This is a genomic window from Pseudomonas sp. GP01-A4, from assembly GCF_058780865.1.
The window spans coordinates 1-48,825 of sequence record NZ_JBYSWF010000058.1 but is presented as its reverse complement, the minus strand read 5'-3'; the positions used below and the strand labels follow the sequence as shown (position 1 = coordinate 48,825).

The 48,825-nt window shown below is 59.9% G+C and carries 49 protein-coding genes and 1 tRNA gene; 13 read left to right on the top strand and 37 right to left on the bottom strand.

Features of this window, described 5'->3' with window-relative positions:
* Positions 1-82: 82 nt before the first annotated feature.
* The 5 genes from AC3WKX_RS26330 to treP form a co-directional block, all read right to left on the bottom strand.
* Positions 83-379: a PTS sugar transporter subunit IIB gene (locus AC3WKX_RS26330; RefSeq protein WP_003209625.1), complete on the bottom strand. Its 297-nt coding sequence runs from the start codon at positions 377-379 to the stop codon at positions 83-85.
* Position 380: 1 nt separating this feature from the next.
* Positions 381-2,912, bottom strand: coding sequence for a phosphoenolpyruvate--protein phosphotransferase (ptsP, locus tag AC3WKX_RS26325; RefSeq protein ID WP_102605672.1), 2,532 nt, complete (start codon positions 2,910-2,912; stop codon positions 381-383).
* Positions 2,913-2,960: 48 nt separating this feature from the next.
* Positions 2,961-4,181, bottom strand: coding sequence for a maltoporin (locus tag AC3WKX_RS26320; protein ID WP_032899755.1), 1,221 nt, complete (start codon positions 4,179-4,181; stop codon positions 2,961-2,963).
* Positions 4,182-4,252: 71 nt separating this feature from the next.
* The gene (gene treC / locus AC3WKX_RS26315) at positions 4,253-5,899 is read right to left on the bottom strand and encodes an alpha,alpha-phosphotrehalase (protein WP_003209630.1); all 1,647 of its coding nucleotides are present in this window, start codon (positions 5,897-5,899) and stop codon (positions 4,253-4,255) included.
* Positions 5,900-5,965: 66 nt separating this feature from the next.
* Positions 5,966-7,408 (bottom strand): PTS system trehalose-specific EIIBC component, encoded by a 1,443-nt coding sequence (treP, locus tag AC3WKX_RS26310; protein WP_008438268.1) that lies wholly within the window; start codon positions 7,406-7,408, stop codon positions 5,966-5,968.
* Between the two features lie 235 nt (positions 7,409-7,643).
* Here treP and treR point away from each other — a divergent pair, with 235 nt between their 5' ends.
* Positions 7,644-8,348, top strand: a complete 705-nt coding sequence (gene treR, locus AC3WKX_RS26305) for a trehalose operon repressor (RefSeq protein ID WP_003209636.1) — start codon at positions 7,644-7,646, stop codon at positions 8,346-8,348.
* A gap of 74 nt (positions 8,349-8,422) precedes the next feature.
* Here treR and guaA read toward each other — a convergent pair whose 3' ends face one another.
* The 4 genes from guaA to AC3WKX_RS26285 all read right to left on the bottom strand — a co-directional run bounded on the left by guaA (position 8,423) and on the right by AC3WKX_RS26285 (position 13,244).
* Complete coding sequence (gene guaA / locus AC3WKX_RS26300) at positions 8,423-10,000, bottom strand: glutamine-hydrolyzing GMP synthase (protein WP_003209644.1); 1,578 nt, start codon at positions 9,998-10,000, stop codon at positions 8,423-8,425.
* A gap of 82 nt (positions 10,001-10,082) precedes the next feature.
* Positions 10,083-11,552, bottom strand: coding sequence for an IMP dehydrogenase (gene guaB / locus AC3WKX_RS26295; RefSeq protein WP_003209646.1), 1,470 nt, complete (start codon positions 11,550-11,552; stop codon positions 10,083-10,085).
* Positions 11,553-11,790: 238 nt separating this feature from the next.
* Positions 11,791-12,339 carry a hypothetical protein gene (locus tag AC3WKX_RS26290; RefSeq protein ID WP_003209647.1) on the bottom strand — a complete coding sequence of 183 codons (549 nt, stop codon included), beginning with the start codon at positions 12,337-12,339 and terminating at the stop codon, positions 11,791-11,793.
* A 137-nt stretch (positions 12,340-12,476) separates the two neighbouring features.
* Positions 12,477-13,244 (bottom strand): sulfite exporter TauE/SafE family protein, encoded by a 768-nt coding sequence (locus AC3WKX_RS26285; protein ID WP_003209649.1) that lies wholly within the window; start codon positions 13,242-13,244, stop codon positions 12,477-12,479.
* 99 nt (positions 13,245-13,343) lie between these two features.
* Between AC3WKX_RS26285 and AC3WKX_RS26280 the strand changes: the two genes are divergently transcribed.
* The 4 genes from AC3WKX_RS26280 to leuA all read left to right on the top strand — a co-directional run bounded on the left by AC3WKX_RS26280 (position 13,344) and on the right by leuA (position 18,449).
* Positions 13,344-14,234, top strand: a complete 891-nt coding sequence (locus tag AC3WKX_RS26280; RefSeq protein WP_003209651.1) for a LysR family transcriptional regulator — start codon at positions 13,344-13,346, stop codon at positions 14,232-14,234.
* Positions 14,235-14,244: 10 nt separating this feature from the next.
* Positions 14,245-15,624 (top strand): exodeoxyribonuclease VII large subunit, encoded by a 1,380-nt coding sequence (xseA, locus tag AC3WKX_RS26275; RefSeq protein ID WP_003209653.1) that lies wholly within the window; start codon positions 14,245-14,247, stop codon positions 15,622-15,624.
* Between the two features lie 3 nt (positions 15,625-15,627).
* Entirely contained in the window at positions 15,628-16,449 is an 822-nt protein-coding gene (locus tag AC3WKX_RS26270; protein ID WP_008438272.1) for a peptidoglycan DD-metalloendopeptidase family protein, read from the top strand.
* Positions 16,450-16,769: 320 nt separating this feature from the next.
* The gene (gene leuA / locus AC3WKX_RS26265) at positions 16,770-18,449 is read left to right on the top strand and encodes a 2-isopropylmalate synthase (RefSeq protein WP_102605673.1); all 1,680 of its coding nucleotides are present in this window, start codon (positions 16,770-16,772) and stop codon (positions 18,447-18,449) included.
* A gap of 193 nt (positions 18,450-18,642) precedes the next feature.
* Here leuA and AC3WKX_RS26260 read toward each other — a convergent pair whose 3' ends face one another.
* From AC3WKX_RS26260 to trmJ, 21 genes are all read right to left on the bottom strand, one after another.
* Entirely contained in the window at positions 18,643-19,434 is a 792-nt protein-coding gene (locus tag AC3WKX_RS26260) for an amidohydrolase (protein WP_008438274.1), read from the bottom strand.
* Entirely contained in the window at positions 19,422-20,570 is a 1,149-nt protein-coding gene (locus AC3WKX_RS26255; protein ID WP_102605674.1) for a pyridoxal phosphate-dependent aminotransferase, read from the bottom strand. The genes AC3WKX_RS26260 and AC3WKX_RS26255 overlap by 13 nt, the downstream gene beginning before the upstream one ends.
* A gap of 109 nt (positions 20,571-20,679) precedes the next feature.
* Entirely contained in the window at positions 20,680-22,149 is a 1,470-nt protein-coding gene (der, locus tag AC3WKX_RS26250; protein WP_003209661.1) for a ribosome biogenesis GTPase Der, read from the bottom strand.
* A gap of 139 nt (positions 22,150-22,288) precedes the next feature.
* Positions 22,289-23,440, bottom strand: a complete 1,152-nt coding sequence (gene bamB / locus AC3WKX_RS26245; protein WP_003209662.1) for an outer membrane protein assembly factor BamB — start codon at positions 23,438-23,440, stop codon at positions 22,289-22,291.
* The gene (locus AC3WKX_RS26240) at positions 23,433-24,074 is read right to left on the bottom strand and encodes a YfgM family protein (protein ID WP_003209663.1); all 642 of its coding nucleotides are present in this window, start codon (positions 24,072-24,074) and stop codon (positions 23,433-23,435) included. Before AC3WKX_RS26240 ends, bamB begins: the two co-directional genes overlap by 8 nt.
* 40 nt (positions 24,075-24,114) lie before the next feature.
* The gene (gene hisS, locus AC3WKX_RS26235) at positions 24,115-25,404 is read right to left on the bottom strand and encodes a histidine--tRNA ligase (RefSeq protein ID WP_102605675.1); all 1,290 of its coding nucleotides are present in this window, start codon (positions 25,402-25,404) and stop codon (positions 24,115-24,117) included.
* 23 nt (positions 25,405-25,427) lie between these two features.
* Positions 25,428-26,537, bottom strand: coding sequence for a flavodoxin-dependent (E)-4-hydroxy-3-methylbut-2-enyl-diphosphate synthase (ispG, locus tag AC3WKX_RS26230; RefSeq protein WP_003209666.1), 1,110 nt, complete (start codon positions 26,535-26,537; stop codon positions 25,428-25,430).
* Positions 26,538-26,541: 4 nt separating this feature from the next.
* Entirely contained in the window at positions 26,542-27,543 is a 1,002-nt protein-coding gene (locus AC3WKX_RS26225; RefSeq protein WP_102605676.1) for a RodZ domain-containing protein, read from the bottom strand.
* Positions 27,543-28,301: a type IV pilus biogenesis/stability protein PilW gene (pilW, locus tag AC3WKX_RS26220; RefSeq protein WP_003209669.1), complete on the bottom strand. Its 759-nt coding sequence runs from the start codon at positions 28,299-28,301 to the stop codon at positions 27,543-27,545. The genes AC3WKX_RS26225 and pilW overlap by 1 nt, the downstream gene beginning before the upstream one ends.
* Positions 28,302-28,313: 12 nt before the next feature.
* On the bottom strand, positions 28,314-29,462 hold the full coding sequence (gene rlmN / locus AC3WKX_RS26215) for a dual-specificity RNA methyltransferase RlmN (protein ID WP_003209670.1): 1,149 nt from the start codon (positions 29,460-29,462) through the stop codon (positions 28,314-28,316).
* 30 nt (positions 29,463-29,492) lie between these two features.
* Entirely contained in the window at positions 29,493-29,918 is a 426-nt protein-coding gene (gene ndk, locus AC3WKX_RS26210) for a nucleoside-diphosphate kinase (RefSeq protein ID WP_003175956.1), read from the bottom strand.
* Between the two features lie 92 nt (positions 29,919-30,010).
* Positions 30,011-30,211 carry a Fe-S cluster assembly protein IscX gene (gene iscX, locus AC3WKX_RS26205; RefSeq protein WP_003209673.1) on the bottom strand — a complete coding sequence of 67 codons (201 nt, stop codon included), beginning with the start codon at positions 30,209-30,211 and terminating at the stop codon, positions 30,011-30,013.
* A gap of 14 nt (positions 30,212-30,225) precedes the next feature.
* Positions 30,226-30,567: an ISC system 2Fe-2S type ferredoxin gene (fdx, locus tag AC3WKX_RS26200; RefSeq protein WP_003209674.1), complete on the bottom strand. Its 342-nt coding sequence runs from the start codon at positions 30,565-30,567 to the stop codon at positions 30,226-30,228.
* Between the two features lie 3 nt (positions 30,568-30,570).
* Complete coding sequence (hscA, locus tag AC3WKX_RS26195; RefSeq protein ID WP_087695132.1) at positions 30,571-32,433, bottom strand: Fe-S protein assembly chaperone HscA; 1,863 nt, start codon at positions 32,431-32,433, stop codon at positions 30,571-30,573.
* A 51-nt stretch (positions 32,434-32,484) separates the two neighbouring features.
* Positions 32,485-33,006 (bottom strand): co-chaperone HscB, encoded by a 522-nt coding sequence (gene hscB, locus AC3WKX_RS26190; RefSeq protein WP_008438289.1) that lies wholly within the window; start codon positions 33,004-33,006, stop codon positions 32,485-32,487.
* An 8-nt stretch (positions 33,007-33,014) separates the two neighbouring features.
* Positions 33,015-33,338, bottom strand: a complete 324-nt coding sequence (gene iscA / locus AC3WKX_RS26185) for an iron-sulfur cluster assembly protein IscA (RefSeq protein WP_003209680.1) — start codon at positions 33,336-33,338, stop codon at positions 33,015-33,017.
* 28 nt (positions 33,339-33,366) lie between these two features.
* Entirely contained in the window at positions 33,367-33,753 is a 387-nt protein-coding gene (gene iscU / locus AC3WKX_RS26180; RefSeq protein ID WP_003209682.1) for a Fe-S cluster assembly scaffold IscU, read from the bottom strand.
* 102 nt (positions 33,754-33,855) lie between these two features.
* A complete protein-coding gene (locus tag AC3WKX_RS26175; protein WP_008438290.1) occupies positions 33,856-35,070 on the bottom strand; it encodes an IscS subfamily cysteine desulfurase in 1,215 nt (404 codons plus the stop codon).
* Between the two features lie 50 nt (positions 35,071-35,120).
* Entirely contained in the window at positions 35,121-35,612 is a 492-nt protein-coding gene (gene iscR / locus AC3WKX_RS26170; protein WP_003210305.1) for a Fe-S cluster assembly transcriptional regulator IscR, read from the bottom strand.
* Positions 35,613-35,914: 302 nt separating this feature from the next.
* Positions 35,915-36,700, bottom strand: coding sequence for a serine O-acetyltransferase (gene cysE / locus AC3WKX_RS26165; protein ID WP_008438291.1), 786 nt, complete (start codon positions 36,698-36,700; stop codon positions 35,915-35,917).
* Positions 36,701-36,702: 2 nt separating this feature from the next.
* Positions 36,703-37,473: a tRNA (cytosine(32)/uridine(32)-2'-O)-methyltransferase TrmJ gene (gene trmJ, locus AC3WKX_RS26160; RefSeq protein ID WP_003210307.1), complete on the bottom strand. Its 771-nt coding sequence runs from the start codon at positions 37,471-37,473 to the stop codon at positions 36,703-36,705.
* Positions 37,474-37,618: 145 nt separating this feature from the next.
* On the opposite strand from trmJ, the gene suhB reads away from it, so the two are divergent.
* Positions 37,619-38,434 carry a type III secretion system regulator SuhB gene (gene suhB / locus AC3WKX_RS26155; RefSeq protein ID WP_003175971.1) on the top strand — a complete coding sequence of 272 codons (816 nt, stop codon included), beginning with the start codon at positions 37,619-37,621 and terminating at the stop codon, positions 38,432-38,434.
* 51 nt (positions 38,435-38,485) lie between these two features.
* Here suhB and AC3WKX_RS26150 read toward each other — a convergent pair whose 3' ends face one another.
* The 6 genes from AC3WKX_RS26150 to queA all read right to left on the bottom strand — a co-directional run bounded on the left by AC3WKX_RS26150 (position 38,486) and on the right by queA (position 44,565).
* Positions 38,486-39,034 carry a glycine zipper 2TM domain-containing protein gene (locus AC3WKX_RS26150; RefSeq protein ID WP_003210309.1) on the bottom strand — a complete coding sequence of 183 codons (549 nt, stop codon included), beginning with the start codon at positions 39,032-39,034 and terminating at the stop codon, positions 38,486-38,488.
* A gap of 123 nt (positions 39,035-39,157) precedes the next feature.
* Positions 39,158-40,072, bottom strand: a complete 915-nt coding sequence (gene secF / locus AC3WKX_RS26145) for a protein translocase subunit SecF (RefSeq protein WP_003210311.1) — start codon at positions 40,070-40,072, stop codon at positions 39,158-39,160.
* A 9-nt stretch (positions 40,073-40,081) separates the two neighbouring features.
* Positions 40,082-41,950 (bottom strand): protein translocase subunit SecD, encoded by a 1,869-nt coding sequence (gene secD / locus AC3WKX_RS26140; protein WP_003210312.1) that lies wholly within the window; start codon positions 41,948-41,950, stop codon positions 40,082-40,084.
* Between the two features lie 62 nt (positions 41,951-42,012).
* Positions 42,013-42,351, bottom strand: coding sequence for a preprotein translocase subunit YajC (gene yajC / locus AC3WKX_RS26135; RefSeq protein WP_003175975.1), 339 nt, complete (start codon positions 42,349-42,351; stop codon positions 42,013-42,015).
* A gap of 43 nt (positions 42,352-42,394) precedes the next feature.
* A complete protein-coding gene (gene tgt / locus AC3WKX_RS26130; protein WP_003210314.1) occupies positions 42,395-43,510 on the bottom strand; it encodes a tRNA guanosine(34) transglycosylase Tgt in 1,116 nt (371 codons plus the stop codon).
* A 5-nt stretch (positions 43,511-43,515) separates the two neighbouring features.
* Complete coding sequence (queA, locus tag AC3WKX_RS26125; RefSeq protein ID WP_008438293.1) at positions 43,516-44,565, bottom strand: tRNA preQ1(34) S-adenosylmethionine ribosyltransferase-isomerase QueA; 1,050 nt, start codon at positions 44,563-44,565, stop codon at positions 43,516-43,518.
* A gap of 108 nt (positions 44,566-44,673) precedes the next feature.
* Here queA and AC3WKX_RS26120 point away from each other — a divergent pair.
* Positions 44,674-44,758, top strand: a tRNA-Leu gene (locus AC3WKX_RS26120).
* Positions 44,759-44,852: 94 nt separating this feature from the next.
* On the top strand, positions 44,853-45,182 hold the full coding sequence (locus AC3WKX_RS26115) for a hypothetical protein (protein WP_003210318.1): 330 nt from the start codon (positions 44,853-44,855) through the stop codon (positions 45,180-45,182).
* On the opposite strand, the gene AC3WKX_RS26110 is transcribed toward AC3WKX_RS26115, so the two are convergent.
* On the bottom strand, positions 45,179-45,814 hold the full coding sequence (locus AC3WKX_RS26110) for a LysE family translocator (protein WP_102605677.1): 636 nt from the start codon (positions 45,812-45,814) through the stop codon (positions 45,179-45,181). The two genes, AC3WKX_RS26115 and AC3WKX_RS26110, sit on opposite strands and share 4 nt — an antisense overlap.
* A 157-nt stretch (positions 45,815-45,971) precedes the next feature.
* Between AC3WKX_RS26110 and AC3WKX_RS26105 the strand changes: the two genes are divergently transcribed.
* The 5 genes from AC3WKX_RS26105 to AC3WKX_RS26085 all read left to right on the top strand — a co-directional run bounded on the left by AC3WKX_RS26105 (position 45,972) and on the right by AC3WKX_RS26085 (position 48,760).
* Entirely contained in the window at positions 45,972-46,340 is a 369-nt protein-coding gene (locus tag AC3WKX_RS26105; RefSeq protein ID WP_003210321.1) for a PH domain-containing protein, read from the top strand.
* A 37-nt stretch (positions 46,341-46,377) separates the two neighbouring features.
* A complete protein-coding gene (locus tag AC3WKX_RS26100; RefSeq protein ID WP_008438441.1) occupies positions 46,378-46,698 on the top strand; it encodes a DUF6966 domain-containing protein in 321 nt (106 codons plus the stop codon).
* Between the two features lie 125 nt (positions 46,699-46,823).
* Entirely contained in the window at positions 46,824-47,987 is a 1,164-nt protein-coding gene (locus AC3WKX_RS26095) for an S-type pyocin domain-containing protein (protein ID WP_102605678.1), read from the top strand.
* Between the two features lie 14 nt (positions 47,988-48,001).
* Positions 48,002-48,280: a colicin E3-like toxin immunity protein gene (locus tag AC3WKX_RS26090; RefSeq protein WP_008438442.1), complete on the top strand. Its 279-nt coding sequence runs from the start codon at positions 48,002-48,004 to the stop codon at positions 48,278-48,280.
* A 9-nt stretch (positions 48,281-48,289) separates the two neighbouring features.
* Entirely contained in the window at positions 48,290-48,760 is a 471-nt protein-coding gene (locus AC3WKX_RS26085; protein ID WP_102605679.1) for a hypothetical protein, read from the top strand.
* Positions 48,761-48,825 lie beyond the last annotated feature (65 nt).

Sequence of the window (48,825 nt, the reverse complement as noted above, 5' to 3'; positions counted from 1 at the left end):
GGCGGTGGTTCAGCCAGCACATGGATTGACTGACACACCGCCTTCGCGAGCAAGCCCGCTCCCACATTTGATCTTCGTCGTCTTATAGAGCGGTGTTCAGGCCGGTAAGCAGGTGCACCACCCCACCCGCCAACACCATCACGCCCGGCACGCCTGCCGCCTTGAGCGCCTGCGCATCCAACCGCCCCGCATCCTGCAACTGCACCCGCACCCGGGTCAGTGCTACTCGCTGCTGCGACTTGAGATTCTCCGCACCGCCCAGCGCATTCAGCACTGCCGGGGCCAACAGTGTTTCGCTCACTGGAGCTGCCTGCGGCGTTTCAAGCACCAGATCCGGCGTCAGGGCCTTCCAGAACGCCCGCTGAAATTTCTCGAACATGTCAGTTCTCCACAACCAATGAGGTTTCAACGGTAGCCGCGTGATACAGGCGTAACGCCTCGCGAACCTGCGACGCTTCTTCCAGGCCCAGCACCTGGCGGGCGATGGATTGGCAGTCCGCCAGGTCCAGCTCGCGCACGGTAGCCTTGATGGTCGGGATCAGCGGTACGCTGACCGACAACTCATCCACCCCCAGCCCGATCAGCACCGGCACCGCCAGCGCTTCAGACGCCAACGCCCCACACACGCCGACCCACTTGCCATGGGCATGGGCCGCCTTGACGGTGGTGGCGATCAGGCGCAGCACCGCCGGGTGAAAGCTGTCGGCCTGGCTGGCGAGGCGCGGGTGATCGCGGTCCATGGCCAGGGTGTATTGGGTCAGGTCGTTGGTGCCGATGGAGAAGAAATCCACCTCCGGCGCAAACAGATCGGCCATCAATGCCGCCGATGGCACTTCGATCATGATTCCCAGCTTCGGCAGTTCCGTCAGCCCCAGGGCCAGCGCTTCCTCTTCAAGAATCTGCCGCGCCAGGCGCAGCTCCGAGAGCAGGCTGACCATCGGCAACATGATGTGCAAACGGGCGAAACCGGCACTGGCGAGAATTGCACGGAATTGTTCACGCAACAGTTCCGGGCGCTCCAGGCACAGGCGAATCCCGCGCAGGCCAAGGAACGGGTTGGTCTCGCTGTCCATCGGCACATAGGCCAACGGCTTGTCGCCACCAACGTCGAGGGTGCGCACCACCAGATTGCGCTGCGGGCCCAATGCACGGGCGATGGCGCTGTAGGTGCCCGCCTGCTCCTCGGGGCTCGGCGCGCGGTTGCGGTCCAGGTAGAGGAACTCGGAACGCAGCAAACCAACGCCTTCGCCCCCCAGGGACAATGCCTGCTCCACCTCCTGCAACGATGCGACGTTGGCCGTCACTTCGACGTGATGACCGTCGCGGGTCGTAGCGGGCAACGACGCCTGCTCCACTTCCCGCTGGCGGCGCAGCACTTGTTGTTGGCGGCTGGCTTGCAAGTGTTCGATCTCGGCCAGGTCCGGGTCCAGGTGCAACTCGCCCTTGTCGGCATCCAGCAGCACTTGCTTGCCGTTGGCCAGTTCCAGCACCTGCGCCGGCACCCCGCAGATGGCCGGCAAGCCAAGGGCGCGGGCGAGAATGGCGACGTGGCTGGTAGCGCCGCCGCCCACCGTCACAAAACCCAGCACCTTGCGCGTGTCGAGGCTGGCGGTTTGCGAGGGAGTCAGTTGTTCGGCAATCAGGATTGCCTGCTCCGGCAAATCCCAGGCGCTGTCCTGAACCCCGAGGATCAATTTCAGCACCCGCTGGCCAACGTCTGCCAGGTCGGCAGCGCGCTCGGCAAGCAAGGCGTTGCCCAGGCCCTGGAAGAGCGTGGCGGTGGCCTCGGTGGCGCTGTTCCAGGCGAAGGCCGCGCTCTTGCCCTGGTCCAGCAGGTCGCGGGTTTGTTCCAGCAGGGCCGGATCGTCCAGCAACTCCTGATGGGCGCGGAAGATCTCGGACTGGGCAGTACCGACGGCCTTTTCCTGCAGGGCTTGCAGCGCCTGATTGGCGTTGTTCAGGGCATGGGTCAGGGCCGCACGTTCCAGCGCTTCACCTTTGCCGGTCTCTACGAACGTCAGTGCCGGCTCCTTGACCTGCACCACTTGGCCAAACGCCGAACCGGGCGAGGCGCACACGCCGCGCAGCAAGGTCGCCGATGAATCAGGCGCCACGGGTGCAGCGTCAGGTTGATGAGCCGCGACGGTTTCGCCGCAGCCTTCGGCCAGCAAGGTCACCAGCGCCTGGATCGCCGCTTCGGCATCCTCGCCGGCCGCGCTGACTTGCAAGGTGTCACCCTGCACCGTTTGCAACGCCATGATCCGTACCAGCGACTTGGCGTTGGCGCTCTCGGTTTGCTTGTGCAGGTAAATACTCGCCTTGAAGCCTTTGGCCGCCTGCGCCAGCACCGCCGCCGGGCGCGCATGCAGGCCGTTGGCGTTGGGCAAGGTCAGTGGCCTGGAGAACAGGGCGTCACCCTCCTCGTCTTTCACCTCGTCGGCAACGGCTTGCGGCGTGACTCGCAGCAGTGGCTGCCCCACGTCCACCAGGCCCTGCTCGGGCGTCAGCAGCTTGAAGGGCTCGCCACTGACCACCAGCATCAGGGTCAGCAAACTACGGGCATTGAGCGCCACGTAGTCGGCATCGAATTCAATCAGCGGTTGCCCGGCTTCCACCCGCTGGCCTTCCTCGACCAATCGGGTGAAACCCTTGCCCGCCAGGTTCACGGTGTCCAGGCCGATGTGCATCAGCACCTGGACGCCGTTGTCATCGGTGATGCTCACCGCATGACCACTGTCCTGGATATTGCTGATCACCCCGGCCAGTGGCGCGCAGAGGGTCTGCGAGGTCGGATCGATGCACAGGCCATCGCCGATCAGGCGACTGGAGAACACCGGATCAGGCACCTGGTCCAGGGCGAGCAGCACCCCGGACAATGGCGCCAGCAATTCCAGGGATTGGGTTGTGGTCATGACTTCACCTGCTGTTTGGTTCTGTAAAAATCATTGGGCATCGACGGCTTATTTCCACCAGTACTCAACCTGCACACCAAAGTTGGAGCCATGCAACGCCGAGCCATAACTGCCGGTGTCGGACAACGCCGAACCTGCCGCCAGTTCATTGGCCGCACGCTTGGCCGCTTCGTTCCAGGTCGCGTAGGTGTAATACAAGCGCACTTCCGGTCGTGCCCAGAAATCCGGGCCTTTGGGCGACCAGGTCGGGGCGAACGTAAATTTGCTCAGCTTGCGCGTGCCACCGGTAGCCTCGACCTGATCATGACCGAGTTCGGTGACCAGCTTGAACTGTTCGGAAATCGCATAGGCCGGGCGCACGCCCAGCGACATCCAGGTCTGATCCTGGTTGCCCGGGCGAATATCCTTCTGGTACACGGCCTCGATCTGCCCGCCAAACCGTGGTGTCACTTGCCAGTCGAAGAACTCCACTGCGCGGTAGCTCTTGCTGCTTTTATCGAGGAAGGTATCGCCGGTGTAGCCGAGGCCGGTGCCGGGGCCTTCGCCGTACTGCAGGGCAAATTTGTTGCGCCCGCCGAGGAAGGGTTTCTGCACATGCTGGGCGGTAATGGCCCAGCCGCTGTTGGTGTCACGGCCACCGGCTTTTTCGATATAGCTCAAGCCCAGTTCCAGCTCGCCGCCGGGATTGGTCTTGAAGCCGGCCACGTTAAAGTCGTGACGGGTGGCGTATTCCTTCTGGTACAGGTTGTCCTTGCGGGAAAGCGCGTAGCTGTATTTCAGGTCGCCGATTTTCACGTCCTCGATACCACCGCCCGTGGCGCTCTGGTTCCAGTAGTAGAAGTCGGAGATATGGATGTCGTTTCGTTTGTAGTAGCGCCGGCCGGCCCACAGCGAACCGCCGTTGAGGCTGGGGATGTTCGACCACTGCGCGTACATCTGCGGCATGCGTGCCGAGCCGTTGTCTTCGCCCTGGAACTTCAGCGCCCGGTCGTACTTGTTGTACAGCGAAGCCATGGCGTCGACGCTGAACACCGAGCCGTCGTCGAGGGTCAGCAGGTCCTGGCGCAATTCGAGTTCGGCGTACTGCTCGCACTCGTTGCCCAGGCGGTATTTGGATTGTGCACCCGGCAACTGGAAGCACTGCTGCTTGCCACTGCCGGTTGAAGTCCCCGCACCGCTACGCAAGTAGCCGGCAAATTCCAACGCCTGGGCTGCCATCGGCAAGGTCAGGCAGGATGCAACGAGGCCCAGCTTTATTGTTGTTTTCATGAAGCACTCCGATATTTTTATTATGTTTTTTTAAGCGCCCCGGCTCTCCCACGCCGGGGGTAAAGCGGGTCTCAGTCCTTGAGATGCAGCACAAACGATTCATACGGGCGCAGCGAGACCTGGCTCGAGCGCTGTGGGCAGTCGTCGTAGTTGCTGATCAGCAGGCGTTGCTCACTCGCCGCCGTCAGCAGGCCATCGGGCAGTTCGATCTGGCATGGCGTGCCGTAGAAGTTGTTCAGCACCAGCAGGCGTTCGCCGTGGCCTTCGCGCAGGTACGCCCAGACCTGGGTGTGCTGTGGCAGCAGTTGGCGATAAACGCCTTCCTGAATCAGCGGCTCATGCCGACGCAGCTTGATCAGCGCACGGTAGTGATGCAGTACCGATTGCGGGTCATCCAGCTCGCTTTGCACGTTGATCTGCGCGGCGTTGGCCGGGATGCCGATCCACGGTTCGCCGCGACTGAAGCCAGCGTTTTGCTCGGCATTCCATTGCATCGGTGTGCGGCTGTTATCGCGGGACTTCTGCATGATCGCCGCCATGCTCGATGCCTCGGACTCACCGGCCTCGCGCTTGAGCCGATAGATGTTCAGCGTCTCGACATCCCGGTATTGGTCGATGGTGTCGAAGCCCGGATTGGTCATGCCCAACTCTTCGCCCTGGTACACGAAAGGCGTGCCCTGGAGGAAGTGCAGCGCAGTGGCGAGCATCTTCGCCGAGACCACGCGGTGCTCGCCGTCGTCACCAAAACGCGAGACCACCCGCGGCTGGTCGTGGTTACACCAGAACAGCGCATTCCAGCCGCCACCGGCCTGCATGCCGAGTTGCCAGTCGGACAGAATCTGCTTGAGTTGCAGGAAGTCGAAGTCGGCCGCGACCCACTTCTGCAGGTTCGGATAATCGACTTTCAGGTGGTGAAAGTTGAAGGTCATCGACAGCTCTTTCGACTGTGGATTCGAATAACGAATGCAGTGCTCAAGGCTGGTGGACGACATCTCACCGACGTTGATCAGGTCATGCCCCTCGAACACTTCGCGGTGCATTTCCTTCAGGTATTCATGCACGTTCGGGCCGTCGGTGTAGAAGCGCCGACCGTCGCTGTTGTCTTCCGGAAAATCCGCCGGCTTGGAGATCAGGTTGATCACGTCCAGGCGGAAACCGCCCACGCCCTTGTCGCGCCAGAAGCGCATCAGCTTGAACACTTCGGCGCGCACCTTGGGGTTGTCCCAGTTCAGGTCGGCCTGGGTGTGGTCGAACAGGTGCAGGAAGTACTGGCCGGTCTGCGCCTCGTATTCCCAGGCCGAGCCGCCGAACTTGGATTCCCAGTTGTTCGGCTGGTCGCGCCAGATGTAGAAGTCGCGGTACGGGTTGTCGAGGCTGCTGCGGGCCTGCTGGAACCACTCGTGTTCGATGGAGGTGTGGTTGACCACGATGTCGAGCATCAGCGTGATGCCGCGCTTGGCGGCTTCGCTGATCAGCAGGTCGCAATCGGCCATGGTCCCGTAGCTCGGGTCGATGGCGTAGTAGTCACTGATGTCGTAGCCGTTGTCGCGCTGGGGCGAACGCAGGAACGGGGTGATCCACAGGCAGTCGACGCCCAGCCACTTCAGGTAATCGAGCTTGTCCACGATGCCCAGCAGGTCACCGGTGGCGTTACCCGCGTGGCTGTGGAAGCTTTTGGGGTAGATCTGGTAGATCACCGAATGTTGCCAGTTTTGCATGACGGGTTCCTTCAATCTGGAAATGCGATCAACTGTGGGAGCTGGCTTGCCTGCGATAGCGGTAGATCAGGCGACCCGGTAGCCAGGCCGGACAATTTTCATGCTCAACACACAGGTCAAAACAAACGGCACGACAATCGCGACGACCATGCCGATGACAAAACTTGGGATGTACTGCGGGATGATCGAGATGAACCCGGGCAAGCCACCCACGCCAATCGCCGAGGCCTGCACCTTGTTCAGCGAGAGGAAAATACTGCCCAGCGCCGAGCCGGTCAGCGCCGCGTAGAACGGAAACTTGAAGCGCAGGTTGACCCCGAACATCGCCGGCTCGGTGATGCCGAAGTAGGCGGAAATCGCCGAGGTGGACGCCATGCTCTTGTCCCGCGCATTGCGGCTCATGTAGAACACGCCGAGCGCCGCGCTGCCCTGGGCCAGGTTGGACATGACGATCATCGGCCAGATAAAGGTGCCGCCCTGGGTGGAGATCAGTTGCAGGTCCACGGCGAGGAACATGTGGTGCATGCCGGTGATCACCAGCGGTGCATACAGCAGGCCGAAGATTGCGCCGCCGACCATCGGCGCCAGGTCAAACAGGGTGACCACGCCTTCGGTGATCAGGATGCCGAGGTGGCGCGTCACCGGGCCGATGATCGCCAGCGCCAGTACGCCGGTGACGACGATGGTAGTGATCGGCACCACCAGCAACTGAATGGCATTCGGCACCCGTGCCCGCAGCCATTTCTCAATCACGCTCATCACGTAGGCGGCCAGCAGGATCGGCAGGATCTGGCCCTGGTAGCCGACCTTCTCGATCTTGAACCAGCCGAAAATATCGAAGTACGGCAGGCTCTGGCCGTCGAGGCCGGCGACCGCCTTGCCGTAGTTCCAGGCGTTGAGCAGATCGGGGTGCACCAGCATCAGGCCGAGGACAATGCCGAGGATTTCACTGCCACCAAAGCGCTTGGCCGCCGACCAGCCCACCAGCGCCGGCAGGAAAACGAACGAGGTGTTGGCCATCAGGTTGATCAGGCTCCACAGGCCATCCAGGTTCGGATAGGCGTCGAGCAGGGTCTTGTCCGCGATGAACATGCCCTTGGCGCCCATCAGGTTGTTCACCCCCATGAGCAAGCCGGCAATGATCAGTGCCGGCAAAATCGGCATGAACACATCGGAGAACACCCGAACCAGGCGCTGCATCGGGTTTATTTTGTCGGCGCTTTTCTGTTTCACGTCCGCGATGGTCGACGCGGCGAGGCCCGTTTGCTCACGCAGGGCGGCGTAGACTTTTTCCACTTCGCCGGGGCCGATCACGATCTGGAACAGGCCGCCGGTGAAGAACGAACCCTTGACCAGGTCGACCTGGTTCAGCTCGCCGCTGTTGGCCAGGCTCGGGTCCTTGAGGGCCAGGCGCAAGCGGGTCACGCAGTGGGCAGCTTGCTCAAGGTTGTCGCTGCCGCCGAGGTTCTTGAGAATCTCGCGGGCAATATTCGGATAGTCGTGGCTCATGCTTGGTATCCACTCTGGTTTTTTTTATTGGGCGGTCATAGGCAGCACGCCGAAGCCAAAAGTACTCGTCTGTACGAGTTAAAGCAATAACTCGTATGTACGAGTTTGAAAATGATTAATTTTCTGTTTTTTGAGTCAGAAATTTCCGAGTTCTACAATGGGTTGCATGGACAAACCCCATCGCTGCCACTAAGGTTCCTGCCTTGAACGCCAACGCGGCACAGAGCCCTTCCCCATGAGTAAATACAACCAGATCTATACCGATCTGCTTGCCAGCATCACCACCGAACGCCTGCAACGCGGCACGCGCCTGCCCTCCGAAACCGAACTGATGGACGCCTACCAAGCCAGCCGTGGCACGGTACGCCGGGCGATCGAGCAATTGCAGGAGCGCGGCTTCGCGCAAAAGATCCACGGCAAGGGCACCTTCGTGCTGTCACCCAACCCCATCGAGTTCCAGCTCGGCGGTATCGTCAGCTTTCGCGAGACCCACGCCGCCCTAGGCGACGACGTCAGTACCGAAGTGGTGGAGTTCAGCCAATTCCCACTGGAAGGCCCGTTGATGCAGCACATTGAGGCCGAAGCTGGCAGCTTGATCACCCGGGTCAAACGGGTGCGGCGGATCGATGGCAAACGGGTGATCCTCGACATCAACCACTTCGTCGCCGACCTGATACCGGGGCTGGATCGGGAGATTGCCGAGCAGTCGATCTATGCGTTTATCGAACAGACCTTGCAGCTGCAGATCAGCTATGCCCAGCGCACTATCGAAGCGCTGCCGCGGGGAAAGGACGATCAGACACACCTGGACCTCGAAGGTCAGAGCCATGTGATCGTGGTGAGCAACCAGACGTTTTTGCAGGATGGACGGCAGTTCGAGTACACCGAGTCGCGGCATACGCTGGATAAGTTTTACTTTTCGGATATTGCGCGGCGGTAGACAAACGCCAGAAACACAAAACCCCGGCACCAGGCCGGGGTTTTGTTATTCAGCGCTCACCTGCTACGGCAGGATCATTCCCACTCAATGGTCGCCGGCGGCTTGCTCGACACGTCATAAGTCACGCGCGAAATACCTTCGATCTCATTGATGATACGGCCGCTGACCGTCTCCAGCAGTTCGTACGGCAGGTGTGCCCAACGGGCGGTCATGAAGTCGATGGTTTCCACCGCACGCAGGGCAACAACCCAGGCGTAACGACGGCCATCGCCGACCACGCCAACCGATTTCACCGGCTGGAACACTACGAATGCCTGGCTGACCTTGTGATACCAGTCGGCCTTGCGCAGTTCTTCGATGAAGATGTGGTCGGCGCGGCGCAGCAGGTCGGCGTATTCCTTCTTCACTTCACCGAGGATCCGCACGCCCAGGCCCGGGCCCGGGAATGGGTGGCGGTAGACCATGTCGTACGGCAGGCCGAGTTCCAGGCCCAGACGGCGGACTTCGTCCTTGAACAGTTCGCGCAGTGGTTCGACCAGCTTGAGGTTCATTTCCTCAGGCAGGCCGCCCACGTTGTGGTGGGACTTGATCACGTGGGCCTTGCCGCTCTTGGCGCCGGCCGATTCGATCACGTCCGGGTAGATGGTGCCCTGGGCGAGGTACTTGATGTTGTCCAGTTTGTTGGACTGGGCATCGAATACGTCGATGAAGGTGCGACCGATGATCTTGCGCTTCTTCTCCGGGTCGGACTCGCCGGCCAGGTTGTTCAGGAACTGATCTTCAGCGTTGGCGCGGATCACCTTGACGCCCATGTTCTCGGCGAACATGGCCATCACTTGCTCGCCTTCGTGCAGGCGCAGCAGGCCGTTGTCGACGAAGACGCAGGTCAGTTGGTCGCCGATGGCCTTGTGCAGCAGCGCCGCAACCACGGAGGAGTCAACGCCGCCGGACAGGCCCAGCAGGACGTTGTCGGTGCCGACCTGGGCACGTACGTTGGCGATGGCGTCTTCAGCGATCTTCGACGGGGTCCACAGGGCTTCGCACTGGCAGATGTCGAGGATGAAGCGCGACAGGATGCGACCGCCTTGCTTGGTGTGGGTCACTTCCGGGTGGAACTGCACGCCGTAGTAGCCGCGCTCGTCGTTGAACATGCCGGCAATCGGGCAGCTCGGGGTGCTGGCCAGGATGTGGAAGTCTTCCGGCATCCGGGTGACCTTGTCACCGTGGCTCATCCATACGTCGAGGCCAAACAGGCCGTCGGCGTCGATGTGGTCTTCGATGCCGTCCAGCAGGCGGCTCTTGCCGACCACGTCGACACGGGCGTAACCGAATTCACGCAGCTCGGAACCTTCAACCTTGCCGCCCAGTTGCTCGGCCATGGTCTGCATGCCGTAGCAGATACCGAAGACCGGCACGCCCAGGTCAAACACCGCCTGCGGGCAACGCGGGCTGTTGGCTTCGTGCACGGACTCGGGGCCGCCGGCGAGAATGACGCCTTTTGGAGCGAATTCGCGAATCGCTTCGTCGTCCATGTCGAACGGATGCAGTTCGCAGTACACGCCGATTTCACGCACGCGGCGGGCGATCAGCTGAGTGTACTGGGAACCGAAGTCGAGGATCAGGATGCGGTGGGCGTGAATGTCGAGGGCCATGAGATCAGTCTCGTCTAATGAATCAGAAACAACTCGGGGCTGAATAAGACAGCCCCGGTTACTTAACTATTTGCTGGAAGCATCAACCTACGCGGTAGTTTGGCGCTTCCTTGGTGATCTGTACGTCGTGGACGTGGGACTCGGCCATGCCGGCACCGGTGATCCGCACGAACTCAGGCTTGGTGCGCATTTCTTCGATGTCGGCGCTGCCGGTGTAGCCCATCGAGGAACGCAGGCCGCCCATCAGTTGATGGATGATGGCGCTCAGGGTGCCCTTGTACGGAACACGCCCTTCAATGCCTTCCGGTACCAGCTTCTCGGCGCCCGCGGAGGAGTCCTGGAAGTAGCGGTCGGAAGAGCCTTGAGCCTGGGACATGGCACCCAGGGAACCCATGCCACGGTAAGCCTTGTACGAACGACCCTGGAACAGTTCGATCTCGCCCGGCGCTTCTTCAGTACCGGCGAACATCGAGCCCATCATCACGCAGGAAGCACCGGCGACGATGGCCTTGGACAGGTCACCGGAGAAACGGATGCCGCCGTCGGCGATCAACGGTACGCCAGTGCCTTCAAGGGCAGCGGCGACGTTGGCGATGGCGCTGATTTGCGGCACGCCTACACCGGCCACGATACGGGTGGTGCAGATCGAGCCAGGGCCGATACCGACCTTGACCGCATCGGCACCGGCTTCGGCCAGGGCCTTGGCGGCAGCGCCGGTGGCAATGTTGCCGCCGATCACTTGCACGTCAGGGAAATTCTGTTTGACCCAGCGAACGCGGTCGATCACGCCTTTGGAGTGACCGTGGGCAGTGTCGACCACCACCACGTCAACACCGGCAGCCACCAGGGCCGCTACACGGTCACCGGTGTCTTTGCCGGTACCGACCGCAGCGCCAACGCGCAGGCGACCTTGATCGTCCTTGCTGGCCAGCGGGTAAGCCTTGGCTTTTTCGATGTCGTTGACGGTCATCATGCCCTTGAGGGCGAATTTGTCGTCGACAATCAGTACGCGTTCGATGCGGTGCTTGTGCAGCAGCTCGCGCACATCGTTCTTGTCGGCGCCTTCCTTGACAGTAACGAGGCGCTCTTTAGGCGTCATCACTTCACGGACGGTGACTTCAAGACGGTTCTCGAAACGCACGTCACGGGAAGTGACGATGCCGACCAGGTCGCCATCGTGCAGCACCGGAACGCCGGAGATGTTGTGCAGGCGGGTCAGGTCGAACAGGTCACGAACGGTGGCATCGGCCTCGATGGTGATCGGGTCCTTGACCACACCGGCTTCGTAACGCTTGACCTTGCGAACTTCGGCAGCTTGCTGCTCGATGGTCATGTTCTTGTGGATGATGCCGATGCCGCCTTCCTGAGCCATGGCGATTGCCAAACGGGCTTCAGTGACGGTGTCCATGGCAGCGGAAACCAGAGGAATATTCAGCTCGATGCCACGGGTTAGGCGGGTCTTGAGACTGACTTCGTTAGGAAGCACCTCGGAATAACCGGGCACTAGGAGAATGTCGTCGAATGTCAGAGCTTCTTGGCTGATACGCAGCATCGCGGGGGCTCCCGAGCGGGAAAATGGAAGCGCGCCATTATAGTCAGACACCCCCTCGGGTTCAATGTAAAACTCTGACAAACTTGGTAATACTGATAGATGGATGATTTTTGCAGCACTGATCGTTCCCACGCTCTGCGTAGTAACGCCGCTTTGGACGCTCCGCGTCCTGGCCAGGGCGACGCGGAGCGTCACGGGAAGCGTTCCCACGCGGGAGCGTGGGAACGATCACATCGGATTAAAGTTCGACTTTGACCCAACTCATCTTCTGGTCCAGCCAGTCGGCAAATTCGTCGATAAAACTCTGCTTGAACCCCGCCTCCGCCCAGTTATTGAAGATGAATCCCAGGTTGGAAAAGCCGCATTCCTGCAGGAACAGGAAACCGTTGATGTCGTCCTCATGCCCACACAGCGGGCAGGTGAAGTTATCGGTGTGGCCGGGCATCCAGTCTTCCAGGCTTTCGAACAGGGCTTCGCCGACTTCCTTCAGGCACTCGGGACAGCCGGCCTCTTCCAGGAAGCCTTTGGCCGGGGTGTAGATGCAGCGCTTGTAGATGATCTCCAGGCCGTTGATCGGCTCGTTGAACGGCAGCGCGTCGGGGTGCAGCACCACGGCGCGGGCACCGTCGGCCAGGGCATAGCCCATGCGGTTGCCGGTGCGCCCGCAGGTAGTGAGTTCTTCCTTGACGATGTTCTTGCGCACCAGCCAGCGCACGATCGCCCGGGCGCGGGGTTCGTGGACGGGTAGCGTGGAGATTTTCGGGACAAGGATGCTTTGGGAATTCATGGGAGTCCTGCGGCGTGGCTACTGGCGCCTTCGCGAGCAAGCCCGCTCCCACAGGGGGAATGCGTTCCAAATGTGGGAGCGGGCTTGCTCGCGAAGAGGCCCTGAAGGCTGGCAGCTTAATCCCTGAAACAATCAGGTCAAGTACTCAAGTAACGGGCAATCAAGGCAATGCCACTGGCCAGCACCAGCCAGGTCACCAACCGCACGAACGCCTCGCGGGACATGCGCAGGGTCAACCGCCGCCCCGCCCACAGCCCGAGCGCCATGGCCGGCAACAGGCACACCGCCAACATCAACAAGGGTAGCTCGGCATACACGCCCGCGATCAGAAACAGGCTCAGGCGCACCACCGTGCTGCAACTGATCAACGCACTCTGGGTCGCCCGCGCGCCATCCTTGGGCAATCGGCTGTTGAGGTAGATCGCATACAGAAAGCCGCCACTGCCGAACAACGCGCCAAACAGCCCGCCGACAACCCCCATTGGAATCGCCCAGCCGGCTGCCATCTGCGTGGGCTTGGCCTTCACCGCCAGGCTGTAGATCGCATAGGCGCTGATAAACAGCCCCATCAACAGCAGCAATAAATCAGAGTGCAGGTTGAGCAGGAAGATCACCCCAAGGGTGCAGCCAATCGCCATGCACGGCAGTAGCCTGAACAACTCCGGTTTCACCACATCCCGGCGCGATTGCAGAAGGTTGCCGAAGGCCGCGACAAAATCCAGCAGCACCAGCAAGGGGATGATCTTCGACAGCGGCATGAACAGAATCAGGATCGGCCCCGCCACCAATGCGGTACCAAAGCCTGCAATGCCGAACACGATATACGCCAGGGCAATCGCCACGCCTATCACCAGCCAGTCCACACCGCCAAACGACCAATGACTCAACAGCTCGACCGGACTCATGACGTATTCCTTATTAGAGATGGCCATCACTTTAGCCATTGGCAAGCGTTGCGACTAATATCTTCAAAGCCCATCACTCATCTCGAAAAGGCATGACTTGTGATTTCCACCCGGCAATTGCGTTACTTCGTCGAAATCGCCGAGAGCGGCAGCTTCAGCGCAGCGGCCGAGCGGCTGTTTGTGGCGCAATCGGCACTGAGCCGGCAGATCAAGGAGCTGGAAAACCTGCTGCAAACGCCATTGTTCGAGCGTACAGCGCGCCAGCCACGGCTGACGGCTGCGGGCGAGGCTTTTTATCCGCGGGCACGCAACCTGCTGGGCGAACTGCTCAAGGCCAGTGAGATGGCGACGCAAGTGGGCAATGGACAGCTCGGCACGCTGCGGATGAGCCATTCGAGCACGGTGCCGATGAGTGGCCGCCTGCTGCGCGGCATCGGTGCCTGGCTGGAACGATGCCCGGGCGTGTCGATGGACATCGCCAAACTGTCCTCCGAAGCCCAGTTGGAAGAAATCGCCGACGGCCGACTGGAGGTCGGGCTGTTGCGCTTACCGGTGTTGCGCCAGCGCGAAGGCGTGCGCATCGTGCCTTTATATAGCGAAAGGCTGTTGCTGGCCGTGCCGCCGAACCACCGGTTGGCCGGGCACACATCCGGTATAGATTTGGCGCAACTGAAGAACGAAGCGTTTATCTCGATCCCTCACCCCCAGCGCGGAGGGCTGAGTTACCTGTCAGCCGAGTTGTGCATGCGTGCAGGATTTTTCCCCAAGGCGGCGCGGGTGATGTCGCGCAAGACCACGCAGTTACAGCTGATCCAGGCCGGATTCGGGATCGCCTTGCTGCCGGAATCGATGCAGGACATTGCGCCGGCCAACATCCATTTTTTACCCCTGGCCGATCCCGATTGCCAAAGCACCGTCGCCCTCGCCTGCCAGCAAACGCCGAGCGCGCTGGTGGAGCAGTTCTGTCAAACCCTGCACGAATGCCTATAAACTGCCGCCCATGATTAAAGATCCCTTTGCCCGTCTGGGCCTGGACCGCGAAGTCCTGACTGTCAGCCAGCTCAACGGCCGCGCGCGGGTGTTGCTGGAAGACGTGTTCACCAATATCTGGGTCGAAGGCGAGATCTCCAACCTCGCCCGCCCGGCCTCCGGCCACGTGTATTTCACCCTCAAGGACAGTGGCGCCCAGGTGCGTTGTGCGCTGTTCCGGCAGAACGCCGCCCGGGTGCGCCAGGCGTTGAAAGACGGCCTGGCGGTGAAGGTACGGGGCAAGGTCTCGCTGTTTGAGGGCCGTGGCGACTATCAGCTGATTCTCGACACGGTGGAGCCGGCCGGTGACGGCGCATTGCGCCTGGCCTTCGACGCGCTGAAGGAAAAACTCAGCGCCGAAGGCCTGTTCAGTGCCGAGCGCAAGGTGCCGCTGCCCGCACACCCACGGCGCATCGGGATTATCAGCTCGCCCACCGGTGCGGTGATTCGCGACATCATCAGCGTGTTCCGCCGCCGGGCGCCCAACGTGGAACTGACGTTGATCCCGACAGCCGTACAAGGTCGTGAAGCCGTGGCGCAGATCGTCCGTGCACTGAAGCTGGCCGATGCACGCGGCTTCGACGCGTTGATCCTGGCCCGTGGCGGCGGCTCGCTGGAAGACCTCTGGTGCTTCAACGAAGAAGCCGTGGCGCGTGCGGTGGACGCCTGCGTGACGCCCATCGTCAGCGCCGTTGGCCATGAGACCGATGTGTCGATCAGCGACTTTGTCGCCGACGTACGCGCCCCAACGCCTTCCGCCGCTGCCGAGCTGTTGGCGCCGGACTCCAGCCACCTGACTCGCCAGGTAGAGAACCTGCACCGCCGCCTGGTGATGCTGATGCGCAACCGCCTGACTCACGACCGCCTGCGCCTGGAAGGCATGGCTCGTCGCCTGCGTCACCCGGGCGAGCGCCTGCGCCAACAGGCCCAGCGCCTGGATGACCTGGACATGCGCCTGCGGCGTGCCTTCGAGCGCAGCCTCAACACCCGTCGCGAGCGTTTGATCCGCCTGGAAACCCGCCTCGCCGGCCAACACCCCGGCCGCCAACTGGCGCTGCTGCGCCAGCGCCTGGACAGCCTTGCCGAACGCCTGCCCCGTGCCATGCGCGAAGGCCTCAAGGCCCGTCGCCTGCAACTGCAAAGCCAGGTGCAGACGCTGCACGTGGTCAGCCCGCTGGCGACGCTTGGACGCGGCTACAGCATCTTGCTCGACGAACGCGGCCAGGCGATTCGCAACGCCGCGCAAACCCACACCGGCCAGCGCCTGACCGCGCGCCTCGGTGAAGGCCAATTGCAGGTACGGGTGGAAGACAACCACCTGACGCCCGTCACCCTCTCGTTACTGGATTGATTGATGCCACGCTTTTTAAGTTTGTTGATGCTGCTGTGCCTGACCTTTAACGCCCATGCCGACAGCTACATCACCCGCCTGCTGAACAAGCCGGTGCCCGGTGGCGTGGCGGTGGTCGACCTCGGTACTTCGGCCACGGCGCCCAAAGCCACCTACATGAACCGCCCAGTGCTGGTGGTGAAGGAGCAAAACAACTGGCTGGCGATTGTGGGCATCCCGCTGACGGTCAAGCCCGGCACCCAACGCATCACCAGCGGCAGCCAGAACCTGCCGTTTGTCGTGGGCTTCAAGAAATACCCCGAGCAGCACATCACCCTGAAGAACAAGAGCCAGGTGAACCCGGACCCGGCGCAACTCAAGCGCATCGAAGGCGAGCTGGCGGTCCAGCTCAAGGCGTATCGCAGTTTCAGCCCGAACACGCCGAGCAACCTGCTGCTGGACAAGCCGGTGAACGGGCCGCTGTCGAGCAAGTTCGGCGTACGACGTTTCTTCAATGGCGAGGAGCGGAATCCGCATTCCGGCCTGGACTTTGCCGTGGGCGCCGGCACGCCGATCAAGACCCCGGCAGCGGGCAAGGTGATCCTGACCGGCAACTACTTCTTCAACGGCAACACCGTGTTTGTCGACCATGGCCAGGGCTTTATCAGCATGTTCTGCCATATGTCGAAGATTGATGTGAGCGTGGGCCAGCAACTGGCTCGTGGTGCGGTGGTGGGCAAGGTCGGTTCCACCGGCCGGGCGACCGGGCCGCATATGCATTGGAACATCAGCCTGAACGACGCACGGGTGGATCCGGCGATCTTTATCGGCGCGTTTCAGCCCTGATGCTCAATTGCGCACCCTGCAAAGGGTGCGCAAACAAAACAACCCCGCGCACAATTCTCAACCATAAAATCTCGTTTTCCTCAGCAATAGCAGAACTTCTCTCAATTTTTTCCGACTGCTTGCCATCTTTCACCCTGGCGGTTAGGGTTGGACCTATGAAAACCTCTCACACCCTCATTCAGCTCCGCCAGCACCGCAGCCTGTGCCTAGTCAGCGCACGACTGCCAGGCTGAATCGATCTGCCTCGTCTTCCGCTTTATCCCCAATAACAGTTTTACGGCAGGCCGCCTTTTCTCGGCCCCTAGACAAAGGATTTCCCGATGAGCATGCTCAAAGACCCGTCTTCGAAGTACCGCGCGTTCCCGACCATTGATATCCCGGACCGTACCTGGCCTTCGAAAACCATCACCACCGCGCCGATCTGGTGCAGTTCCGACCTGCGCGACGGCAACCAGTCGCTGATCGAACCGATGGACGCGGTGAAAAAGCTGCGTTTCTGGAAGACCCTGGTCGCCGTCGGTGTGAAGGAAATCGAAGCCTCCTTCCCGGCCGCATCGCAAACCGATTTCGACTTCGTGCGCACCCTGATCGAAGACAATCACATCCCCGCGGACACCACCATCCAGGTGCTGACCCAGGGCCGTGAAGACTTGATCGCGCGCACCTTCGAATCCCTGCGCGGGGCGAAGAAAGCCATCGTTCACTTGTACAACGCCACCTCGCCGTCGTTCCGCCGCATCGTGTTCAACCAGGACAAGGACGGCATCAAGGCGATCGCGGTCAACGCGGCCAAGCTGTTCGTCAAATACGCCGCCCAGCAGCCGGAAACCCAGTGGACCTTCGAATACTCGCCAGAGACGTTCAGCGCCACTGAGCTTGAGTTCGCCAAGGAAGTCTGTGACGCGGTGATCGAGGTCTGGAACCCGACGCCTGAGCACAAGGTGATCCTCAACCTGCCAGCCACCGTCGAGTGCGCCACCCCGAACATCTATGCCGACCAGATCGAGTGGTTCGGTCGTCATATCAACCGTCGCGACAGCGTGATCATCAGCCTGCACACCCACAACGACCGTGGCACCGGCGTAGCCGCCACCGAGTTGGGCCTGATGGCCGGCGCCGACCGTGTCGAAGGCTGCCTGTTCGGCAACGGCGAGCGTACCGGTAACGTCGACCTGGTCACCGTGGCCTTGAACATGTACACCCAGGGCCTCGACCCTCAGCTGGACTTCTCCGACATCGACGGTATTCGCAAAGTTGTCGAAGAGTGCAACCAGATCCCGGTGCACCCGCGTCACCCGTACGTCGGCGACCTGGTTCACACCGCCTTCTCCGGCTCCCACCAGGACGCGATCCGCAAGGGCTTCACCCAGCAGAAAGACGACGCCTTGTGGGAAGTGCCGTACTTGCCGATCGACCCGGCCGACATCGGCCGCAGCTACGAGGCGGTGATTCGCGTCAACAGCCAGTCGGGCAAAGGCGGCATCGCCTACCTGCTGGAGCAGGAATACGGCATCAGCTTGCCGCGCCGCATGCAGATCGAGTTCAGCCAGGTGGTACAGGCCGAAACCGACCGCGTGGGCCTGGAGATGACCGCCGCGCAGATCTACAGCTTGTTGCAGCGTGAATACCTGCAAGCCAACATTCCTTACGCGCTGGTCAGCCATCGCTTGCAGGAAGAGAACGGCAACAGCTCGGTGGAAGTTGAAGTCTCCGGCAAGGGCCAGGGCGAAACCAACCTGCGCTGGCACGGCAAAGGCAACGGCGCCCTGGAAGCGCTGGTGGCCGGGCTGCCGATTGGTGTGGAGATCATGGATTACAACGAACATGCGATTGGCGCCGGCACCAATGCCAAGGCAGCGGCCTACATCGAGCTGCGAGTGAACGGTGAGCGTCCGGTGCATGGCGTGGGCATTGATGAAAACATCACCACGGCGAGCTTCAAGGCGGTGTTCAGCGCGCTGAACCGCTCGTTGAGCCAGCTGGAAGCGAAAGCGGCATAAACACGACCGCTGAAATGCGAAAGGCCCCGGGACGAGAATCCAGGGGCCTTTTTATTGGAATTTGTGGTGATTTTAAGGGCCTCTTCGCGAGCAAGCCCGCTCCCACATTTTGACCGCGTTCTTTCAGGTAGCGCAGGACGAATGTGGGAGCGGGCTTGCTCGCGAAGGCAATCTATAAGGCGGCGAAAATCCTTCAGGTGAACTCGAAGCTGTCCGCATCCAGGTTCGCCGGGAAGCGCGTGCGGTACTCCGCCAATTCCGCTGCGTCCAGGCACACCTGGAACACCCCGTCCGCCTCCCCTGCGCTCAGCAGGCTTTCGCCCTGGAAGTCCACGACCTGGCTGTCGCCGGTGTAGGCAAAGCCCTTGCCGTCCGTGCCCACCCGATTCACCGCCGCCACGTAGCACAGGTTTTCAATGGCCCGTGCCGGCAGCAGACGGTTCCAGTGCTGGCGACGTGCGCCCGGCCAGTTGGCGGTGTACAGCAGCAAGTCAGTGTCCTGGGCGTCACGACTCCACACCGGGAATCGCAGGTCGTAGCAGATCAACGGACGAATCCGCCACCCCTTGAGTTCGAACTGCACCTGGCGCTCGCCGGGGGTGTAGTGGTCGTGTTCACCGGCCATACGGAACAGGTGACGCTTGTCGTAGTGCAACACCTCACCATCCGGTCGCGCCCACAGCAGGCGGTTGCGGTGACTGCGGTCGGCGGCCTGGATGATCACGCTGCCGGTGATCACCGCGTTGTACTTCTTCGCCTGGGCCTGCAGCCATTGATGGGTGGGGCCGTTTTCAGGCTCGGCGAGGGTTTCCGATTCCATCGAGAAACCGGTGGTGAACATCTCCGGTAGCACGATCAGGTCGGCACCCTTGGCCTGTTCCAGCAACAGTTCAAAATGCTCCAGGTTGGCCTGGCGGTCGTGCCAGGCCAGGGTGGTTTGCACCAGGGCGATGTTCAGGTTGGGCAGTGCACTCAGATCACGCATAGTTTCTCGGCTGCTTGACGCAGCGTCTCCTCGCGTTTGGCAAAGCACAGTCGCACCAGGCGCTGGCCTTGCGGTGGGTTCTGGTAGAACACCGAGACCGGGATGGTTGCTACGCCATGCTCGCGGGTCATCCACAGCGACATGGCGACGTCATCCAGGTCCGGGCGAATCTGTGAGTAATCCACCAATTGAAAGTAGGTACCGGCCACCCGGGTAAAGCTGAAACGCGACGGTTCCAGCAGGTCGCAGAACAGGTCGCGCTTGGCTTGATAAAAAGCCGGCAGCTCCTCGACGTGTTCCGGGTGTTCGGCCATGAAGTCTGCCAAAGCGTACTGCAACGGGGTCACGCCGCAAAAGTTGACATATTGATGCACCTTGCGCAGCTCGGCGCTGAGGGCTGGCGGCGCGACCACGTAGCCGGTTTTCCAGCCGGTGACGTGGTAGGTCTTGCCGAACGAACTGACCACAAACGCACGCTGATACAGCTCTTCGTGGGCCAACACGCTGACGTGGGGCACACCGTCGAACACCAGGTGCTCGTAGACCTCGTCGCTGACCAGGTAGATGTCGCGGTCGCGGATCAACTCGGCCAACTGGTCCAGCTCGGCACGGCTGATCAGGGCACCGGTGGGGTTATGCGGGCTGTTGAGGATGATCATGCGGGTGCGCGGCGACAGCGCAGCGCGCAGTTGCTCGAAGTCCAGGGCGAAATCATCCAGGCCCAGTTGCACGTGTACGCAGCGACCGCCTGCCAGTTCCACAGAAGGCTCGTAGCTGTCGTAGGCCGGATCGAACACGATGACTTCATCACCGCTGCGGATCACCGCCTGGATCGCACAGAAGATCGCTTCAGTGGCGCCTGGGGTGATGGTCACTTCGCTGTCGGCATTCACCGTTGCGCCATAGCTGCGGGCGATCTTGGCCGCCACTTGCTGGCGCAGTACCGGCAGGCCGGTCATCGGGGCGTATTGGTTATGGCCCAGGGCAATGTGTCTGCCCACTCCTTCGAGCAACTCCTGGGGCCCGTTAAAGTCGGGAAAGCCCTGGGACAGGTTGAGCGCACCGGTTTCGGCAGCGAGTTGCGACATGGTGGTGAAGATGGTGGTGCCGACATTCGGCAGCTTACTGGTGATCATCGGTGCGCCCCTTGCGGTGAGCCCCAAGTTTTAAGCTGCATGCCGCGAAGGGTCAACCGCCAGGCACAAAAAAAGGGCTCTGAAAGAGCCCTTTTTCAACCGATCAGGATCAGCGCTTGTCGCGGCGCTTTTTGTCGGCCTTCTTGTGGTGCGTCATCATCCGGCGCTTTTTGTTTACCTGGCGGTCGGTGAGGCTGTTCTTGTTACCTTCGTACGGGTTCTCGCCGCCCTTGAACTCGATACGGATCGGCGTACCGACCAGTTTCAAGACACGGCGGTAGGTATTTTCCAGGTAACGCACGTAGGACTTCGGCACCTTCTCCAGCTGGTTACCGTGAATCACGATAATCGGCGGGTTGGCACCACCCAAGTGAGCGTAGCGCAGCTTGATGCGACGGTTGTTGACCATCGGCGGCGCGTGCTCGCTGACCGCATCTTCAAGAATCTGGGTCAGGCGGTTGGTCGGCCAGCGGGTAACCGCGGACTTGAACGAGTTCTGCACCGAGGCGTAGAGGTTACCCACGCCGGTACCGTGCAGTGCCGAGATAAAGTGGATATCGGCAAACTCGACGAAGAACAGACGACGCTGCAGTTCGACCTTGACGTAGTCGCGCTCGCTCGGCGTCATGCCGTCCCACTTGTTGATCGCAATCACCAGGGCGCGACCGGCTTCCAGGGCAAAGCCCAGCAAGTTCAGGTCGTGGTCTACCACGCCTTCGCGGGCGTCCATGACGAAGATCACTACGTTGGCGTCTTTGATCGCCTGCAGGGTTTTCACCACGGAGAACTTTTCAACTTCTTCGTGGATCTTGCCGCGCTTGCGCACACCGGCAGTGTCGATCAGCGTGTACTTCTCGTCGTTACGCTCGAACGGGATGTAGATGCTGTCGCGAGTGGTGCCCGGCTCGTCATAGACGATTACCCGGTCTTCACCGAGCATGCGGTTGACCAGGGTCGACTTGCCGACGTTCGGACGGCCGATGATCGCGATCTTGATACCGTCTTTTTCGCTTGGGCCAGGAATGCGCTTGGCTTCCTCGCCTTCGGCAACGATTTCTTCTTCGCCTTCGACTTCATCCACGTCATCACGCGGGAAGTCGCGCAGGGCGATTTCCAGCATCTGGGTGATGCCGCGACCGTGGGCACCGGCGATCGGGATCGCATCGCCCAGGCCCATCGGGCTGAACTCGGCGCGGGCCATTTCAGGATCGATGTTGTCGATCTTGTTGGCCACCACGTAGGAACGCTTGTTGCGCTTGCGCAGGTGCTCGCCAATCATCTGGTCTGCAGCGGTGTAGCCCGCGCGGGCGTCCACCAGGAACAACACGACATCAGCTTCTTCAATGGCCAGCAGCGACTGCTCGGCCATCTTTTCGTCCATGCCATGCTCGTCACCGGAGATACCACCGGTGTCGACAATAATGTAGGAGCGCCCTTGCCACTTTGCCTCACCGTATTGGCGATCACGGGTCAGACCGGACAAGTCGCCGACGATGGCGTCGCGAGTCCTGGTCAGGCGGTTGAACAAGGTGGACTTGCCGACGTTCGGTCGGCCCACCAGGGCGATTACGGGAACCATGCGGCTCTCCACTTCGTTATTTCAGAAAATACAAAAGCCGCTGCAAGGCAGCGGCTGGTGCTCGGGGCAGCGCTCGAAAGCGCCGCATGCCCTGCCGAAGCAGGGCCGCCTGGGAATTACCCCAAGCATAGTCAAACCATTACTTGATGGTCAGCGCTTCCAGTTTGCCGCTGTTGCCATACACGTAAAGCATGTTACCTACCACCAGCGGACGGGCACGCAGGCCGTCGCTGTCGATACGTTCGCGACCCACGAAGCGACCGTCCACCTGGCTCAGCAGGTGCAGGTAACCTTCAAAGTCGCCTACCGCCACGTAGCTGGAGAACACTTCCGGTGCCGACAACTGACGGCGGGCCAGGGAGTCGTTGCTCCACAATGCAGTGGTGGAACGCTCGTCGACACTTTCAACGGTGCCGGACGCCAGGCTTACGTAGACGCTGCCAAACCCTTGGGCGACACCGGCGTAGCTGGAAGCATCACGCTGCCAGTTGATCCGGCCGCTCTGCACGTCCAGCGCCGCAACACGGCCCTGATAAGTAGCGACGTAAAGGGTATCACCCGACAGCAGCAAGCCACCGTCGATGTCCACTACGCGGTCCAGTTCCGAACGACCTTGAGGAATCGCGACCCGGGTTTCCCAGGCCGGCACGCCGTTCTGGGTGTCCAGGGCGACCACTTTACCGGTCGACAGGCCTGCCAGTGCCAGGTTGCTGGTCACAACCGGACCGCTGGTACCGCGCAAGGTCAGGACCGCCGGCGTGCTGTCATACAACCAGCGCTGGTTACCGGTGGCGGCGTCGAGGCCGATCACACGGTCATCCTGGGTCTGCACGACAACCACGTCACCGTTGGTAGCCGGTGGCGAGAGCACTTCACTGGTCACGCGAGCGCGCCATTTCTCTTCACCGGTGCTCGAATCCAGTGCCACGACGTCGCCTTTCAGCGTGCCGAGCATCACCAGGCCAGAACCCACGCCAACGGCGCCGGACACAGGCAGTTCGAGGTCTTTCTTCCACTTGACGTCGCCGTTCATGCGATCCATGGAGACCACAACACCGGTGGAATCAGCGGCGTAGATAGTGTCACCGTCGATCGCCGGGACCATCAGGTTGTACAGATCGCCCTGACCGTCACCAATGGAGCGGCTCCACTGCTTTTGCAGGACCACTTCTTCCTTGAAGCTGGTCAGCTCGGCCGGAGGCAGTTCTTTTTTGCTGTTGCTGCTGCAACCCGCGGCCAAAACGGCCAGAGCCAGCAATGCTGCATGTTTCCAACGGATCACGTCACGCATCCCCTTTGGCCAAGTCGTCGAGCTTGATTTGTAAGCCACCGACCGCCGCTTCATCAGACAGCGCCGCCTTGGCTTTTTGGTACGCAGCATTGGCTTCGTCGGTACGACCCAATTGGACCAGGAGGTCGCCCTTGAGCTCTTCACGAGTGGCCAGGAATGCCTTGTCAGCATCGCCGTCGAGCAGTTTCAGTGCTTCGTCGGCCTTGTTCTGTGCCGCCAGTACCTGAGCCAGACGCTGACGTGCGATTTCACCCAGTGTCGGGTTGGCCGGCTTGTCGGTGATGGCTTTCAGCTCGGAGGCGGCGTCATCCAGCTTGCCGTTGTCGACCGCAACTTTTGCGACGAACAGGCTGCCGTATTGCGCGTAGGTGCTACCGCCGAATTCGCTCTTCAGCTTGCCGGCCAGGTCTGCAACCTGGGCCAGGTCAGGCTTGCCGTTTGGCGTCAGCGTGGTTTCCAGCAGTTGCTGATAGATAATCGAGGCGCCTTGCGACTGGTTAGCCTGATACTTGTGCCAGGCTTGCCAGCCGAACACCACTACTAAAGCCAGCAAGCCGCCAGTGACCAGGGGCTTGCCGTTGCGCTGCCACCAGTCTTTGAACTCGGCCAGCTGGTCATCATCAGTACTCGACACCCCAATACTCCTTAATCGCTAAATCGGCTGTTTGACAGCTTCAACCCTGCACGATGCAGGTGGCCAGGTGCGCTGCAAGCGCATCAAAGGCAATGCTTTGTTGTTCACCCTGACCACGCAGGGGTTTGAAACTTACCACTTGCTGGGCCAACTCATCATCACCCAGGATCAGTGCATACAACGCACCGCTCTTGTCGGCTTTCTTGAACTGGCTTTTGAAGCTGCCGGCGCCGGCATTGACTTGCAGGCGCAGGTTCGGCAGTTGGTCGCGCAGTTTCTCGCTCAGGGCCAGGGCAGCCAGTTCGGCCGCCTCGCCAAAGGCACAGAAGTACACGTCCACCTGACGGGAGATTTCTTCGGGAACCTGCTCCAGGGTTTCCAGCAGCAGGATCAGCCGCTCGATGCCCATGGCAAAACCTACGCCGGTGGTCGGCTTGCCGCCCATCTGCTCGACCAGGCCGTCGTAACGACCACCGGCACACACCGTGCCCTGGGCGCCGAGCTTGTCGGTGACCCACTCGAACACGGTCTTGCTGTAGTAATCGAGGCCACGCACCAGTTTCGGGTTGATGACGTAAGGAATACCGGCTGCATCCAGGCGAGTCTTGAGGCCCTCGAAGTGGATACGGGACTCGTCGTCCAGGTAGTCGGCCATTTTCGGCGCGTCCACCAGTACGGCCTGGGTCTCGGCGTTCTTGGTGTCCAGTACCCGCAGCGGGTTGGTTTTCAGGCGACGCTGGCTGTCTTCGTCCAGCTTGTCCAGGTGGGCCGACAGGAATTCCACCAGGGCTTCGCGGTAGCGGCCCCGGGATTCGCTGGTGCCCAGGCTGTTGAGTTCAAGCTTGACCGCATCGCGGATGCCCAGCATGCCCCACAGGCGCCAGGTCAGCACGATCAGCTCGGCGTCGATGTCCGGACCGTCTAGGTTGAAGACTTCCAGGCCGATCTGGTGAAACTGGCGATAACGGCCTTTCTGCGGACGCTCGTGGCGGAACATCGGTCCGATGTACCAGAGCTTCTGCGGCTGGCCACCGCCGGTGAGGCCATGTTCGAGCACCGCACGCACACACGCGGCAGTACCTTCCGGACGCAGGGTCAGGGAGTCACCGTTGCGGTCTTCGAAGGTGTACATCTCTTTTTCGACGATGTCGGTCACTTCACCGATGGAGCGCTTGAACAGCTCGGTGAACTCGACGATCGGCATGCGGATCTGCTTGTAACCGTAGTTATCCAGCAGGCGCGCGACTGTGCCCTCGAAGTAGCGCCACAGGGGCGTCTGCTCAGGCAGGATGTCGTTCATGCCACGAATGGCTTGCAGAGACTTGCTCACATCAAATCCTTAAATTCGTTCGATCAGCCGCGCGCGATAACCGCTGCGTCAGCTTCGACCTTTTCGGCCGCTTTCTGGCGGATCAGCCGTTCCAGCTCATCCACCAGATTGTCATTCGTCAATTTCTGCGACGGCTTGCCGTCGATGTAAATCAGGTTTGGCGTACCACCGGTCAGGCCCACATGGGCCTCTTTGGCCTCACCCGGCCCGTTGACCACACAGCCGATCACCGCGACATCCAGCGGCACCAGCAGGTCTTCGAGGCGTACTTCCAGTTCGTTCATGGTTTTCACCACGTCGAAGTTCTGCCGCGAGCAGCTCGGGCAGGCAATGAAGTTGATGCCACGGGAACGCAAATGCAGGGATTTGAGAATGTCGTAACCGACTTTCACTTCCTCTACCGGGTCTGCCGCGAGGGAGATGCGAATAGTATCGCCAATCCCGTCGGCCAGCAGCATACCGAGACCCACCGCAGATTTCACTGTGCCTGAGCGTAAACCGCCGGCTTCAGTGATACCCAGGTGCAGCGGCTGGACGATTTCCTTGGCCAGCAGGCGGTACGCTTCTACCGCCATGAACACGTCGGAAGCCTTTACGCTGACCTTGAAGTCCTGGAAATTCAGGCGTTCAAGGTGTTCTACGTGGCGCAGCGCGGACTCGACCAGTGCGGCCGGCGTCGGCTCGCCGTACTTCTTTTGCAGGTCTTTTTCCAGGGAGCCGGCGTTGACGCCGATGCGGATTGGAATCCCGCGATCACGGGCGGCATCCACCACGGCGCGAACCCGGTCTTCACGGCCGATGTTGCCCGGGTTGATCCGCAGGCAATCGACGCCCAACTCGGCCACGCGCAACGCGATCTTGTAGTCGAAGTGGATATCGGCGACCAGCGGCACCTTGACCAGTTGCTTGATGCGGCCAAAGGCTTCGGCAGCGTCCATGTCCGGTACGGAAACCCGCACGATGTCGACGCCCGCCGCTTCCAGGCGGTTGATCTGGGCGACAGTGGCCGCCACATCATTGGTGTCGCTGTTGGTCATGCTCTGTACTGCGATGGGGGCATCGCCGCCCACCGGCACCGAGCCGACCCAGATCTTGCGCGATACGCGACGTTTGATTGGAGATTCGCCGTGCATGACTTTATTGTCCCAACTTGAGGCGAGCAGTCTCGCCACTGGTGAACGGCGCCACGTCCACAGGCTGGCCGTTGTAGGCCACTTGCGCGCCACGGGCAAAGCCCAGACGCAGCGTCAAAGGAGGCTTGCCGCCCTGGTCAAGTGTATCTCCCTTACGCTTCAGACCACTGAACAGCACCTTGCCGTTGCCATCGGAGACTTGCGTCCAGCAGTCAGCGACGTAGGTAATTTGTACTCGGCCATCACCGGCGATCAGTACCGGGGTGGTTGGCGCGGAAATCGCCGGGGCGACGGGAGCCGTTGTTGCCGGAGCCTGCGCCGGTACTGCTGGCGTTGCTGGCGTTGCTGGCGTATGAGCTGGAGCAGCAGGCGTCACTGCAACCGCTGGAGCGGGTGCGACGGGTGCCACTGCGGCGGCAGTACCTGCTTCGGGCGCAGGCTGCTCGGCGCTTGGCTCTGCCTCAGGCGCCGCCTGACCCTGGGCCACGGCCTGGTCTTCCGGCTCATCCAACGGATGAATCTGGGTGGTGCCGTCGGCGCTTTCGACTTCGACGTGCTCCATGGCGTTGCTGGACAAGTCCTTGCCACGCTGGGCGGTCTGATCCTGCCACCATACAAAACCACCGCCGATCACGGCGATGAGCAGCAACAGGCTGACAATGCGCAAAATGGTGTGGGAAACCCGCACAGGCTCTTCAATGCGGCCAAGACCATGGACATTGCTGCCCTGGGAATCGGTACCGGTGATTTGGTCGAATTCCTGGACCAATGCAGCCTGGTCGATACCCAGCAACTTCGCGTAGGCGCGGATATAGCCGCGGGCAAAGGTATGCCCTGGCAGCTTGTCGAATGCGCCAGCTTCAAGGTTGCCCAATGAAGTCGTGGTCAAATTGAGCTTGAGGGCCACTTCTGCCAGCGACCAACCATTGCTTTCGCGGGCCTGACGCAAGGTCTCGCCTGGGTTTCCACGATTAGCTGCTACAACTTCCGGGTGCGCCGCTTTCATCATTGCTCCGACAGGTATTGCTGATATTCCGGCGTACCGGGATAGAGTCGTTCGAGTTGCTGGCCAAAACGTGCGGCCTTGTCGCGTTCTTCATGAACCGTCGCCAGGCGCACACCGAGCAATAGACTACGTGCATTTTGCCCGCTCAGCAGGCTAAAACGCTCGTAATAGTCACGTGCCGGCACATAATGCCTGTCTTCGAAGGACAACTCAGCCATTTCGAGCAAGGCCCGTGGCTGGCGCTGGTTCAGGTGCAGGGCTTTTTCCAGTTGCTGGCGTGCGGTGTCGCGCTGGCCGAGAAGCATTGAGGTCACCCCCAGGTTCTCGAAAACCCGCGAACGCTCAGGATAGAGGGTATCGGCCGCAGCCTGCTGGAAATATTCGGATGCCTGGGCATAACGTTTCTGCGCAAACAAAAAACTGCCGTAGTTATTCAGCAGTCTTGGATCACCAGGGCGTGTGGCCAGGGCCTTTTGGAAATATTGATCGGCCAATTCGGGCTCGGCCTGGGCCTGGAACACCAAGGCCAACGCAGCATTGGCGTCGGCGTCGCTGCCATCCAGCTCGAGGGCTTTTTTCAGCGGCACCTTGGCCTGTTCGGTCATCCCTTGCTGCAAGTACCCCAAGCCCAGCTGCACATAGGCAGCTCGCGCTTCGTCACGGCCCTTGCCGGTTTGCAACGGGCTGTCATGGCCCGATGAAACACAGCCAGCCGCGAGGCTGGCAACAAGCAAAAGCAGCGCAAGGCGCAAGGGCATAGAGATCCTCTCTCAGGTTCGAGTCGCGGCGCTTTGCGGCATATCGTCGGCGGCACTCAATTCACGCACGGCGATATAACGTTCGCTGCGACGGGTGCGATCCAGCACCTGTCCTACCAATTGGCCACATGCCGCATCGATGTCTTCGCCGCGGGTGGTGCGCACGGTGACATTGAAGCCTGCATGGTGCAGTTGATCCTGGAAACGGCGGATGGCGTTGTTGCTCGGCCGCTCATAGCCAGAATGGGGAAACGGGTTAAACGGAATCAGGTTGATCTTGCACGGTACGTTCTTGAGCAACTCGATCATCTCGACCGCGTGCTCGACCTTGTCGTTGATGTCCTTGAGCATGGTGTACTCAATGGTCAACACACGCTTTTCGCCCAAGGTCGCCATGTAACGCTGGCAAGATTCGAGCAGCATCTTAAGCGGATACTTCTTGTTGATCGGCACCAATTGGTTACGCAATGCGTCATTCGGTGCGTGCAGCGACAACGCCAGGGAGACGTCGATGTGCTTGGCCAGCTCATCGATCATCGGTACCACGCCGGAGGTCGACAGGGTCACGCGGCGCTTGGAGATACCGTAGCCCAGGTCGTCCATCATCAGGTGCATGGCCGCGACAACGTTGTCGAAGTTCAGCAGCGGCTCGCCCATGCCCATCATCACCACGTTGGTGATGGCACGGTCGGCGGTCGCCGGGATGCTGCCGAACGATTTATTGGCAATCCACACCTGGCCGATGACTTCGGCGGCGGTGAGGTTGCTGTTGAAACCTTGCTTGCCGGTGGAGCAGAAACTGCAGTCCAGGGCACAGCCTGCCTGGGACGAAACGCACAGAGTGCCGCGTTTGCCCTGGGGAATGTACACGGTCTCGACGCAGCTGCCGGACGCCACGCGCACCACCCACTTACGGGTGCCGTCGGTGGAAATGTCCTCGCTGACCACTTCGGGGCCGCGAACTTCGGCAATGGCCTTGAGCTTGTCGCGCAGGGCCTTGCTGACGTTCGTCATGGCGTCGAAATCATCGACGCCAAGATGGTGAATCCACTTCATTACCTGAGCGGCACGAAAACGCTTCTCCCCGATTGAGTCGAAGAATTTTTCCATTTCCTGTTGAGTCAGACCCAGCAGGTTGGTTTTTGCAGTCAATGTAGTCATGGATTCACCTTCGCTCTTTTAAGCCAATGCTTAGCGAGCGGTTACTTCAGTAGCAGCGAAAAAGTACGAGATTTCGCGGGCAGCAGCGGCTTCGGAGTCCGAACCGTGAACGGCGTTGGCGTCGATCGATTCAGCGAAGTCAGCACGGATGGTGCCGGCAGCAGCTTCTTTAGGGTTGGTAGCGCCCATCAGCTCACGGTTCAGAGCGATAGCGTTTTCGCCTTCCAGAACCTGAACAACAACAGGGCCGGAGATCATGAAGGCAACCAGGTCGCCGAAGAAACCACGAGCGCTGTGCTCAGCGTAGAAGCCTTCAGCTTCAGCCTTGGACAGTTGCTTGAGTTTCGAAGCTACAACCTTCAGGCCGGCTTTTTCGAAACGAGTGGTGATCTCGCCGATGACGTTTTTTGCAACAGCGTCAGGCTTGATGATGGAGAAAGTACGTTGAACAGCCATGGTGTAACTCCAGAAACGGTAATTTGCGAAAAATTAAACCCGCGAATTATACGCGGGTTCTTGGGTATTGCCTAACTGCGTAAAAAGGCGATTCAGTCTGCTTCTTCGATCCACAGGCCTTGTATCGCCTCAAGAACCTTTTCGCCACCCCGATCCGGGATGTCGTCAAATTCCGGCAGCTGCATCACCAGGTTGCGCAACTTGACGAAGTTCACCGACAGAGGATCGACATCCGGGTGAGCTTCAGCAAGTTGTATAGCGATTTCTTGTACATCAACCCATTTCAGGCTCATGACATTTCCTTGAATCAATGCGGCGCTTCGGCGGCATGGTTGAGCGAATACTTCGGAATCTCGACGGTGAGGTCTTCTGTTCCCACTTTTGCCTGACAGCTCAATCGCGACGTCGGCTCAAGGCCCCACGCCCTATCAAGATAGTCCTCTTCCAGCTCATCAGCCTCTTCCAGGCTATTGAAACCTTCGCGAATGATGCAATGGCACGTGGTACAGGCGTTAACGCCGCCGCAGGCGCTTTCGATCTCGATGTGGTTATCGTGAGCGACTTCGAGAATGGACTTGCCGGTCTCAGCCTCCACAACCATACCGTCCGGGCAATGCTCGGCGTGTGGCAGAAAAATGATCTGCGGCATCAGTTAATCCTCAAGTTCGTTCAAGTTGCGGCCCGCCAGGGCGGCTTTCACCGTCTGGTCCATGCGACGGGCGGCAAAGGCATCGGTCACTTGCGACAGGCGCTTGGTCTGTTGCTCGATGGCGTAACCATCGGTGCCTTTCATCAATTCAGCCAGTTCCTGCATTTGCAGGTCGATGACCATGCGCTCTTCGGCATCCAGCAGACGCTCGCCGTCAGCTTCAAGGGCGCCCTGCACCGCTTCGAGCAGGCGCTGGGCGTCGACTTGCTGCTCACGCAGCACGCGGGCGACCTTGTCGTCACCGGCGTACTGGAACGAATCCTTGAGCATCTTGGCGATTTCGCCGTCGGTCAGGCCGTAGGACGGCTTGACCTGGATGCTGGCTTCAACGCCGGAGGCCAGTTCGCGAGCGGCAACGCTGAGCAAGCCGTCGGCGTCGACCTGGAAGGTCACGCGAATCTTCGCCGCACCAGCCACCATCGCCGGAATGCCGCGCAATTCGAAGCGCGCCAGGGAACGGCAGTCGCTGATCAGCTCACGCTCGCCCTGCAGCACATGAATCATCATGGCCGTCTGACCATCTTTGTACGTGGTGAAGTCCTGGGCGCGGGCAACGGGGATGGTGGTGTTGCGTGGAATCACCTTCTCCATCAGGCCGCCCATGGTTTCCAGCCCCAGGGACAACGGGATCACGTCGAGCAGAAGCAGTTCGCCACCATCACGCTTGTTACCGGCGAGGGTATCGGCCTGGATCGCGGCACCAATGGCCACCACTTGATCCGGGTCGATTTCAGTCAGCGGCTGACGGCCGAAGGCTTCAGCGACCGCCTCACGAACACGCGGCACGCGGGTCGAACCACCCACCATGACCACGGCGACCACGTCTTCCAGCTCGACACCGGAATCACGCACGGCGCGGCGGCAGGCTTTCAGGCTGCGGGCGACCATCGGTTCGATCAACGAATCGAACGCTTCGCGGGTCAGTTGAGCCGACCAGCTACCGTAGGAAACTTCAACCGACGCAGCGTCAGTCAGCGCTTCTTTGGCGGCACAGGCAGTTTGCAGCAAATTACGTTGCGCACCCGGGTCCAGGTCGGCAGACAAGCCGGCACTGGTGATGATCCAGCCAGCAATGGCGTGATCGAAGTCATCGCCACCCAGAGCGGTATCGCCACCGGTAGCCAACACTTCGAAGACACCGCCGGTCAGGCGCAGGATCGAAATATCAAAGGTACCGCCGCCCAGGTCGTAAATAGCCACCAGGCCTTCGGCGTGCTGATCCAGACCGTAAGCCACAGCGGCTGCGGTCGGCTCGTTGAGCAGGCGCAGCACGTTCAGGCCGGCAAGTTTCGCCGCATCCTTGGTGGCCTGGCGCTGAGCGTCATCGAAATATGCAGGAACAGTAATCACCGCACCTACCAGTTCGCCACCCAAGGTGGTTTCGGCGCGCTGGCGCAAGACCTTGAGGATATCGGCCGACACTTCCACCGGGCTTTTCGGGCCCTGGATCGTGTCGATGAACGGCATATGTGATTCGCCGCCGACAAAGCGGTAGGGAAGCTGGTCGCCCAGCTGCTTGACGTCGGACAAACCACGACCCATCAAGCGCTTGACCGACAGCACGGTATTCAAAGGATCGGTAGACGCCGCCAGCTTGGCCGACTCGCCCACTTCGGTGCGGTCAGCGTGATAACGCACGGCAGACGGCAGGATGACCTGGCCATCCGCGTCGGGCAGCGGCTCGGAAAGACCGCTGCGCAATGCAGCGACCAGCGAATTGGTAGTGCCCAAGTCAATCCCGACCGCCAGACGACGCTGGTGCGGTTGAGGACTTTGACCGGGTTCGGCGATCTGCAGTAGGGCCATGGTAATCAGGACTTATCTGTATATCAGGCGTGCAACCTGGGCGGCACTGGGTTAATCGTCGAGGCGCTCTTCTAACTGGCGCACTTCGTAGGTGAGCTTGTCGAGGAACTGCATGCGCCGCATCAGGCGTTCGGCCTGTTCACGTTGCGCTGCATCATCCCAACAGGCTGCGAAGCTTTCGTTGAGTTCATCCTGGGCCACTTTCAGACGGCGCTTGAACACTGCGACTCCGGCCAGATCAGCCTCGTCCTGCAGTTCTTCAAGCTCCTCGCGCCATTGCATCTGCTGCATCAGGAAATCAGGGTCCTGGACCGTGACTTCAAGCGGCAGCTCGCGACCGCCCATCGCGAGCAGGTAGCGCGCGCGTTTGGGAGGGTTCTTGAGCGTCTGATAGGCTTCGTTGAGGCTGGCTGATTGCTCCAGCGCCAGGCGTTGCTCACGCTCGGAAGCGTCAGCGAAGCGGTCCGGATGCACCCCACGCGCCAATTCACGGTAGCGCGTGGCAAGCTGTTCAAGGTCCAGTCGAAAACTCGGCTGCAGCTCGAACAAAGCGAAATGACAAGGAGTACCCACGATCAGCCTCAGATGTTGAAGCTTTCGCCGCAGCCACATTCACCGCGTACGTTGGGGTTGTTGAACTTGAAGCCTTCGTTCAACCCTTCCTTGACGAAATCGAGTTCGGTGCCGTCCAGGTAGGTCAGGCTTTTCGGGTCGATGATCACTTTTTCGCCGTGACTCTCGAACACCTGATCTTCCTCGACCACCTCGTCGACAAACTCCAGCACGTAGGCAAGGCCGGAACAGCCCGTGGTGCGAACACCCAGACGAATCCCCTCACCTTTACCGCGCCCATTCAGGGAGCGGCGAATGTGCTGCGCAGCCGCTTCTGTCATGCTGATAGCCATCGTGACTCCTTACTCGTCGCCAAATTGCTTAGATCAAGCCTTTCTTCTGCTTGTAGTCGCGAACGGCCGCCTTGATGGCGTCTTCTGCGAGTACCGAGCAGTGGATTTTCACTGGCGGCAAGGCCAGCTCTTCGGCCAGCTGGGTGTTGCTGATAGTCACAGCCTCATCCAGGGTCTTGCCTTTCATCCATTCGGTCGCCAGGGAGCTGGAGGCGATGGCCGAACCGCAACCGTAGGTCTTGAACTTGGCGTCTTCGATAACGCCAGCTTCGTTGACTTTGATCTGCAGGCGCATAACGTCGCCGCACGCCGGAGCGCCGACCATGCCGGTGCCGACATCAGGGTCTTCCGCGTTCATCTTGCCGACGTTGCGCGGGTTTTCGTAGTGGTCGATGACCTTTTCGCTGTAAGCCATGGTACTGAATCCTCACTCATCAGGGCCGCTCTGGAGCCCTGTAAACACGCCTGCGTTTTCCGCCACGTCTTTACAGAGCCTTTTGGGTGGCGGCTTCTATATTTAGTGTGCCGCCCACTCGATCTTGGAAATGTCGACACCGTCCTTGTACATGTCCCACAGCGGGGACAAGGTACGCAGCTTGGTGACGGCCTCGCAGACTTTCTGCGCGGCGTAGTCGACTTCTTCTTCGGTGGTGAAACGGCCGAATGTAAAGCGGATCGAGCTGTGAGCCAGTTCGTCGTTGCGGCCCAGGGCGCGCAGGACGTAAGACGGCTCAAGGGAAGCCGAGGTGCAGGCCGAGCCGGACGAAACCGCCAGGTCCTTGAGCGCCATGATCAGCGACTCGCCTTCGACGTAGTTGAAGCTCAAATTCAGGTTGTGCGGTACACGGGCGGTCATGCTGCCGTTGATGTACAGCTCTTCAAGGTGCTCGACCTGCTTGTAGAAGCGATCGCTCAGGGCCTTGATGCGCACGTTTTCGGCAGCCATGTCTTCCTTGGCCACACGGAACGCTTCGCCGATGCCGACGATCTGGTGGGTCGCCAGGGTGCCCGAACGCATGCCGCGCTCGTGACCGCCGCCGTGCATGGTGGCTTCGATACGTACGCGAGGCTTGCGGCTCACGTAGAGGGCGCCGATGCCTTTAGGGCCGTAGGTCTTGTGGGCAGAGAACGACATCAGGTCGACTTTCAGTTTCGACAGGTCGATATCGACCTTGCCGGTGGACTGAGCAGCGTCGACGTGCAGCAACACGCCCTTGGAGCGGGTCAGCTCGCCGATGGCGGCGATGTCGTTGATGGTGCCGATTTCGTTGTTCACGTGGATCACGGAAACCAGGATGGTGTCTTCACGCATCGCGGCTTCGATCATCGCCGGGGTCACGATACCGTCGGTGGTTGGCTCGAGGTAGGTAACCTCAAAACCTTCACGCTCCAGTTGGCGCATGGTGTCGAGGACAGCCTTGTGCTCAATCTTGGTGGTGATCAGGTGTTTGCCTTTGGTCGCGTAGAAATGCGCCGCACCCTTGATTGCCAGGTTGTCGGACTCGGTGGCACCGGAGGTCCAGACGATTTCACGTGGGTCGGCATTCACCAGGTCAGCGACCTGGCGACGAGCGTTTTCCACTGCTTCTTCGGCTTTCCAGCCGAAAACGTGGGAACGGGACGCCGGGTTACCGAAGTTTCCGTCAACCAGCAGGCATTCGCTCATCTTTTGCGCGACACGCGGATCAACCGGGGTGGTCGCTGAGTAATCAAGGTAAATCGGCAATTTCATGGACTTTCTCCTAAATCAGGCTGGCTGGCGTGCCGTTAGCTCTTCGGCTGTCACTCGACGGCGGACGCTTCAATCTTGTCCAGACGCGGCGCCTTGGTGTTGCAACGGCGCTGGTCCTGACGCTGGGCTACTTCTTGCACCTCACGGCGAGTCACAAGATCAGCCAAGCTGATACCACTCAAAAACTCATGGATCTGCAGGCTCAGGTCACACCACAAGTGGTGCGTGAGGCAGGTGTCACCAGCGTGGCAATCACCCAGCCCCTGGCATTTGGTGGCATCGACGGATTCATTCACCGCGTCGATCACCTGGGCGACCTGGATGCCCTGCATGTCGCGGGACAATTGATAGCCGCCGCCTGGACCACGAACGCTGGAAACCAGATTGCTGCGGCGCAACTTGGCGAACAACTGCTCGAGGTAGGACAGGGAAATGCCTTGGCGCTCGGAGATATCGGCCAGGGACACCGGCCCATTTTGCGCGTGCAAGGCCAGGTCAAGCATGGCGGTCACCGCGTATCGGCCTTTTGTAGTCAGTCTCATGGACAAGTACCAAGGTGTTTCAGAATGGGAGCAAGTATGCGATTCCCGAGTATTTAAGTCAACTATAAGACCTAGTACTTTAGTCAGGAATACCCGTAAAAAGGGCGCGCGAATCATAGCAGGGCGGGACGGGATGGACCAGCGGGAACAGGGCCAAGCGGGAATTCGGGACTAATGAAGGTCAAAATGTGGGAGCGGGCTTGCTCGCGAATGCGGTGATTCAGTCAATATATTCGGTGACTGACGCGCAGCTTTCGCGAGCAAGCCCGCTCCCACATGGGTTTTGCAGTGATTGCGAGACTTCAGCCAGCCTTGGTGGCGGCACTTTCGTCCTTGATCTCGGCAAAGTCTTCCTTGCGCAGCTCAGGCAGATCCTTGGCGCAGTAGCTGCTGCCGAGGTCTTTCAGGGCGCCGCACATACCGTCCAGCTTGCCGTCCACCGCTTGCAGGTGATCCAGCAACTGACCGATGGCACGCGCTACCGGGTCAGGCATGTCTTCGCTGACGCCATAGGCATCGAAGCCGATCTTCTCGGCCATGGCCTTGCGCTTGGCTTCCTGCTCATCACCCACTTCCGGCTTGACGATGATCCGCCCGGGAATGCCGACAACCGTTGCGCCAGGCGGTACAGCCTTGGTCACCACAGCATTGGAGCCGACCTTGGCGCCCGCACCCACGGTAAACGGACCGAGCACCTTCGCGCCCGCCCCGACTACAACGCCATCTTCCAGCGTAGGGTGGCGCTTGCCTTTGTTCCAGGTTGTGCCACCCAGGGTCACGCCCTGGTACAGGGTCACGTCATCACCAATCTCGGCGGTCTCGCCGATAACGATGCCCATGCCGTGGTCGATAAAAAAGCGGCGGCCGACCTTGGCGCCCGGATGAATCTCAATCCCGGTCAACCAACGGCCGAAGTTCGACACCAGCCGCGCCAGCCATTTCCAGCCCATGCCCCACAAGGCGCCGGACAGGCGATGGATCCAGATCGCGTGCATGCCCGGGTAGCAGGTCAGCACTTCAAAGGCGTTGCGCGCCGCCGGGTCACGGTGGAAAACACTCTGGATATCTTCTCGCAAACGCTCGAACATTTTTAATCCTTCCGCTTAAGAAGCTCGCCACGGGCCGCTTTCTGGGTTTCCGTGAGGATGCCACGCAATATATTCATTTCTGCCCGGCTGACCGAGCTGCGTCCGTATAGCCGGCGCAGACGCGCCATCAAGTGCCGCGGTTTTTCCGGATCGAGGAACTCGATGGCCACCAGGGTTTGCTCCAGGTGCTCATAGAATCGCTCCAGCTCGTCCATGGTGGCCAGTTCGCCACTCTTGGTCGATGCAACCTCGTCCTTTTCAACCTTGCTTGGCTGGCCTTCAGCGGCCAGCCAAGCCATGCGCACTTCATAGCTCAACACCTGCACCGCTGCCCCGAGGTTCAGCGAACTGAACTCGGGGTCTGATGGGATGTGCACGTGATAATGACATCGCTGCAGCTCTTCATTGGTCAGGCCGGAGTCTTCACGGCCGAATACCAAGGCGATTTCAGCGCCGCCGGCGGCCTCTTCCACGACTTTGGTCCCGCATTCGCGAGGATCCAGCAGCGGCCAGGGGATGCGACGGTCGCGAGCGCTGGTGCCGAGCACCAGGTTGCAGCCGACCAGGGCGTCTTCCAGGGTGGCAACGACCTGGGCTTTTTCGAGGATGTCATTGGCGCCGGACGCGCGCGCATCGGCCTCGTGGTGCGGGAACACCCGCGGCTCCACCAGCACCAGGCGCGTCAGCCCCATGTTCTTCATGGCTCGCGCCACGCCGCCGATATTGCCGGGATGACTGGTATTGACGAGGACGACACGGATGTTTTGCAGCAAGGGAGGCGCTCTCGGACACGGGAAAGGGGAGCAAATCTTACAGAACAGCCTAAGGTTATGCCATGAAAGGTAACGTCGTCCTTCACCTGAAGAAAGTTTCTGCTAGAATGCTCGGCTTTCTTTAACAACCTTAGGTGACACATCCATGCAGCCCATGCTGAATATCGCGCTGCGCGCCGCCCGCAGCGCCAGTGAATTGATCTTCCGCTCCATCGAGCGCCTGGATACCATCAAGGTCGACGAAAAAGACGCCAAGGATTACGTATCCGAGGTGGATCGCGCTGCCGAGCAGAAAATCATCGACGCGCTGCGCAAGGCCTACCCTACCCACGGCATCCTCGGTGAAGAAACCGGTTTGCACAAAGGTAGCGGCGAAGGCGAAGACTACCTGTGGATCATCGACCCACTGGATGGCACCACCAACTTCCTGCGCGGTATCCCGCACTTTGCCGTGAGCATTGCCTGCAAATACCGTGGCCGCCTGGAACACGCCGTTGTGCTGGACCCGGTTCGCCAGGAAGAATTCACCGCCAGCCGTGGCCGTGGCGCCCAGTTGAACGGTCGCCGCCTGCGCGTCAGCGGTCGCACCAGCCTCGACGGCGCCCTGCTGGGTACCGGCTTCCCGTTCCGTGACGACCAGATGGACAACCTGGAAAACTACCTGGGCATGTTCCGCGCCCTGGTTGGCCAGACCGCCGGCATCCGTCGCGCCGGCGCAGCCAGCCTGGACCTGGCGTATGTCGCTGCCGGTCGCTTTGATGCGTTCTGGGAGTCGGGCCTGTCCGAGTGGGACATGGCTGCAGGCGCACTGCTGATTCAAGAAGCGGGCGGCCTGGTGAGCGACTTCACCGGTGGTCACGACTTCCTGGAGAAGGGTCACGTGGTTGCCGGCAACACCAAATGCTTCAAGGCAGTCCTGACGGCGATCCAGCCGCATCTGCCGGCTTCGCTGAAGCGCTAAGCGAGCGAGCACAAAAAAGCACCCCTCGGGGTGCTTTTTTTATACCTGGGATTACTGCTGCGGCTGGTTCTGACCGATAACCAGGCGCCCTTCCTTGTCGACGGGGATCTGGTTGCCTGGATCACGATCCATGCGCACGGAGCCTTCCTTGCCGTCCAGGGTGTAACGTACGTCGTACCCGACAACCTTGTCGCTGATGTCATTAACGGTATTACAACGAGTTTGCGTGGTGGTGTAGGTATCGCGGTTCTGCATGCCTTCCTGAACCTTGTTACCAGCGTAACCACCACCGACCGCACCGGCCACGGTGGCCAGCTTCTTGCCATTACCGCCGCCGACCTGATTACCCAACAGGCCGCCCGCCAGCGCACCGACCACCGTACCGACGATCTGATGCTGATCCTGCACAGGTTTCTGCCGGGTTACGGCAACATCCTTGCAGACTTCACGCGGGGTTTTAATCTGGGTTTTCACCGGCTGCACCGCCAGCACTTGCGCATACTCAGGGCCGCTTTTTACCAGGCTGTAGGTGGCAACAGCACCCCCGGCAGTCACACCGACAGCACCCAATACCGCACCAACCAGTAACGACTTGTTCACGTGAACCTCCTGACCATCACAAACGGACCGAACGATCCGCGCTATACCCAGCCTTGGAGCAAAAAAAAAGGCGCGAGTTCAATACTCGCGCCTTATTTGTAACAGCAGATCAACAATCACCCATCAAGGGCGGTCGTCGACCTCCTTGCCGGTGCTGGCAGGAGGGATCAGGTCTTCGCTGTTGAGGTTCAGCCAGATCAGTACCACGTTGGCGATGTAGATCGACGAGTAGGTACCCGCCAGCACGCCGATGAACAGCGACAGCGAGAAGCCCCACAGGTTGTCGCCACCGAACACCATCAGTGCGGCAATCGCCAGCAAGGTGGAGATCGAAGTCGCCATGGTGCGCAGCAGGGTCTGGGTGGTGGAGATGTTGATGTTCTCGATCAACGTCGCCTTGCGCAGCACCCGGAAGTTCTCACGAACCCGGTCGAATACCACGATGGTGTCATTGAGGGAGTAGCCAATGATTGCCAGCACCGCCGCCAATACCGTCAGGTCGAAGGTGATCTGGAAGTAGGCCAGGATACCCACGGTCACGATCACGTCGTGGATCAGCGACACAATGGCGCCGACACCGAACTTCCACTGAAAGCGGAAAGCCAGGTAGATCATGATGCCGACCAGCGCCATCAGCATGCCGAGGCCGCCTTGGTCGCGCAGCTCTTCACCTACCTGCGGGCCCACGAACTCGACGCGCTTGACCGACGCCGGGTTGTCGCCGCCGACCTTCTGCAAGGCCTCGGCTACCTGGTGACCCAGTTGCGGGTCTTCGCCCGGCATACGCACCAGCAGGTCGGTGGTTGCACCAAAGCTCTGCACGATAGCCTCGTGATAGCCGGCCTTGACCAGCTCGTTGCGCACCAGGCTAACGTCGGCCGGCTTCTCGTAGGTCAGCTCGATGAGCGTACCGCCGGTGAAGTCCAGACCGTAGTTCAGGCCCTTATGGAACCAGCTGAACAACGCCAGAACGGTAAGGAGCATGGTGAAGCCGAACGCAACGTTGCGAACGCCCATGAAGTTGATTGTACGTAACATGGCAGCCCCTTAAATCCACAACTTCTTGAAGTCACGTCCGCCAAAGATCAGGTTGACCATTGCGCGGGTCACCATGATGGCCGTGAACATCGAGGTAAAGATACCGAGGGACATGGTCACCGCAAAACCTTTGACCGGGCCGGTGCCCATGGCAAAGAGAATCCCGCCGACCAACAGGGTGGTCAGGTTGGAGTCGAGAATTGCAGTAAATGCCCGGCCGAAGCCTTCGTTGATTGCCCGTTGCACGGTCATGCCCGCAGCAATCTCTTCACGAATCCGCGAGAAGATCAGTACGTTGGCGTCAACCGCCATACCCATGGTGAGTACGATACCGGCGATACCTGGCAGGGTCAGCGTTGCACCCAGCAGCGACATCAGGGCCAGCAGCATCACCATGTTGCCCGCCAGCGCGACGGTGGCGATGACGCCGAAGAAGCGATAGATGGCGATGATGAACAGGGAGACGAACAGCATGCCCCACAGTGCAGCGTCGATACCCTTGGTGATGTTGTCAGCACCCAGGCTCGGGCCGATGGTACGTTCTTCAGCGAAGTACATCGGGGCGGCCAGGCCACCGGCACGCAGCAGCAGCGCCAGTTCGGATGACTCACCCTGGCCGTTCAGGCCGGTGATGCGGAATTGAGCACCCAGCGGCGACTGGATGGTCGCCAGGCTGATGATCTTCTTCTCTTCTTTAAAGGTCTGTACCGGTACGTCTTTCTCGACGCCGTCGACCACTTGCTTGGTGTAGGTGGTGACAGGACGCTGCTCGATGAAGATCACCGCCATGCTGCGACCGACGTTGCTGCGGGTTGCGCGGCTCATCAGTTCGCCGCCGTGGCCATCCAGGCGGATGTTCACTTCAGGCGTACCGTGCTCGCCGAAACCAGCCTTGGCGTCGGTCACCTGGTCACCCGTAATGATCAAGCCACGCTCGATCAGTGCAGGTGGACGATTGCCTTCACGGAACTCGAACTCTTCTGCAGTAGCACGGGTAGCACCCGGCTCAGCCGCCAGGCGGAATTCCAGGTTGGCTGTTTTACCCAGGATACGCTTGGCTTCAGCGGTGTCCTGCACGCCCGGCAGTTCAACCACGATGCGGTTGGCACCCTGGCGCTGAACGATCGGCTCGGCCACACCCAGCTCGTTGACGCGGTTACGTACCGTGGTCAAGTTCTGCTTGATCGAGTATTCACGGATTTCCGCCAGCTTGGCCGGGGTCATCGCCAGACGCAGTACCGCCTGACCATTGAGGTCGGCCGGAACAATGTCGAAATCGTTGAAGTTCTTGCGGATCAGCGCACGGGCCTGTTCGCGGGTTGCTTCGTCAGCAAAGCCCAGCTGGATGGCACCGTTGAGCTGCGGCAGGCTGCGATAACGCAGGCGCTCTTTACGCAGCAGGCTCTTCACATCGCCTTCGTAGACTTTCAGGCGAGCGTCGAGGGCCTTGTCCATGTCCACTTCCAGCAGGAAGTGCACACCACCGGACAAGTCCAGACCCAGCTTCATCGGGTGTGCGCCGATCGCGCGCAGCCATTTTGGCGTGGTCTGTGCCAGGTTCAGTGCGACGACGTAGTCATCACCCATGACCTTGCGCACAACGTCTTTTGCCGGCAATTGGTCTTCTTGCTTGGTCAGGCGCAACAAGCCGCCCTTCGCATCAGCAGCCAAACTTGCCGCTTTAACCTGGATACCCGCGTCGGTGAGCGCTTTGCTCGCACGGTCCAGATCAGCCTGATTGACCTGCAGCGCAGTGCTGGCGCCAGTGATCTGGATAGCCGGGTCATCAGGATAGAGATTGGGAGCGGAATAAATAAAACCGATCGCCAGCACCGCCAGGATCAGTACGTATTTCCACAGAGGGTATTTGTTCAGCATCACGCCGCCCGCTTATAACGCGGGGCGCCTTGCGCGCCCCGTCGATTGGTAAAGGTTGTTACTTAGATCGCTTTGAGCGTGCCTTTTGGCAGCGTGGCAGCGATGGCGCCCTTCTGGAACTTCATTTCTACGGTGTCGGAGACTTCCAGAACCACGAAAGCGTCGGACACTTTAGTGATCTTGCCGGCGATGCCGCCAGTGGTCACGACTTCGTCGCCTTTCTGCAAGCTGCCCAGCAGGTTCTTCTGCTCTTTGGCGCGCTTGGCCTGTGGACGCCAGATCATCAGGTAGAAGATGACCAGGAAGCCGACCAGGAAAATCCACTCAAAACCACCGCCCATAGGACCGGCAGCGGCCGGTGCAGCGGCATCAGCCATGGCATTAGAGATAAAAAAGCTCATTTAGCACTCCAGTTGCAAATAGTGAATCTTAGGGTCGGAAAACTCAGTCCAAGGGCGGCACAGGCAGCCCGCGCTTGGCATAGAAGGCATCGACGAAGGCGGCCAATGTACCCTGTTGAATAGCCTCGCGCAAACCAGCCATCAGGACTTGGTAGTGACGCAAATTGTGGATGGTATTCAACATGCTACCCAGCATTTCCCCACACTTGTCCAGATGGTGCAGATAAGCGCGCGAGAAGTTCTGGCAGGTGTAGCAGTCACAGGTAGGATCCAGCGGCGATTCATCATGGCGATGGAACGCGTTACGGATCTTCAGCACGCCTGTATCGATGAACAGATGCCCATTGCGGGCATTACGGGTTGGCATCACGCAATCGAACATGTCCACACCGCGGCGCACACCCTCTACGAGATCCTCCGGTTTGCCAACGCCCATAAGGTAACGAGGTTTGTCAGCCGGCATCAGGCCCGGCAGGTAATCCAGCACCTTGATCATCTCGTGCTTGGGCTCGCCCACTGACAGGCCGCCGATGGCCAGGCCGTCGAAGCCGATCTTGTCCAGGCCTTCGAGCGAGCGCTTGCGCAAGCTTTCATGCATGCCGCCCTGCACAATACCGAACAGGGCAGCGGTGTTATCGCCATGGGCGTTTTTCGAGCGCTGGGCCCAACGCAACGACAGTTCCATGGAAATCCGCGCGACGTCTTCATCGGCCGGGTACGGCGTGCACTCGTCGAAAATCATCACGATGTCGGAGCCCAGGTCACGTTGCACCTGCATCGACTCTTCCGGGCCCATGAACACTTTGGCGCCGTCCACCGGGGAGGCGAAGGTCACGCCCTCCTCCTTGATCTTGCGCATGGCGCCCAGGCTGAACACCTGGAAACCACCGGAGTCAGTGAGGATCGGGCCTTGCCACTTCATGAAGTCATGCAGGTCGCCATGCTTCTTGATCACTTCGGTGCCCGGGCGCAGCCACAGGTGGAAGGTGTTGCCGAGGATGATCTCGGCGCCCGTGGCGACGATGTCACGCGGCAGCATGCCTTTTACCGTGCCGTAGGTACCGACCGGCATAAAAGCCGGGGTCTCGACGGTACCGCGAGGGAAAGTCAAACGGCCGCGGCGAGCTTTACCATCCGTGGCCAGCAATTCAAACGACATACGACTCATGATTGTTCCTCTGGGCCGCGCGGCGCCGGATTACGGGTGATAAACATCGCATCACCGTAGCTGAAAAAACGGTATCCGTTATCGATGGCGGCTTGATAAGCGGCCATGGTCTCGGGATAACCGGCAAATGCCGACACCAGCATCAACAGAGTGGATTCCGGCAAATGGAAATTGGTCACCAGGGCATCGACCACATGAAACGGCCGGCCCGGGTAGATAAAGATGTCTGTGTCGCCACTGAACGGCTTGAGCACGCCATCGCGCGCCGCGCTTTCCAGCGAGCGCACGCTGGTCGTACCGACCGCCACCACCCGCCCGCCGCGCGCCTTGCACGCTTCAACCGCATCCACGACGTCCTGGCTGACTTCCAGCCACTCGCTGTGCATATGGTGGTCTTCGATGTTATCCACACGCACCGGCTGAAACGTGCCGGCCCCCACGTGCAGGGTCACATAGGCCGTTTCAACGCCTTTGGCGGCAATCGCATCCAGCAGCGGCTGGTCGAAATGCAGCCCCGCCGTCGGTGCAGCCACCGCGCCCAGTCGCTGGGAATACACCGTCTGATAACGCTCGCGGTCCGAGTCTTCATCCGGGCGGTCTATATAAGGAGGCAACGGCATATGGCCGACGCGTTCCAGCAGCGGCAACACTTCCTCGGCAAACCCAAGCTCGAACAACGCATCATGACGGGCCAGCATTTCTGCTTCGCCACCGCCATCGATAAGGATCTTCGAACCCGGTTTCGGCGACTTGCTGGAGCGCACATGGGCCAGCACGCGATGGCTGTCCAGCACCCGCTCCACCAGAATTTCCAGCTTGCCGCCGGATGCTTTCTGGCCAAAAAGGCGAGCCGGAATCACCCGGGTATTGTTGAAAACCATCAAGTCGCCTGGGCGTAAATGCTCAAGCAAATCAGTGAATTGACGGTGTGCGAGGGCACCGCTGACCCCGTCCAGGGTCAGCAGTCGACTGGCGCGACGCTCGGCCAAAGGATGGCGAGCGATCAGCGAATCAGGGAGCTCAAAAGTAAAGTCAGCAACGCGCATGATGGGGTTCGTCTAGCAGGGCCGGGAAGTCTAGCGGAAATAGTGAAAATTGACCATGAAACGTGATTGACCAACGGTAATCTCATCTCTATACTTCGCCGCCATTGAGCCCTGATGGCGGAATTGGTAGACGCGGCGGATTCAAAATCCGTTTTCGAAAGGAGTGGGAGTTCGAGTCTCCCTCGGGGCACCATCTTAAAAAAAGACCTTGAAATTCAAGGTCTTTTTTTTCGCCTGCAGGAAAGTGATGATGGGCGGGCGAACGCGAGAAAAGAGGAACCTTGGCCATGGAACAGACGCTGGAAGCTGTAGCGCTTTTTGCGCTCAAGCTGGTGCATGAGACCGAAGGCGCGAGCCCGATTCTGCGGGACGACCTGGTCATGGACGGCTATGAGCGGGAGGTGTTTGGCTTGCTGGTGCGCAAGGGCGATATCAATGCCATCCAGCATAAGATCGACGAGTGCCTGGCATTGGCCCTCGAATCCCTGGGCGGTGCACACACCGTGATGGGCCGCGAGCTGCAACGGCTTGCGGTGGATGCGCGCCAAGCGACGACACTCGAAGAACTCAATGCCCCGCTCAACGCACTCAAGGATTACCTGAAGGCGATCCTTTAACGCCTGCCTTCGACCGCCATGCGTACAGCCAGGCCCATCAGCACCGAGCCCATCAACCAGCGCTGTACGGTTTGCCAGACCGGTTTGCGGATGAAGAACCCCGCGATCGAGCCCGCCATCAGAGCGATCAGCCCGTTGACGCTCACGCTGATCATGATCTGCGTAAAGCCCAGTACCAGCGATTGCGACAGCACACTGGCGTGCCCGTTGGGGTCGATAAACTGGGGCAGCAACGACAGATACATCACTGCCACTTTGGGATTCAGCAGGTTGGTGACAAAGCCCATCATGAACAGCTTGCGCGGGCTGTCCTTGGGCAAGTCCCGCACTTGGAAGGGCGACCGGCCACCCGGCTTCACCGCCTGCCAGGCCAGGTAAACCAGATACAGCGCCCCGCCGAGCCGCAGCGCGTCGTAGGCATAGGGAACCGCCATCACCAACGCGGTGATACCCAATGCCGCGCAGAACATATAGACGACAAAACCCATCGCAACGCCGCCCAGGGAAATCAGCCCGGCCAATCGCCCCTGGCAGATCGACCGCGAAATGAGGTAAATCATGTTCGGGCCGGGCGTCAGTACCATGCCGAGCGAGATCAGGCCGTAGGCAAGCAGGCTGGAGAGTTCGGGCATGGTGTGGCTCCTTGACGACGTAAAACCTTGTGATGGCCGGCGGGTTGTTGGCGCCATGGTAGGTCGATAAAAGGAACGCCGTTAGATACAGATCCGCGAGCAAAACGTCATACACCGGTACCGGCATCTGCTGCACCACTCACCCAAGGAAAGGCACATGATCGACTTCAACAACAAAGGCTTCTTCAAGCTCAAGCAGAACAACGAATACGCCGAGCGCGTTTCGTCATTGCTGCTGGATGATGAGCAGGTCATCGACTCCTATAAGGCCATGCGCGATGGGGTGGTGTTCACCACCAAGCGCATCATCGCCGTGAACGTGCAAGGGATTACCGGCAGCAAAAAAGACTTCACGTCCCTGCCGTACAAAAACATCGTCGCGTATTCGGTGGAAACCTCCGGGACGTTCGATCTGGATTCGGAGCTGGAGATTTACTTTTCGGCGGTGGGGAAAGTGAAGTTTGAGTTCACGGGGAAGACGTCGATTGTTGAGATATCGAGGGTGATTTCCCGGCATGTGCTTTGAACCGTTACGAAAACTCCGCTTTTAAGGATTTCCCACTATGGGCCCAAAAACCGCAGAGCTAATCGATGTGCTTGAGGAACTTGCCATCCTGCTGGAAAGCGATGGGGACAATCACTGGAGCCGATGGATGCGTAAGGCCAAAACCTTATTGCAAGCATCCGATTACTCCGGAATCACCTATTTGCGCTCTGCATACGGCGGAATGGGCTCGTTCAATGACCTCGTTCTTGGACAAAGCAGCGAAGGCGGCGTTTTTTTCTGGAAGCCTGGATACAAGGAGTTGAACGACCGGTTGGACGGGTTACGTAATAAAGCCGCGCAGTTGGGCGCGCAGATACAGCGCTCTCAGGCAGAGTAAGCGTGCTTGAATCAATGTAGCGATTGCTAAAGTGACTTTTCCCACACCTCCCATCGAACAACGAGAATTTCAGGTTCTTCTCCGCTCTCATAGGCTCGCTTCCTTGCACAGGGAAGTGAGCAGCCATGACAGAGCGCGCGTATCCAATTACCGAAGAAGAGCAGCTGAAGCGGCGAATCCTGACGCCGCAGCCTAAGCAGATTCCGTATTCACCGTTCATTGATTTGTATGAAGCCCCTCCCGCGCCCACGCCTGAACCCGCGAGAATTCCAGGCCATGTATTCGCCAAGTCGTGCCAGTTGCCCGACGGGATCATCAGCTACAACAACCCCACCGGTTATGTGCCGCTTGAGCTGATCAAGGATTACGGCCACTTCACGCTGTTAGGCGGACGGGAAGTGGACAGCCAAGGCGGCGTTTCCCTCAGGAAAATCAGCGGTAGTGCCCTACCCGTTGGGCTTGGCCAGCTTGTGCTGCGCACATCCGCGTTGGAGTCCGCGGCTGCGGCGGTCGGTGCCGCCGCTGGGGGTTTGCTTGCAGGGCTGGTGGCGCTGGCCTGGCCGTCGGAGCTTGGCGACAGTGCGCTCTATAGCGAAGAGCAGCTTCGTCACCTGCAAAAAGCCCGTTCGCGGATGCGGTTGCATATCGAGCAACGCGCCGATGGGACGCTGAAGGGATATGGGTTTTACACCGGTAAAAATACCGACTGGCAGATGATCGATGTGGTGCAGTTTCAGAGTCGTGACAGTCAGTTCGTGGCGGATCTTGGCGAGGGTGTGGAGCTGATTTGGACGCCGGCCATTGATCCTGGCGACACCCTTGGCATACCGGCATTGGAGGCTGCACCACAAGCGCCGGTGATGTGGATTTATCCGCCGACGGAGGCGGCCAAACAGATGCTGGTGAACCCGATTTATCCGCCGGAGTATCGGGATTTTATTCTGGTTTTTTCGGTGGAGTCGGGGGTTCGGCCGCTGTATGTGGTGGTTAACGAACCACGAAAGGGGCTTAAAAACCCGGACCATGATTATTTCCCGGCCCCCAACGCTGCAGACATAACAGGCTTTCCAGGTCTGATAGACCAAAGACCCGTGACACCTAGAAAAGGCGGTAGCGGCTTACGCGAGCGCTGGATAGATGCCAAAGGGAGGAAAATATTTGAGTGGGATTCCAAGAAAGGCGAATTAGAAGTCTATCGAAACAGTGACCTTGCCCACCTAGGCGCATTCGATCCCTACACCGGTGAGCGCCGAGGTCGAGCAAAACCCGAACGCCGCATATACAGATAAGTGGAAAACACATCATGGTTATGAAAGTCAGATTGCGTTGGTACGACAAGCAAAGCAATTACGTGAAGGCAGATGAATACTCGGCAGATATTGATGACGCGGAGAGCTTTTTTGAAACACTAGGGTTGAGTCAAGAAACGGCGATATATGCGGACGTGTTCAACGTTCGCCCAAGCTGGATAGCGACTATCCAACCGCATTTCCAGCACGTAATTGAACCCGTGAACTTCGATTACCAAATCTCTTTCAGCTACCAAGGCACATGGCCGCCCCAATCCTCCAAGAAACCATAAAGGAATCCAATGAAAAAGCCCCCTCTCTACCGCTCAGTCAACACCCGCACGCACAACGTGCGTCACGGCAGTTGCCGCACCTACAGGCAACAACGCCATAGTAAAAGCGAAAAGAATTCCATGCTCAGCCGTGGATCAATGCATAGCCATCACCGGCACGGTCTCGATTACACGCCACTATTTCGGTTTCTTCTGTCCAAGGTCGGCCATCATTGGGATGGTGTGTTCAGCGAAGCCAACGCCCGCCTGGACCGCCCGGAACCTGTGTTCTGGATGGTTGCTCTGCATGAAAGCGACAAAAAAGAGTACGTACGAACGGACGAATCCAGTTACTACAGCGGCTTGTATGTCGACGAGGCTGGCCTGCTGCAAAAGGTTAACCCACAACTGACACCCGCGCTCATGAAGCCGTTTTGCAACTGCTGCACCCACACCTTCAACGGTGTGGTATTCCCACCGGTTCCACCCCACAGGCGCTAAAACTCAACCGCGCACACAACCCACCCACCTCCCGGTTATACAACTCCAACCGCCCCCCAATCTTC

Bases quoted from the DNA above. Each gene is read 5' to 3' on its own strand.
- rlmN (WP_003209670.1), bottom strand. From the start codon at position 29,462: ATGACTACATTGACTGCAAAAACCAACCTGCTGGGTCTGACTCAACAG.
- AC3WKX_RS26260 (WP_008438274.1), bottom strand. From the start codon at position 19,434: ATGCGTGATCTGAGTGCACTGCCCAACCTGAACATCGCCCTGGTGCAA.
- der (WP_003209661.1), bottom strand. From the start codon at position 22,149: ATGGTTCCCGTAATCGCCCTGGTGGGCCGACCGAACGTCGGCAAGTCC.
- iscX (WP_003209673.1), bottom strand. From the start codon at position 30,211: ATGAGCCTGAAATGGGTTGATGTACAAGAAATCGCTATACAACTTGCT.
- AC3WKX_RS26085 (WP_102605679.1), top strand. From the start codon at position 48,290: ATGAAAAAGCCCCCTCTCTACCGCTCAGTCAACACCCGCACGCACAAC.
- treC (WP_003209630.1), bottom strand. From the start codon at position 5,899: ATGCAAAACTGGCAACATTCGGTGATCTACCAGATCTACCCCAAAAGC.
- queA (WP_008438293.1), bottom strand. From the start codon at position 44,565: ATGCGCGTTGCTGACTTTACTTTTGAGCTCCCTGATTCGCTGATCGCT.
- treR (WP_003209636.1), top strand. From the start codon at position 7,644: ATGAGTAAATACAACCAGATCTATACCGATCTGCTTGCCAGCATCACC.
- bamB (WP_003209662.1), bottom strand. From the start codon at position 23,440: ATGCGTGACGTGATCCGTTGGAAACATGCAGCATTGCTGGCTCTGGCC.
- tgt (WP_003210314.1), bottom strand. From the start codon at position 43,510: ATGTCGTTTGAATTGCTGGCCACGGATGGTAAAGCTCGCCGCGGCCGT.
- pilW (WP_003209669.1), bottom strand. From the start codon at position 28,301: ATGCCCTTGCGCCTTGCGCTGCTTTTGCTTGTTGCCAGCCTCGCGGCT.
- ndk (WP_003175956.1), bottom strand. From the start codon at position 29,918: ATGGCTGTTCAACGTACTTTCTCCATCATCAAGCCTGACGCTGTTGCA.
- AC3WKX_RS26255 (WP_102605674.1), bottom strand. From the start codon at position 20,570: ATGATCACCAGTAAGCTGCCGAATGTCGGCACCACCATCTTCACCACC.
- AC3WKX_RS26105 (WP_003210321.1), top strand. From the start codon at position 45,972: ATGATCGACTTCAACAACAAAGGCTTCTTCAAGCTCAAGCAGAACAAC.
- AC3WKX_RS26100 (WP_008438441.1), top strand. From the start codon at position 46,378: ATGGGCCCAAAAACCGCAGAGCTAATCGATGTGCTTGAGGAACTTGCC.
- secF (WP_003210311.1), bottom strand. From the start codon at position 40,072: ATGTTACGTACAATCAACTTCATGGGCGTTCGCAACGTTGCGTTCGGC.
- ptsP (WP_102605672.1), bottom strand. From the start codon at position 2,912: ATGACCACAACCCAATCCCTGGAATTGCTGGCGCCATTGTCCGGGGTG.
- AC3WKX_RS26115 (WP_003210318.1), top strand. From the start codon at position 44,853: ATGGAACAGACGCTGGAAGCTGTAGCGCTTTTTGCGCTCAAGCTGGTG.
- iscA (WP_003209680.1), bottom strand. From the start codon at position 33,338: ATGGCTATCAGCATGACAGAAGCGGCTGCGCAGCACATTCGCCGCTCC.
- AC3WKX_RS26095 (WP_102605678.1), top strand. From the start codon at position 46,824: ATGACAGAGCGCGCGTATCCAATTACCGAAGAAGAGCAGCTGAAGCGG.
- iscR (WP_003210305.1), bottom strand. From the start codon at position 35,612: ATGAGACTGACTACAAAAGGCCGATACGCGGTGACCGCCATGCTTGAC.
- cysE (WP_008438291.1), bottom strand. From the start codon at position 36,700: ATGTTCGAGCGTTTGCGAGAAGATATCCAGAGTGTTTTCCACCGTGAC.
- xseA (WP_003209653.1), top strand. From the start codon at position 14,245: ATGATTAAAGATCCCTTTGCCCGTCTGGGCCTGGACCGCGAAGTCCTG.
- hscA (WP_087695132.1), bottom strand. From the start codon at position 32,433: ATGGCCCTACTGCAGATCGCCGAACCCGGTCAAAGTCCTCAACCGCAC.
- leuA (WP_102605673.1), top strand. From the start codon at position 16,770: ATGAGCATGCTCAAAGACCCGTCTTCGAAGTACCGCGCGTTCCCGACC.
- fdx (WP_003209674.1), bottom strand. From the start codon at position 30,567: ATGCCGCAGATCATTTTTCTGCCACACGCCGAGCATTGCCCGGACGGT.
- AC3WKX_RS26225 (WP_102605676.1), bottom strand. From the start codon at position 27,543: ATGAAAGCGGCGCACCCGGAAGTTGTAGCAGCTAATCGTGGAAACCCA.
- AC3WKX_RS26270 (WP_008438272.1), top strand. From the start codon at position 15,628: ATGCCACGCTTTTTAAGTTTGTTGATGCTGCTGTGCCTGACCTTTAAC.
- AC3WKX_RS26330 (WP_003209625.1), bottom strand. From the start codon at position 379: ATGTTCGAGAAATTTCAGCGGGCGTTCTGGAAGGCCCTGACGCCGGAT.
- AC3WKX_RS26290 (WP_003209647.1), bottom strand. From the start codon at position 12,339: ATGAATTCCCAAAGCATCCTTGTCCCGAAAATCTCCACGCTACCCGTC.
- AC3WKX_RS26285 (WP_003209649.1), bottom strand. From the start codon at position 13,244: ATGAGTCCGGTCGAGCTGTTGAGTCATTGGTCGTTTGGCGGTGTGGAC.
- guaA (WP_003209644.1), bottom strand. From the start codon at position 10,000: ATGGCCCTCGACATTCACGCCCACCGCATCCTGATCCTCGACTTCGGT.
- yajC (WP_003175975.1), bottom strand. From the start codon at position 42,351: ATGAGCTTTTTTATCTCTAATGCCATGGCTGATGCCGCTGCACCGGCC.
- guaB (WP_003209646.1), bottom strand. From the start codon at position 11,552: ATGCTGCGTATCAGCCAAGAAGCTCTGACATTCGACGACATTCTCCTA.
- AC3WKX_RS26320 (WP_032899755.1), bottom strand. From the start codon at position 4,181: ATGAAAACAACAATAAAGCTGGGCCTCGTTGCATCCTGCCTGACCTTG.
- treP (WP_008438268.1), bottom strand. From the start codon at position 7,408: ATGAGCCACGACTATCCGAATATTGCCCGCGAGATTCTCAAGAACCTC.
- iscU (WP_003209682.1), bottom strand. From the start codon at position 33,753: ATGGCTTACAGCGAAAAGGTCATCGACCACTACGAAAACCCGCGCAAC.
- suhB (WP_003175971.1), top strand. From the start codon at position 37,619: ATGCAGCCCATGCTGAATATCGCGCTGCGCGCCGCCCGCAGCGCCAGT.
- ispG (WP_003209666.1), bottom strand. From the start codon at position 26,537: ATGCACGGCGAATCTCCAATCAAACGTCGCGTATCGCGCAAGATCTGG.
- AC3WKX_RS26090 (WP_008438442.1), top strand. From the start codon at position 48,002: ATGGTTATGAAAGTCAGATTGCGTTGGTACGACAAGCAAAGCAATTAC.
- AC3WKX_RS26110 (WP_102605677.1), bottom strand. From the start codon at position 45,814: ATGCCCGAACTCTCCAGCCTGCTTGCCTACGGCCTGATCTCGCTCGGC.
- secD (WP_003210312.1), bottom strand. From the start codon at position 41,950: ATGCTGAACAAATACCCTCTGTGGAAATACGTACTGATCCTGGCGGTG.
- AC3WKX_RS26175 (WP_008438290.1), bottom strand. From the start codon at position 35,070: ATGAAATTGCCGATTTACCTTGATTACTCAGCGACCACCCCGGTTGAT.